The following is a 55275-nucleotide window of genomic DNA, read 5'->3' as shown; positions in this document are numbered from 1 at the left end:
GAATCGCGCGGAGGCTAGTCGTTCATCCTTCTCTCTTGGAAGAAGCCAGAGAGGGCAGCGCTCTGCCGCCCTCTCGAAAAAATGCCAAAGGCGCGCCGCTATTCCTGCATCATTTCGCCGCTTCCGCCGAACTCGGCGGGAAAATCCTTCAGCTTGGGCAGGCCATCGCGCATCGGCAGCACGGTCTCGGCATAGTTGACGTGGACGCCGGGCGTGAACGCGAGGGTGGGGATGGTGGCGGCGAAAACGTCGACCAGACCGAGCGGCGGATGGTTGGTCATGAGATGGCCACCGCACTTCCTGCAATATTTGCGCTGGCTGAGCGGCGTCTTGACGAAGGTCTCGACATTCTGAGCGCCTTCGGTGATGCGCACGGCTTCCGGTTTCCACAGGCTGAAGGCGTTGACCGGGCCGCCCGACCACGAGCGGCAGGAGCGGCAATGGCAGTAACCCATCGCCTCCGGCGCGCCCGTGACCTCGACCGTGACCGCGCCGCAGAAGCAGTTTCCGACATGTTTCATTTGGACGTCTCCCTTTTTCCGATGGATCGCTATCGCGCGTCGGCGCCCCGCGCGCTGTTTCGATTGGATGCGCGGGGCTTGGCCTAGACTATACTGACCGGCGCCAGGGAATAAGCATGGAGACGCGTTGCTTGTACTGCCGGTACTCGTCGCCGAAGAGATCGACGAGATCGCTCTCCTCAAGCGCGATGCCAACGAAGATGTAGAGCGTGGTCACGGCCGCGAACAGCAGATGACCCGCGGTCATGACCGGCGCCGCCCAGAACGCGATGATGAAACCGAGATAGATCGGATGGCGGACGAACTTGTAGAGCAGCGGCGTCTTGAAACGCGGCGGCTGCATCTCCTTGCCGACGAGATGATTCGTCACCTGATGCAGTCCGAACAGTTCGAAATGGTTGATGATGAAAGTCGAGGTGAACACCAGCACCCAGCCAGCGAAGGACAACGTGACCAGTGTCACGGCAAGATCGGGGTTCTCGACTTCCCATATGACCGCGGGTAGCGGACGCCACTGCCAGAACAGGAGCAGCAATGACAGGCTCGCGAACAACACGTAGGTCGAGCGCTCGACCGGCTTGGGGACGAACTGCGTCCACCATGCCTTGAATTGTTGGCGCGCCATCACGCTGTGTTGAACCGCGAACAGCGACATCAGCAGCAGATTGATGACGACCGCGCGAACGACGGGCGCTTCGGCACCGGTATCGATGGTCTTGGGCACCATCACCCCCATGACGAAGCCGATCGCGTAGAGAATTGTGACGAAAAACACGAGATACGCCGCAATTCCGTACAGAAAGGCGATGAACCTGAAAATACGAGAGCCCGTAACGTCCGGGCCGAGAGAATGAACCTGATGATCAATTTGGGTCATGAAACACTCCGTTGTGCCGAGGCATCGACACGGTTTGGTCTTCGCACCATGCCGGATCGGACGTCCGGCGGCTTTCGCGGACGATTGATTTTCGCCTGAGACGACTTTGATTTTTGCTTGAGACGACGAGAACGTGCGATTTCGCTTTGAAAACAACGTGCTGGACGGCGACCTCCGGGAGCTCAATTGCGACGGAAAACCCGTCCCGTTGCAGCCGCAGGTGTTCGATCTGCTGCTTTATCTGGTCACGCAACGGGCGCGTGTGGTCAGCAAGGATGACCTGATCAGCCAGGTCTGGAACGACCGCATCGTCTCGGATTCCGCCCTCAACAGCCGGATCAACGCCGCGCGCAAGGCGCTCGGCGACGACGGCGCGAGCCAGCGCCTGATCAAGACCATTCCGCGCAAGGGCTTTCGGTTCGTCGGCGAGGTCCGGGAAGAGGTGGCGGTATCGCCCGCGCGGACCGAAGCCAGGCTCGCTCCCCCGCGCATGGCGGACCGCCCGGCGGTCGCGGTGCTCGCCTTCGAGAACAAGAGCGGGGATCCCGAGCAGGACTATTTCGGCGACGGGATCAGCGAGGACATCCTCACCGCGCTGTCGAAGCAGCGCTGGTTCATGGTGATCGCCCGTAACTCCTCCTTCACCTACAAGGGACGCGCGGTCCATATCAGGCAGATCGCCGAGGAGCTCGGCGTCCGCTACATCGTCGAAGGCAGCGTGCGCAAGACGGACAACCGGGTGCGCATCACCGCGCAGCTCAACGACGCCGTGTCGGGCGGTCATCTCTGGGCCGAGCGCTATGACCGCGAGCTCGTCGACGTCTTCGCCGTGCAGGACGAGATCACCAACGCGATCGCCGCCGCGATCGAGCCGCAGATCCACGCCGCCGAGAATTTCCGCAGCCGTCGGAAGCCGCCGGCGAGCCTCGACGCCTGGGACCTGTTGATGCGCGCGCTGTCGCATTATTGGCGCGTGACCCGGCAGGACCATGCGGCCGCGAAGGCGCTGCTCGCGCGCGCGATCGCGATCGATCCGGATTACGGCCAGGCGTTGTCGGTGCTGGCCGTGAACGACATGTTCGGCGTGCATCTCGGCTGGACCGAGCTGGCCGCGGTTGCGCCGTCCGCGGAAGCCGCCGCGCTCAAAGCGGTGCGCTGCGACCATGAGGACGCCTGGGCACATGCCGCGCTCGGCAGCGTCTGCTTCTCGACCCGCAGGCTCCCAGACGCGCTGTCCGAGTTCGAGCAGGCGCTCGCGCTCAATCCGAACTTCTCGCTGGCGCAGGGCTATTACGCGCTGGCACTGTCCTATGCCGGACGCTCGAACGACTCGTTCGAGGCCGCGCAAAAGGCGATCCGGTTGTCGCCGCGCGATCCGTCATTGGCGATCTATCACGGTATCGCCGCCTATGCGCGCTTCACCGAACGGCACTATGGCGAGGCCATCGCGCTGGCGCGCGAGGCGATCCGCCACCGCGGCGATCTTACCGGCGCATACCGCGTGCTCGCCGTCTCCGCCGGCATGACTGGCGATGGCACGCTTGCGGAAATGGCACTCGGAGAGCTCCGCCGCACCCAGCCGGGCATCTCGCTGCACTGGATCGCGACGCAGCTGCCGTGGGCCAGTGAGCGAGATCGCGAACACTATCTGGAGGGATTCCGCCGCGCAGGCTTGCAGTGAGGCGTCTTACCCTCCCTGCAGGGCAAGCGCTAGGTTCGCTTCCGGCGTAAATGGACGACGACATCGAGCCGCGCGATCTCGTGGCCGGGAAGCGCCTCGGGCATCTTGGTGAAGGCGAGGCCCTCGGCCACGTCGACCAGCACGTCCTCGCCTTCGAGATAGAAGTGCGGATGCAGGGACGTGTCGGTGTCGAAGAACGACTTGATGCCGTCGGCCGCGATCCGGCGCAAGAGGCCCGCTTCGGTGAACTGGTTCAGCGTGTTGTAGACGGTGGCGAGCGACAGGTATGCGTTCGCAGCCATCGCTTCTGCGTAGAGACTTTCTGCGGTGACGTGACGATGGCCGCCCAGGAACAGCAGTCGGCCCAGCGCCACGCGCTGGCGTGTCGGGCGCAAGCCGGCATTGCCGAGCAATTGCAGGCAGTGCTGCACGCCCGCATCCGGCGACGGCTCAAGACCGGCGATATCGGGTCCGCCGTCGTCATCCGCAGGGATAGTCGTGGCCTGAATATCCATCCATCGTCTCACGGCTCAAGCAAACGGGATGCGCAGCCGCGTCCCGCTACTTGCCATTCGATCGCAAAAGCGGCGGGCCGGCTTTGATCCGGATCAAATTTGGCGTCGACCGCCTCTGACCTGGCGCAAGGCGGGCCGGCTCATTCCCGGCCAGAATGCGCGGGCATAGATGAGGTTCGCATGTCCAAGCCGGTTCCCGACAAGGCAGAGGTCGCACTCGAATATCCCGACAAATTCTATGTCGGCACCTTCGAGCATTCGTCCCGCTTCGAGGCGAAGCTCGACGGCAGCGGCATTGCGCTGGTGCTGCAACATCCTGGTGCGGCCGATGAACGCAAATCGGTGCATCTGCACGTCAACTTCGGCCTGCTGGCCGGCATCCTGCGGGAGCTCGCCGGCAGCGTCGCCGCGCTTCCCAAGGACGACATCGCGCACCGCGAGCAGCTTGCAGAGGCGCTCGACGAATTGCGGCGGAAGCTCGGCGCAAAATGACGGGCTGATGCTTTTGGTCGCAGGCGCGGACTTGTGCACTGCCCCGGCATGCTCTCATCACTTCTGAAGGCCGCCTGATCCCTCGGAGCTGGCCGATCTACCGTGCCGTCGCACAGGCGGAGAAACAGGACGAGCTGTACATTTTTTGTGCGAGCACTGTCGCGACTTTCATCTTGCCGCGCTGAACGGGACTGTGTGAGCCTCGATGGCGGATGGGGACTGGGATGGACCGACCGTCGCTTTGCGCGCGAGGGCGCGTGCGAAGCGTTTCCGGCTGGTTTCGCTTGAGAAAGATTACGACATGCCAAAACGAGTGTTGCTTGGTCTCCTCCTGGCTTGCGGCCTTGCGGCCCCTGCGCTGGCGCAAGAGCCGAAGACGGGGGGTGTGATCAATGCCGTGATTCAGCCCGAGCCGCCCGGCCTGATGCTTGCACAGGTCCAGAACGGCCCGACCCAGATGGTCTCGGGCAACATCTTCGAAGGCCTCTTGCGCTACAGCCCCAAGCTCGATCCCCTGCCGGAGCTCGCCGAGAGCTGGAGCGTCAGCGAGGACGCGAAGACCTACATCTTCAAGCTGAAGAAGGGCGTGACCTGGCACGACGGCAAGCCCTTCACCGCCGCCGACGTGCTGTTCTCGATCGAGATGCTGAAGCAGACCCATGCGCGCGCCCGCACCAATTTGGCGCAGGTCGACAAGGTCGAGACGCCGGACGATCATACGGTGGTCTTCACGCTGAAGCAGCCGTTCGGCCCGCTCCTCGGCATCTTCGAGGTCGGCTCGATGCCGATGGTGCCGAAGCATCTCTATGCAGGCACCGACTGGAAGACCAACCCCTACAACAACGCACCCATCGGCACCGGCCCATTCATGTTCAAGGAATGGCAGAAGGGCTCGTTCATCCGCCTGGTCAAGAATCCGAACTACCACGAAAAGGGCAAGCCCCATCTCGACGAGATCTACTGGCAGATCATCCCGGACGCCGCCGCGCGCTCGGTGGCTTACGAGACCGGCAAGGTCGACGTGCTGCCCGGCGGCTCGGTCGAGAATTTCGACGTGCCGCGGCTGTCCAAGCTGAAGGACACCTGCGTCACCGGCGCCGGCTGGGAATTCTTCTCGCCGCTGGCCTGGCTGTGGCTGAACAACCGCCAGGGTCCGCTCGCCGACAAGCGGGTGCGGCAGGCGATCATGTATGCGGTCGACCGCGACTTCGCCAAGGACGTGATCTGGAACGGGCTCGGCAAGGTCGCCACCGGCCCGTCGGCCTCGACCATCAAGTTCTATACCGATGACGTGAAGAAATACCCCTACGATCCGGCCAAGGCCAAGGCACTGCTGAAGGAAGCCGGCTACAAGGGCGAAAAGATCCGCCTGCTGCCGCTCGCCTATGGCGAGACCTGGCAGCGCTGGGGCGAAGCCGTCAAGCAGAACCTCCAGGATGTCGGCATGACCATCGAGACGATCGCCACCGACGTCGCCGGCGGCAACCAGAAGATCGCCGAGTGGGATTACGACATCGCCTTTACCTATCTCTACCAGTACGGCGACCCCGCGCTCGGAGTGGGACGCAACTACATCTCCAGCAACATCGCCAAGGGCCAGATGTTCAACAACGTCGAGGGTTACTCCAACCCGGATATCGACAAGCTGTTCGCCGAGGGCGCGGTTGCAACGCCGGATTCCAAGCGCAAGGAGATCTACGAGAAGGCGCAGAAGATCCTGGTCGAGGACGTGCCGGTTGCCTGGATGCTCGAGCTGCAATTTCCGACCATCATGCGCTGCAAGGTCAAGAACCTGATCACCACGGGGATCGGGGTCAATGACGGCTTCAAGGACGCATGGCTCGACAAGTGAAGCCTCTTACCTCTCTCCCCTGCGGGGAGAGGTCGAATGTGCGCATAGCGCACATTCGGGTGAGGGGGAGTCTCCACGAGTCCAACTGCTGATACGCTCGCGGGAAGTCCCCCTCACCCCAACCCTCTCCCCGCAAGCGGGGCGAGGGAGTCACTCCGTCTCCGTGGCGCCAGGTCACATCACCAATATGACTCACTAGATGCTCTCCTTCGTTGCTCAGCGCGTCCTGAAGGGCGTGATCGTCCTGCTCGCGATCGTGGTCCTCAACTTCTTCCTTATCCGCCTGGCGCCCGGCGATCCCGCGATCGTGATGGCGGGCGAGGCCGGGGCCAGCGATCAGGTCTTCGTCAAGCAGCTCCGGGAGAAGTTCGGGCTCGACAAGCCGCTGCCCGAGCAGCTCTTCATCTACGTCAAGGGCGTCGCCAGCCTCGACCTCGGCTTTTCCTTCCGCCAGCAGGCTCCGGTCGCAAAACTGATCGGCGAGCGGCTGCCGGCGACGCTGTTGTTGACGCTGACCGCCTTCGCGATCTCGCTCACGCTCGGCATCCTGTTCGGCACCTTCGCCGCGCGCTTTGCCGGAACCTTTTTCGACACCGCCATCACCGTGTTCGCTCTGATCTTCTACGCCATGCCGATCTTCTGGGTGGCGCTGATGGGCATCCTCCTGTTCTCGGTCACGATGGATTGGCTGCCGAGCTTCGGTTACGAGACGGTCGGCGCCAATCTCACCGGCCTTGCCCACGCGTTCGACGTCGCAAAGCACCTGATCATGCCGGCGATGACGCTGGGACTGTTCTTCATGGCGACCTACACCCGCATGACGCGCGCCTCGATGCTGGAGGTGAAACGCCTCGACTTCGTCAAGACGGCGCGCGCCAAGGGGCTCTCCGACGCCGTGATCCAGCGCCGCCACGTGCTGCGCAACGCGCTGCTGCCGGTGGTGACGCTCGCCGGCGTGCATTCCGGCACGCTGATCGGCGGCGCCGTCATCACCGAGACCGTATTCGCCTGGCCCGGCATCGGGCGGCTGATGTACGACGCACTGCTGCAGCGGGATTACAATCTGCTGCTCGGCGTGTTCGTGATCTGCTCCGCCATGGTCCTCACCTTCAACCTCATCACCGACCTCGTCTATCGCCTGGTCGATCCGCGGATCGAATACGCCGCATGAAACAGTTCTGGAAATCGATGCTGAAGAGCCCGAGCGGCGTCATCGGGCTCGTCATCCTCCTGGTTGCAATCTCTGTCGCGGTGTTCGGACCGATGCTGTTCCCGAACTCGCCCTGGCGCATGGTGCAGCGGCCGTTCCTGCCGCCGTTCACGCTCGGGGCCGTGCCGCTCGGCACCGACGCGCTCGGCCGCGACATCTTCGCCGGCATGATTTTCGGCGCCCGCGTCTCGCTGCTGGTCGGTCTCGTCTCCACGCTGGCGGCGCTGATCGTGGGCGTGCCGATCGGTGCCATGGCCGGTTATTTCGGCGGCAAGGTCGACGACGCCCTGATGCGCTTCACCGAGTTCTTCCAGACCATTCCGAGCTTCGCGCTCGCGATCGTGCTGGTCGCCATCCTGCAGCCCTCGATCTATTCGATCGTCGCCTCGATCGCGGTGGTGAGCTGGCCGCCGGTCGCTCGCCTCGTTCGCGGCGAGGTGCTGTCGCTGCGCACGCGCGAATATGTCCAGGCCGCCGTCGTCACCGGCCAGAGCAACAGCTGGATCATCCTGCGCGAGATCCTGCCCAACGCGTTGTCGCCCGTGATCGTGCTGGCCTCGTTGATGGTGGCCACCGCGATCCTGCTTGAATCCTCGCTGTCCTTCCTCGGCCTCGGCGATCCCAATCTGATCTCCTGGGGCTACATGGTCGGCGCCGGCCGCACCGTGATCCGGCAGGCCTGGTGGATCACCGTGTTTCCCGGCATCGCCATCCTGATCTCGGTGCTCGGGCTGAACCTGATCGGCGAAGGCCTCAACGATGCGCTCAATCCGCGCCTGTCGCGGGAGGGCCGCTGACGATGACCGCCTCGCCCGCCGTCTCCATCAGGAACTTGCGGATCGCGCTGCCCAAGGGCGCCGAGCGCCCCTTCGCGGTCGACGGTGTCTCGCTCGATCTGCAGCCCGGCAAGATCGTCTGCGTCGTCGGCGAGTCCGGCTCCGGCAAGTCGATGTGCGCGCATGCGCTGATGGGCCTTTTGCCGGATACGGTCTCGGTCACCTCCGGTGAAATCCAGTTCGAGGGCCGGGACGTGCTCAAGCTCGCTGACGACGGCTGGCGCGATCTGCGCGGCCGTCGGCTGGCGATGATCTTCCAGGAGCCGATGACCGCGCTCAATCCGTTGATGCGGATCGGCGACCAGATGGCGGAGATGTTCGAGGCGCACGGCCTGCTCACGCCGAAGGAGCGGCGGGCCAAGGCGCTGGCGCTGGCAAGCGAAGTCGGCCTGCCTGACCCTGAGCGTATCGTGCGCGCCTATCCGCACCAGCTCTCCGGCGGCCAACGCCAGCGCGCCATGATCGCGATGGCGCTCGCGCTCGAGCCCGCGGTGCTGGTCGCGGACGAGCCGACCACCGCGCTCGACGTCACCACGCAGGCCCAGATCCTGAAGCTGATCCGCAACCTCCAGCGGAGCCGCAACATGGCGGTGATGTTCATCACCCATGATTTCGGCGTGGTCGCCGACATCGCCGACCAGGTCGTGGTGCTCCGCCACGGCAAGGTCGTGGAGGAAGGTCCGGCCGCGGCCATCTTCAACGAGCCGCAGCACGACTACACCAAGGCATTGCTTGCCGCCGTGCCCTCGATGGATCCGCCGCCGCGAGAGCCATTGGACGATCGGGCCAAGGCCGTCGAGGTGATCGGGCTGGACAAGACCTACGTCACGTCGGGCGGCTGGTTCCGCCAGGCCCGCCGCGTCGATGCGGCGCGCGCGGTCAACTTCAACATCCTCAAGGGCGAGACGCTCGGCCTCGTCGGTGAATCCGGCTCGGGCAAGTCGTCGGTAGCGCGCCTGGTGATGCGACTGATCGAAGCCGACCGCGGCACGGTGCGGATCGGCGAGACCGACCTGACCTCGCTTTCCGGCAAGGCGCTGCGCGGCGAGCGCCATCGCATCCAGATGATCTTCCAGGATCCGTTCGCCTCGCTCAATCCGCGCCGCAAGATCGGCCACATCATCGCCGACGGGCCGACCGCAGCCGGGACCGATCCGAAGGTGGCGTTCGACCGCGCCCGCGATCTCCTCAGGATGGTCGGGCTGGATGCCGGCGCGCTCGAGCGCTATCCGCATGAATTCTCCGGCGGCCAGCGCCAGCGCATCGGCATTGCCCGCGCGCTCGCGCTCGAGCCGGAGATCATCGTCGCGGACGAGGCCGTCTCCGCGCTCGATGTCTCGGTGCAGGCGCAGGTGTTGAAGTTGCTGGAAGATCTCAAGGCGCGCCTCGGCCTGTCGATGCTGTTCATCACCCACGATCTGCGCGTCGCGGCCCAGATCTGCGACCGCATCGCGGTGATGCAGCGCGGCGCTATCGTCGAGCTGAAGCCGACGGCGCAACTGTTCGCCGCGCCCGAGCACGCCTATACGCGCGAATTGCTCGCAGCCGTGCCCGGACGGAAGGAGCACGCGCCAGCGGCCTGAGGCGGCTCGTCCTCGTTCATTGATTTCCGTGATGGTTCCAAAAACTTGTACGCCGAGCGAGGCGAAACATATTCGATTCAGCGGCATTTGCTTTCGTGAGATCATCCTTGCTCATGTCGGCAAGGGGTGAGTTGACGCCATAGTCGCTCGTCGCGGCTGGCGCCGTACAACGAACGTGATGTGATGGCAGCTCAACAACCCAGCAAGCAAGACGCACCGGGATGCTGGGAACTGCGCAGCCCGGTCACGCGCTTTTTATCCGGTCGTGACCGGACCGGCCGCTTCAAAGCTTAAGGGCATGACCATAGATGACGGTTGAATGATCGACGTCATCTCATGACGGACTCACACTGATATTCGGAGCCAACATGGGCGAAGTTATTCGATTTGTCTCGAAGTCCGAGCGCGAGCGAACGCGTCTCATCCAGGAAGCGCGGGCGATCTACGACAGCATCTTCCCGCCGGTCGATCCGACGGACGAGGGCCAGGGAAAGCCGGCGATCCGTCGCCCGTTCATCGGCCGCGACGGAGGTAACGTATCGTGATCAAGATCATCGCCGTGCTTTGCAGCCTCGCCTCTCCCTCCAATTGTCACGAGCAGATCGTCACCACGTCGGACTTTGCGCAAATTTCGGTGCAGGCCTGCCTGATGGGCGCGCCGCAGCTTGCCGAATGGATGAACCAGCATCCGGCCGAGCGCCTGGCGGCCTGGCGCTGCGTGATCGGAGACCAGGGGCGCCGGGGAATCTAGCGAGGCGGATTCTCCTCCGACAAATCAAGGCGACCCACAAATCACGGAGTGACGCCAGTCCATTGCCGGTCTACCCTCCCTGTTCGAAAATGAGGGGGAAGCCGGATGGAGGTCGCCAGCCTCGTTCTTCCCGTATTCGCGATCATCGTCACCGGCTGGCTCGCCGGCGAGCTCGGCTATCTCTCGCGGGCGCTGGCCGATGCCCTGGTGCATTTCGCCTACAACGTGGCGATGCCGGCGCTGTTGATTGTCACGATCGCCCAGGAGCCGGCGCGCAATCTCCTGGAATGGCGTTTTCTGCTCGCCTTCGGCGGCGGTTCGCTGATCTGCTTCGCGCTCGTGTTCGTGCCGGTCCGCGCAGGCGGCAAACACGACCTCGCCAGCAGCACCATTCACGGGATGGCGGCGGCGATGACCAACACCGGGTTCGTTGCGCTGCCGATCCTGCATGCGATCTACGGCCAACCCGCCGTCCTGCCCGCGGCCGTCGCGACGGTGTTCGTGGCCGCGGTGATGTTTCCGATCACGGTGATCCTGCTGGAAAAGCGCGATGCACGCGGGGCCTCCGTGGGCTCTATGGGACTGGCAAAGCAGATCCTGCTCAATCCCATGGTGCTGTCGACGTTCATCGGCCTCACCTGGGCGGTGACGGGACTGCCGATTCCGGCACCGGTCGCGGCCTATCTCAACATGATCGCTGCCGCGCTCACGCCGTGCGCGCTGTTCGCCATTGGACTTGGCCTGTCCATCGAGGGGTTGCGGTCCAACCTGAAAGCGTCGTTTGCGCTCGCCGCGGTGAAACTGGTGGTCATGCCGCTCATCGTCTACGGGCTTTGCGTCGTGATCGGCCTCACCCCTCTCTACACGGTTGCGGCGGTCATCTGCGCGGCCGTGCCGACGGCGAAAACCGTCTACGTCCTCGCACATGAACACAAGGTCGAGGAGAAGCTGGTTGCGGCCACGGTCTCGATCACGACGATGCTGTCGGTCGCGACATTGCTCATCGCGCTTTATCTGCTCTCGGGATCGGCGAGCGGCATGCGTTGATCCGCCAGTGGCCTCCACCTTGCCGGAGCCCTCTATCTCGTGGTGTTGCTCCAGGTGGGAGCCGAGTTGGTCACGCCGACCGAGGGCCAATTGTATGATCCGATCGACGGCGCGGTGACAGTGCCAACCGTCTGTCCCGACGATCCGTAGGCCGCCCTCGGTTGCGCGGCCGGCGCTCCGGCTCCGCCATAGGTCGGAGCCACCACACCAGTGCTGTATTGCCGGCTGGACCGGACCTTTTTCGCCTCAGCTGCGAATGGTGCGGCAAGCAGTCCCGTCGTGATCAGCGCGGAAATGGCGAGTCTGATGGTTTTCATGGCTGATCCCTTCACCCGTTGCGCGCCCCGATATGCCAAGTGTTCATGCATCGGCAAATTTCCATGGGTTCTCCCTTCATAACTCCGTGTGCGGACGAAGGTGCCGGAGCGCGGCGGACTCACACCGTCTTCGGATGGACCCGAATCAGCGCTAGTGCATTGCTTTCAGTGACTTCCCTGGACGCAAGCATGACCGGCGCCGAACTGAAGCAGCTTCGCAACGACCTCTCCGATGCCCTCGAGCGCAAGCTCAGCGCGGCCGACATGGCCAAGCTTTGCGGACTGCCGGAAAGAGGCGGCGCCGACACCATCCGGCGCTGGGAGGTCAGCGGCCCGACGCCGGAGGGGACCAGGATACTGCGCGTGCTCGCGATGGCGAGCGAGCGCTATCCGATCCTGGAGAAGTTCGACATCTTCGATCGACACGACGTGCGTGAGGAAGACAGGCCGGCAAAGCGCGCCGCCTTTCGCGCGCAGATGCGCGATGAGGCACGGCGGCGTCTTGGTTAACGCAAGGCGCGCGCAAGTTACCGACAGAGTGCGCCGTTAAGCCTTCCTTCACCACTTCTTAAGTTGCCATTAAGCACGAAAATCATTTACGGCCCAACAAGTTACGTTGGCCGTCGCTGTGCCACGGATGTGACAGCATTTTCGTCAAAAGCGAGCTATCTGCAAAACCAATGCGGCGCAGCAAACGCGCCTGCCGGGGACCTTACGTGTTGGAGTTCAAGACGATGAAGAAGATTCTGTTTGCGACCGTGGCGTTGCTCGTGTTGGGCGCGGCTGCGCCGGCCGTCGGTGCCGATCTCGGCAACCGCAATTATTACAAGACGCCCGCGCCGGCCTACGCCGCGCCGATCTACAATTGGACGGGCTTCTATCTCGGCGCCCATGTCGGCGGCGCGTTCTCCAGCGACAACAATTTCAATGGCCTCTCCACCGGCAACAACGGCAACGGCCGCTTCCTCGGCGGCGTGCAGGTCGGTGCGGACTGGCAGTTCCACCCGAACTTCGTGGTCGGCGTCGAAGGCCAGTATTCCTGGCTCTCCGGCAGCGTCGGCGCCGTGTTCCCGGGCGGCATCGCCTACACCAACGACCAGCGCGGCCTCGGCTCGATCACGGGCCGCGTCGGCTACACCTGGGGTCCCGGCCTGGTCTATGTGAAGGGCGGCTACGCCTATTCGGACAACAACGAGAGGGTCACCGTCGGCGGCGTGCCGGCCGCCTTCGTCATCACCGGCGATCACCGCAACGGCTACACCGTCGGCGCCGGCCTCGAATACATGTTCGCCCCGAACTGGTCGGCCAAGGCCGAGTACCAGTATTACAATTTCGGCGACGCCAGCTTCACCGCCGGTCCGCTCGCCGGCACCGGCGCCTTCACCACCGACGACCATACCTTCAAGGCGGGCGTCAACTACCGCTTCAACTGGGCGAGCCCGGCCATGGCGCGCTACTGATCGGTTACCAGGTCCTTATCAAGATGAAGGGGCCGGCCTCGTTGCCGGCCCTCTTTTTTTTCGCTCTGCGGAACAACGTCAACCGATTGGGCTCATTGCGATTCCTTAACCGGTGCTGCCGATACTGCAGCCACAAATAGAAGAACATTGGGGGAATTTTCGATGCCGATCCGTTTGGGCCTTGGCCGCTTCCTTGGCCGTTTCCGTCCGCGTTTCAGAATGCCGAAATGGGGCGTGCGCGGCAGCCTGTTCGCGGCGTTTGCGGTCATCGCGGGCATGGGCCTCGTGATCGCGGCCGGCGCCGGCCTTGCGCTGCAGAATCTCGGCGGACGCATGACTGAACTGAGCGGACGGGACATTCCGCGCCTTTCCGCCAGCCTGCAATTGTCGGCGCTGAGTGCGAGCCTCGCGGCGCAGGGACCGGCCCTGCTTGCGGCGCAGAGCGAGGACGCCTTGACCGAACGTACCAAGAAGCTCAGGGAATTACAGGAGCAGACGCAGCAGAAGCTCAACGAGATCATCGAGCTCGGCGGCGACAAGAGCGTCGTCTCCGGGCTCAGCGAGACGATGAAGAGCATCAACGAGGCGGCTCAGAGCCTGACGAAAGCCGCCCGCGAACGGCTCGACATCGCGGCGCTGCACGACAAGCAATATGACGCGCTTCGCGCCGCGCAGGGCGCGTTCGTCGGCGCAGCGAGTCCGACGATGCTGGACGCGCAGACCCGCGTCAATGCCATTCTCGGTTCAGCCGACCTGTCAGCCGCAGACGCGACCGACGCCGCGCAGACCGTCGGTCAGCTCGGCAACGTCGTCGCCAGCGGTAATCTCGCCGCCGCCAACATGAGCGCGGCGCTGTCGGCGAACACCAGCGACAAGCTCGATGACATCCAGAAGGAATTCAAGACGGCGCAGGGGCGCCTGCGGTCGAACCTCGATCTGTTGCCGGACAACCAGGGCAACAAGATGCTGCGCGACACCGCGGAAAAGCTGCTCGCGCTCGGCACCGGCAAGACCGGCGTGTTCAATCTGCGCGAGAAAGAGCTCGACTCCATCGACTACGGCCAGACCATCCTGGACGAGACCCGCAAGCTCAATGTCGGGCTCGGCATCAGCGTGCAGCAGCTCGTCGACGGCGTGCAGAAAGAGACCAACACCTCGACCTTCCAGGCGCGGCAGGAGATTTCGCTCGCGACGTCGGTCATGCTGGGCTTGGGCGCGCTGATGCTGGTCGGCTCGGCGCTGTTCGTCTGGCTCTATGTCGGCCGTAACATCCTGCGCCGGATCGGCGCCTTGCAGCAGTCGATGCAGCTGCTCGCGAACGGGGATCTCGAAACCGAGATCTACCGCTCGAAGAATCACAACGACGAAATCTCGGTGATGGCGAACACGCTGCAGGTGTTCCGGGAGAGCATGATCGAGACCCGCGCGCTGACGAGCGAGCAGGACAAGGACCGTATCGCCAAGGCCGAGCGGGCCGCGCGCATGGAGGCGAAGATCGCCCAGTTCGAAAGCACGGTGCGCTCCGCGCTCGATAATCTGGCCCAATCGGCCAATTCGATGCAATCGACCGCGCAGAGCATGTCGAACACCGCCGACCAGTCCAACGCGCTGGTCAACGCGGTCGCCTCCGCGGCGGAAGAGACGTCGGTCAACGTGCAGACCGTCTCGGCCGGCACCGAGCAGCTGTCCTCCTCGATCCAGGAGATCAGCCGTCAGGTCGTGACCTCCGCCGAGATCGCCAAAAAGGCGGTCGACGAAGCGGGAGCGACCGACGCCACGGTGCAGAGCCTTGCCGACAGCGCGAGCCGCATCAGCGTCGTCGTCGACCTGATCCAGACCATTGCCTCGCAGACCAATCTGCTCGCGCTCAACGCCACCATCGAGGCGGCGCGCGCCGGCGAGGCCGGCCGCGGCTTCGCGGTGGTTGCCTCCGAGGTGAAGAGCCTGGCGAGCCAGACCGCCAAGGCGACCGACGAGATCCGCACCCAGATCGCCAGCATGCAGTCAGTCACGACCTCGGCGGTCGGCGCCATCCAGGGCATCGGCCGGATCATCGGCGAGATCAACGACGTCACCACCACGATCGCAGCAGCGGTCGAGGAGCAGGGCGCCGCGACGCGCGAAATCGCCCGCAACATCCAGCATGCCGCCGGCGGCACCAGCGAGGTCTCCAGCAACATCGTCGGCGTCTCCACCGCGTCCGCCGAAGCCGGCGCTGCGGCCACCGAGGTGCTGGGCGCCTCGGACGCGCTGCGCCGCGAGGCCGATATGCTGCGCGGGGAGATCGACGCCTTCCTCAACGACATGCGGGCGGCGTAAGGCCCTGTCCTGTAGCCTGGATGGAGCGTAGCGCAATCCGGGCTACGGAAAACTGCCTCGGTATGACCGCCATGCTGTCGCCGCCCAGCATCCTTTTTCGGCTGGCGCCCCGCGCGCGCTGGGTTTAAGCCGATAGCATGAACTCGAAAACCGACACCCCGCAGTCCTCGGCCGAGGCCCTGCGCTACCCCTGGGAACAGCATCCCGGCCCCGAACAGGTGGTCGAGGTGCGGCCCGGCGTGTTGTGGGCGCGGCTGAAGCTGCCGTTCCGCCTCAACCACGTGAACATCTACCTGCTCGCCGATGGCGACGGCTATGCGATGATCGATGCCGGCTTCGGCAACGAGGAGACGATCGAGGCCTGGACGAAGCTGTTCGACGGACCGCTGAAAGGCGTCAACATCACGCGCCTGATCGTCACCCACTCCCACCCGGATCATGTCGGCCTCGCCGGTTGGATCGTCGAGCGGTTCGGCTGCCCGCTGGTGATGTCGCAGGTCGAATATCTGCAATCGGTCTATCACCAGAACCGCGGCACCGAGGAGCGGCGCGAGGCGCAGCGGCTGTTCTTCCGCCGCCATGGCATGGACGAGTCGCTCACCGAAAAGCTGCTCGGCCGCGGCCAGGACTATCTGAAGCGCGTCTCGGTGCTGCCGCCGTCCTATCGCCGCATCTCGCATGGCGACGACGTCGTGATCGGCACGCGCCGCTTCAAGGTCATCACCGGCGGCGGCCACGCCCTCGACCAGGTGATGCTGTATTGCGCTGACGACAAGCTGTTCCTCTCCGCCGACCAGGTGCTGAGCAAGATCTCGCCGAATGTCAGCGTCTGGGCGGTCGAGCCCGACCAGAACTCGCTCGGCGAATATCTGGCCTCGCTCGCCAGCCTGACCACGACGCTGCCCTATGACGTGCTGGTGCTGCCCGGCCATGGCGTGCCATTCTACGGATTGAAGACCCGCATCAAGCAGCTCGCCGACCACCACGAAGAGCGCTGCCGATTGATCGCGGAAGCCTGCCGTGAGGTGCCGCAAACCTCGCGCGCTCTGGTGCCCGTGGTGTTCAACAAGCACGTGCTGGACGAGCACCAGATGGGCTTTGCCGCCGGCGAGCTCGTCGCCCACGTCAACTACATGATCGTCGAGGGCCGCCTCACGCCCGAGATGCAGGACGGCGTGCTGCAGTTTCGGACGACGTGAGTTCTTCGCCTCTCCCCGCCTGCGGGGAGAGGCCGACACGCGAAGCGTGGCGGGTGAGGGGGAGTCTCCGCGAGTCCAACTCTCACCATCATTGCCGAAACAGCCCCTCACCCCAACCCTCTCCCCGTAAGAACGGGGCGAGGGAGCAGACCTCCGGCGCGGCTGGCGCCTCACTTCATATTCGCGATCGCGTGCAGCGCCGCGATGTAGCCGAACGGCCCGAGCCCGCAGATCACGCCGGTCGCCACGAACGAGATCTTGGAATGCCGGTGATATTCGTCACGGGCGTGGATGTTGGAGATGTGCACCTCCAGCACCGGGCCCTCGAACGTCTTGATCGCGTCCATGATCGAGACCGAGGTGAAGGAGAGACCGGCCGGATTGATCACGATGGCCTCGGCGTCCTGCCGCGCCGACTGGATCAGATCAACCAGCACGCCCTCGTGGTTGGACTGGTGGAAGGCGAGCTTGAGGCCGAGCCTGGCGGCCGCGTCCTCGCAGCTCGCGTTGACCTCCGCGAGCGTCGTCGTGCCGTAGATGTGCGGCTCGCGGATGCCGAGCATGTTGAGGTTGGGACCGTTGAGGATCATCACGCGCTTCATGGAAGGGTCCTTTCGAGAGCCTGGTTGAGCAAGGAAAGCGCGCGCCGGGCCGCGACGGAAGACCATAGGCTGGGTCGCCCCGGCAGATGGTGCGGAGCAGCATTATATGTCGCGCCGGATTGATCGGGATCAAACTGAGACGCGCCGGATAGGGCATTTTGCCCAAATGCCCCACAGATCCAAATGTGGGATAGCGCATAGACATTGGAGCTGGAAAAGCTCTAAGTAGACCCGTCCCCTTGGTCAGGTTCCGTTGCAGGTTTGCCGATGGATTACGCCCAATTCTTCGATTCCGCCCTCGATCGTCTCCACACCGAGCGGCGTTATCGCGTGTTCGCCGACCTCGAACGCACGGCCGGCCGGTTCCCGCATGCGGTCTGGCACTCGCCCAAGGGCAAGCGCGATGTCGTGATCTGGTGCTCCAACGACTATCTCGGCATGGGCCAGCATCCGAAGGTGGTCGGCGCCATGGTCGAGACTGCCACGCGCGTCGGCACCGGCGCCGGCGGCACCCGCAACATCGCCGGCACGCATCATCCGCTGGTGCAGCTCGAGGCCGAGCTCGCCGATCTCCACGGCAAGGAAGCCGCGCTGCTGTTCACCTCGGGCTATGTCTCGAACCAGACCGGCATCCCGACCATCGCAAAGCTCATTCCGAACTGCCTGATCCTGTCGGACGAGCTCAACCACAATTCGATGATCGAGGGCATCCGCCAGTCCGGCTGCGAGCGGATCGTGTTCCGCCACAACGACGTTGCGCATCTCGAAGAGCTGTTGAAAGCGGCCGGTCCCGATCGGCCGAAGCTGATCGTCTGCGAGAGTCTCTATTCCATGGACGGCGATGTCGCGCCGCTCGCCAGGATCTGCGATCTCGCCGAGAAATATGGCGCGATGACCTATGTCGACGAAGTCCACGCCGTCGGCATGTACGGCCCGCGCGGCGGCGGCATCGCCGAGCGCGACGGCGTGATGCATCGCATCGACATTCTCGAGGGCACGCTGGCCAAGGCGTTCGGCTGTCTCGGCGGCTACATCGCCGCCAACGGCCAGATCATCGACGCCGTGCGCTCCTATGCGCCGGGCTTCATCTTCACCACCGCGCTGCCGCCGGCGGTCTGCTCGGCCGCGACCGCCGCGATCAGGCACCTGAAGACGTCGAGCTGGGAGCGCGAGCGCCACCAGGACCGTGCCGCCCGCGTCAAGGCGATCCTCAATGCCGCCGGCCTGCCGGTGATGTCGAGCGACACACACATCGTACCGCTGTTCGTCGGCGATCCCGAGAAGTGCAAGCAGGCTTCCGACCTGCTGCTCGAACAGCACGGGATCTACATCCAGCCGATCAACTATCCGACCGTCGCCAAGGGCACCGAGCGCCTGCGCATCACGCCCTCGCCCTATCACGACGACGGCCTGATCGATCAGCTCGCCGAAGCGCTGCTGCAAGTGTGGGACCGCCTCGGCCTGCCGCTGCGCGCGAAGTCGCTGGCCGCGGAATAGGCCTCTTTTACCCTCCCCTGGAGGGTAAGAGCGGGCGGACAGCTTGCCCCACCGCTTAACGACGCCGGCAGTTCCTACCGCCGCACGGCATTTCGCTGTCGCCTGCACTCGCTCAACGCGCTAGGTTTGCAAGGAAAATGAGCTCGGGCGCCGCCGGCGCCCAGGGAGAGAGCCCCCGACCCATGCTGCACGATTGGGGCGTGATCGCCGCCGCCTTCGGCTATATCGGCTTCCTGTTCCTGGTGGCGAGCCACGGCGACCGCCGCTCGCCGGCCGGTCGCGGCCGCGCCTCCGGACTGATCTATCCGTTGTCGCTGGCGATCTACTGCACGTCCTGGACCTTCTTCGGGTCGGTCGGCTTCGCGACCCGCACCTCGACCGATTTCCTCGCGATCTATGTCGGCCCGATCCTGATGATCGGGTTGGGGGCCGGGGTGCTCCGACGCGTGATCCAGCTGGCGAAAGCCCACAACATCACCTCGATCGCCGACTTCATCGGGGCCCGCTACGGCAAGAGCCAGGCGGTGGCGGCGACCGTCGCCGCAATCGCGATCATCGGCTCGGTGCCCTATATCGCGCTCCAGCTCAAGGCGGTGGCTTCTTCGCTGGGCACAATCCTGAGCGAAGACCAGGCCTTCTCGCACATCCCGATCCTCGGCGACATGGCGCTGATGGTGACGCTGACGATGGCGGCCTTCGCTGTGCTGTTCGGCACGCGACAGACCGACGCGACCGAGCACCAGCACGGCCTGATGCTGGCGATCGCGACCGAGTCCATCATCAAGCTGGTCGCCTTCCTCGCCGCCGGCATCTTCGTCACCTTCTGGATGTTCTCACCGCATGAATTGATCGAGCGCGCGATGAGGACGCCGGAAGCGGTGCGCGCCATCAATTATTCGCCGTCGATCGGCAACTTCCTGACCATGACATTGCTGTCGCTGTGCGCGATCATGCTGCTGCCGCGCCAGTTTCACGTCAGCGTGGTGGAGAATTCCTCGGATGCCGAGGTCGGCCGCGCGCGCTGGCTGTTTCCGCTCTACCTCGTCGCCATCAACCTGTTCGTGATCCCGATCGCGCTCGCCGGCCTCGTGACCTTCCCGTTCGGCACGGCCGACCCTGATATGTACGTGTTGGCCCTGCCGATCGAGAGCGGCGCGAACCTGCTCAGCGTCGCCGTCTTCGTCGGCGGGCTGTCGGCGGCGACCGCCATGGTGATCGTCGAATGCGTCGCGCTCTCCATCATGGTCTCGAACGACCTCGTGGTGCCGCTGGTGCTGAAACGTCGGCCGGAGGGGCGCGCCGGCGGGGCCGATTTCAGCAACTTCCTGCTGCGCTCGCGCCGGCTCGCGATCTTCGCCATCATGGTGATGGCCTATTTCTACTATCGCGCGCTCGGCAGCACCCAGCTCGCGGCGATCGGCCTGCTCTCCTTTGCCGCCATCGCCCAGCTCGCCCCGAGCTTCTTCGGCGGCCTGCTCTGGCGGCGCGCGACCGCGCGCGGGGCGATCGGCGGCATGCTGGTCGGGTTTGCGGTGTGGCTCTACACGCTGTTCATGCCGAGCTTCATGGATTCCTCGACGTCAGGCATCCTGCTGCTGCAGCACGGCCCGTTCGGCATCGAGGCGCTGCGGCCGCAGGCACTGTTCGGCGCCGACCTGCCGCCCCTGATGCACGGCGTGATCTGGTCGCTGTCCCTCAACATCCTGACCTATGTGCTGCTGTCGCTGGCACGCCGGCCATCCTCCATCGAGCTGCTGCAAGCCGATCTGTTCGTGCCCAATACGCTCGCACCGATCTCCCCGAGCTTCCGCCGCTGGCGCAGCACCGTCACCGTGCAGGACATCCAGACCACAGTGGCGCAATATCTCGGGCCCGACCGCGCGCGACATTCCTTTGAGGCCTTCTCGGCGCGGCGCAACGTGCGGCTGGAGCCCGGTGCGCCCGCCGATTTCGAGCTGCTGCAACACGCCGAGCATCTGATTGCCTCCTCGATCGGCGCGGCCTCCTCCCGTCTCGTGATGTCGCTGCTGCTGCGCAAGCGGACGGTCTCCGCCAAGGCCGCGCTGAAGCTGCTCGACGATTCGCACGCCGCGCTGCATTTCAACCGCGAGATCCTGCAGACCGCGCTCAACCATGTGCGTCAGGGCATCGCCGTGTTCGACGCCGATCTGCAACTGATCTGCTCCAACCGGCAGTTCGGCGACCTCCTCAATGTGCCGCTGCATCTGATCCAGTTCGGCACGCCCTTGCGCGAGATCCTGGAGTTCATCGGCCTCGGCGATCCGAACGATCCGCTCGAGCGCGAGGCCCTGCTGGAACGGCGCCTTGCGGCCTACACCACCGACAGCGAGCCTTATCTCGAGCGGCTGCCGGAACGCCACATGGTGATCGAAGTGCTCACCAACCGCATGCCCGGCGGGGGCTTCGTCATCACCTTCACCGACGTCACGCCGACCTTCGAAGCCGCCGAAGCGCTGGAACGCGCCAATGCGACGCTGGAAAAGCGCGTGCGCGACCGCACCGAGGAGCTGACGCGGCTGAACTCCGAGCTGGCCATCGCCAAGAGCGCGGCGGAGGACGCCAGCATCTCCAAGACGCGTTTTCTCGCCGCCGCCAGCCACGACATCCTGCAGCCGCTGAATGCGGCGCGGCTCTACGTCACAAGCCTCGTCGAGCGCCAGCACAATGGCGAGGAGACGCGGCTGGTCGAGAACATCGACGAATCCTTGCAGGCGATCGAGGAAATCCTCGGCGCTCTGCTCGACATCTCCAGGCTCGACGCCGGCGCGATGGCGACCTCGATCTCGAGCTTCAAGATGGCCGATCTGATGCGCTCGCTGGAAATCGAGTTCGCGCCGATCGCGCGCGCCAAGGGCCTGGAGCTCGCCTTCGTGCCCTGCTCGCTGCCGGTCGAGTCGGACCGGCTCCTGCTGCGGCGCCTGCTCCAGAACCTGATCTCGAACGCGATCAAATATACCCCGCGCGGCCGCGTGCTGGTCGGCTGCCGCCGCCGCGGCGCCTCGCTCAAGATCTGCGTCTACGACACCGGCGTCGGTATCCCCGCGGTCAAGCGCGGCGAGATCTTCAAGGAATTCCATCGCCTGGAGCAGGGCGCGCGGATCGCGCGCGGTCTGGGCCTCGGCCTCTCGATCGTGGAACGCCTGGCTCGCGTGCTCAAGCACGGCATCGCCATCGACGGCAATCGAAGCGGCGGCTCGGTCTTCTCGGTGACCGTGCCGACAGCGAAGGCGGTCACCCATACCGCGGCCGTGACCAGCGCGACGCCGCTGGCGCGCACACCGATCTCGGGCGCGCTGATCGTCTGCATCGAGAACGATGCGGCGATCCTCGACGGCATGCGCACGCTGCTCAAGGCCTGGGACGCCGAGGTGATCGCGGTCGCCGATCCCGAAGGCGCGATCGCTGCGATCGAAACCGCCGGCCGCCGCGTCACCGGCCTTCTGGTCGATTATCACCTCGATCGCGGCAACGGCATCGCCGCCATCCGCGAGATCCGCCGCCGTTTCGGCGATACCATCCCTGCGATCCTGATCACGGCCGACCGCAGCCCCGCCGTGCAGGTCGCCGCGCGTGACGAGAAGATCGCAGTGCTCAACAAGCCGGTGAAGCCGGCTTCGCTGCGTGCCCTGCTGGGCCAGTGGCGCACGCAACAAATGGTGGCGGCGGAGTGAGGCCCCCGGGGTCAATAGTCAGTCGATACGCTGAGCGCTCGCCACCTCTCCAGCTTTTCGAGGCGGAGCTTATCGATCGCAGCGATGGCGTCGACGGCATCGCTTCCGAGCGCAATGCGCAGAGGCGGGCGCTCCATATCGGCAAGCTTCAGAACCACGGCCGCGGCTTTGGCTGGATCGCCGGGCTGCCGGCCGTCGTAATCGCGCTGCATCCTGACGGCAGCGCCGACGAGCGCATCGTATTCCGGGCGTCCTTCGCCGGTCCCATGTGCGGCTCGCGCAAAGCCGGTGCGAAAGCCGCCGGGCTCGACGATCGTGACGTTCACGCCGATCAGCGCCATCTCGCGCGCCAGCGATTCCGAAAAGCCCTCGATACCCCATTTCGCGGCCGAATAGGCGGCGCGGGCTGGGGCGCCGATCCGGCCGCCTACGGACGAGACTTGCACGATGTGGCCACGGCGCTGCCGGCGCAGCACCGGAATCGCCGCCTTGGTGACGATAATGGTGCCTATCAAATTGGCCTCGATCTGCCGCCGGAACGAGTCCAGGCCAGTATCCTCGACCGATCCGAGGTCGCCGTAGCCGGCATTGTTGACGACCACGTCGAGTCCGCCGAACGTCTCCGCAGCAAGCGCGATGGCTGCCGGCGCGGCAGCTTCATCCGTGACGTCGAGCGTTGCAAGGCACAGTCTTTCAGCGAAACGTTCCCGCAACGGTTCAAGCGGTTGGAGCGTCCGCGCAGTGGCAACCACCTGGTCGCCCGCGGCGAGTGCCGCTTCCGTGATGGCACGGCCAAGCCCGCGAGAGCTGCCGCTGATGAACCAAGTCTTCAAGCCAGTTACCGTATGTCTCAAGGCGCAGGCCGCGTGAAGACATAGTCGCGGCTCTTGGCCCGGGCTTCGTGACAGCCCCAGCAGGTGCGGTGCTGCGCCTCGTCCACCGGTTTGCCGTTGACGAAGCGGCCAAAGCCCCAGCCGCCGGTAGCCGCGTATTTCCTGGAATCCTTCACCATCACCTGGACCGTGGTGGCGGCGCCGGGAATCGTCGCGGACGCGAACTCCGGTGACTGCTTCCGCTTCCAGGCGCGCTTGACCAGAATGGTGCCGTCCGGGAACGGCAGTTTTCCAGCCTGATAGGCATCGATGGCGGTCTGGTTGCCGACAACAGCGCGCAGCTCGTCGAGCGGCGCGGCCTCTTCGGCCGGCGCGATCAGCTCCCACCGCTTATAGCCGGCTGGAATTGTGACGCCGAAGATCGGCGAGGCGTCCGCCGCGCTCTGTTCCGCTGGCCCTTCCGCGAAGGCGATCGTGACGAGGTAGGGCATGCAGGTCAGGAGCACGACGAGGAGGACCACGGTCAGCACGATCATCGTGGTGTAGAAAGATTTCTTCTTTTCGGGTTCGGCTATCGTCATGATGTTTCATCGGGCTCGATCAATGAGGCTGGACGGAGGTGCCGACGAATGCCTAGGCGCCGTCGGCGTCGATGACGGCCTTGGCGAAGGCTTGTGGCGCTTCCTGCGGCAGATTGTGGCCGACGCCGCCGGTGATCAGGCGAAACTCGTATCGGCCTGAGAACTTCTTGGCATAGGCGCTCGGCTCGGGATGGGGCGCGCCGTTGGCATCGCCCTCCATCGTGATCGTCGGCACCTCGATCTGCGGAGCTGCGGCCAGCTTCTTTTCGAGATGCTCATATTTTGCCTCGCCCTGGGCGAGCCCGAGCCGCCAGCGGTAATTGTGGATCGTGATCGCGACATGATCCTTGTTGTCGAGCGACGCCGCGCTTCTGTTGAAGGTAGCGTCGTCGAACTTCCACTGCGGCGAAGCCAGCTTCCAGATCAGCTTGGCGAAATCATGCGTGTACTTCTCGTAGCCGGCCCGGCCGCGCTCGGTCGCGAAGTAGAACTGGTACCACCATTGCAGCTCGGCCGACGGCGGCAGCGGCATATTGCCCGCAGCCTGGCTGGAGATCAGATAGCCGCTGACCGACACCAGCGCGCGACACCGCTCCGGCCACAGCGCGGCGATGATGTCGGCGGTACGCGCGCCCCAATCGAAACCGGCGACGACGGCCTTCTTGATCTCGAGCTTGTCCATCAGCGCGATGATGTCGGAGGCCATCGCGGCAGGCTCGCCATTGCGCGGCGTCTCGCTGGAGAGGAAGTGCGTCGAGCCGTAACCGCGCAGATGAGGGATGATGACGCGATAGCCGGCCTGCGCCAGGATCGGTGCGACCTCGACGAAGGCGTGAATGTCGTAGGGCCAGCCGTGCAGCAGGATCGCCACCGGACCATTCGAGGGACCCGCCTCGGCATAGCCGACGTTGAGAACGCCGGCATCGATCTGCTTGATCGCGCCGAAGGACGCATTCGATGCTTGGGATCGCTGCGGTTCGGTCTCGGCACGAGCGAACGCGATCACGCCGATGCCGGCGGCGGCGGCTCCGGTGGCGATGCCGAGAAACTGGCGGCGGTGCTGATCGATGAGCTGCTTCATGATGGTGTTACCTCGTCGTGGTTGATGATGGTGCGTCAGATCAGCGCGACCGTGACGTCGATGTTGCCGCGGACGGCCTTGGAGTAGGGGCAGGTTTGATGCGCTTCATCGATGATGCCGCGTGCGATCTCGGGGTCGAGTCCCGGCAGGCTGACATTGAGGCGCGCCCTCAGCGCGTAGGCGCCCTCGTCGAGCACGAGATCGATCTCCGCGTCGATCGCGCTTTTCCTGGGAAGGGTCACCTTCTGCTTGCGCGCGGCGAGTTCCATGGCGCCTTCGAAGCAGGCCGACCAGCCGGCCGCAAACAATTGCTCGGGATTTGTGCCGATGCCGGCCCCGCCCGGCGGCGACAGCTTGACGTCGAGGCGACCGTCGGAACTGCGCGATATGCCGTCGTGCCGGCCGCCGCTGGTGTGGGTCCGGGCCGTGTAGAGCAGTTTTGCCGTTTGCGTCATGAAGAGCTCCTTGCCGTCGCGCAAACTGCCTAGCAGCGACGCGCCCCGGAGACCCGTTTGGACTTGTGAGAAGTTGTGAGGCCGGCGCAGAAGCTTATGGGAGGCTTGCAAACACGGTCTGAGGCCGATGCAACGCAGGCCTTGCGGGATGGCTGCCCTCTGGCTATCCGGTTCGCAAATGAGCAAGATTTCGCGATGACCACGCCGACCGGGCCAAGACTCTCGTTCGGACCATTCACCGTGGCGCCACATGAAAGGCTCGTGACGCGCGACGGCGTCACAGTGCCGCTGGGTGCGAAGGCGTTCGACGCGCTGACCGCACTGATGTCGCGGCCGAACGAGGTCGTCAGCAAATGGGATCTAATGGCGCTGGTGTGGCCCGGCATCACCGTCGAAGACGCCAATCTGCGCTTTCACATCGCCGCTCTCCGCAAGGCGCTCGGCGACGGCAAGGACGGCGCGCGATACATCACGACGCTCTCCGGACGCGGCTATTGCTTCGTGGCGCCGATCTCGCACACGCAGCTTCCGGCGGCGCGGCGCTCGTCCCCGCCGATGGAATTGCCGCCGGTCAAGCTGCCAAATCGGCTGCAACGGATGGTCGGGCGCGACCAGGCCGTCGCCACCATCTCCGACAAGCTTCTCACCTCGCGCTTCGTCACGATCGTCGGTCCGGGCGGCGTCGGCAAGACTGCCGTCGCGGTGGCGATCGCCCACGACCTGCTCGCGACGTTCTCCGACGCCGCGCATTTCGTCGACCTTGCCGCGCTCAGCGATCCCGATCTCGTGATCACCTCGATCCTGTTGATGCTCGGCTTGCCGGCCGAGACCGACGATCCCCTGCCCGCGCTGCTCGCGCATGTCAGGGACAAGCGGTTGCTGCTCATCCTCGACAATTGCGAGCATGTCATCGCCGCGGCGGCACCGCTGGCTTCGGCGATCTTCCACGCTGCGCCTGATGTCCACATCCTCGCCACCAGCCGCGAAGCCCTGCGCGTCGAGGGCGAGCAGGTCTATCGATTGGCACCGCTCGCCGTACCGCCTGATAGTGCCGGGCTGAGTGCGGCGGCTGCACAGACCTATCCCGCGCTTCAGCTCTTCATCGAACGGGCGACCGCTGGCGGCGCGCAGATCGCGCTCGACGATACCAACGCCGCGACTATCGCGAGGATCTGCCGCAACCTTGACGGCATGGCCCTGGCGATCGAGCTCGCCGCGGGCCGGGTCGAAGCTTACGGCCTGGAGCAGACGGCCGCGCTGCTCGACGAGCGTCTCAATCTGCTCTGGCAGGGCCAGCGCACCGCGCCGCCGCGGCAGAAGACGTTGCGGGCGACGCTGGACTGGAGCTACGGGCTGCTGTCCGACATCGAGCGCCTCGTCCTCCGCAGGCTGGCGGTCTTTGCAGGTCACTTCACCATCGACGCCGCCCTCGAGGTCGTCCCGGATGAACGGGCCGACCGCTCCCGCTTGTTCGATGCCATCGACAGTCTCGTCGCCAAATCGATGGTCGCGCCGCGGCCGGTCGGCGCCATGATGCGCTACCGTCTGCTCGATACCACGCGCGCCTATCTGCTCGAGATCGAGCCGAACGACGCCGCGCTCGCCGCCCGCCACGCGACCTACTACCGGCGATGGCTGGAGCAGGCCGGCAGCACATGGGCGGCAACGCCGAATGCCGACGAACGGGCGATCCACTTCTCCGCGCTCCACAATGTGCGTGCCGCGCTGGACTGGTGCTTTGGCGCGGGCGGCGACGCCACCGCCGGCATTGCGCTCGCCGCCGCGGCAGCGCCGATCTTCCTCGCGATGTCCCTCTTGATCGAATGCCGGCGCTGGTCGGAACGGGCACTGCTTGCGATGACCCCGTCCGCGCGCGGCAGCGCCGATGAAATGCACATCCAGGCTGCCCTCGGGCTGACCCTGATGTTCACGCGCGGCGGCAGCGAGGCGGCGCGCGTGGCCTTGAGCAGGAGCCTTGCGATCGCGGAGGCGCGCGGCGACGCGCCGAACCAGCTGCAGCTGCTCGGCCGCATGCATATCTTTCACGAACGGATGGGGCAGTTCCATGCCGCGCTTGGCTATGCGCAGCAGAGCCTTGCGGTCGCGCAGGCGCTCGGCGATCCCGGCTCGATCGTCCTCGCCCATTCGCTGCTCGGGGTTTCGCTGCATCTGGCCGGCGAGCACCGCGACGCGCTGAAGATGCTGGAGGTCGCATGGCAAGGGCCGGGCGCGGAACGAATCAGCACCATCCATGGCTTCGATCATCGCAACCGGGCCGGCATCACGCTGGCGCGCGAACTCTGGTTGCAGGGCCGGCCCGCGGACGCGCGGCAGCTGGCGCAACAGACGGTGACTGAAGCCGCGCAGATGGAGCATCCGATCACGCTGTGCATCGCGTTGATCTGGGCGGTCTCGATCTCGCTCTGGGACGGCGATCTCGACGGCGCCGAGCAGAGCATCGACCAATTCATCGCGCATGCCGAATCTCGATCGATGGGTCCCTATCTCGTGGTGGGCCGCGGCGTGAAGGGCGAACTGGCGATCCGTCGGGGAGACGCCGCGCAAGGCGTCGATACGATCATGGCTTGCCTACGCGAGCTCCACGAGGCCGGCTACGAACTGCTCACAACGACCTTCAACATCGCACTGGTTCAAGGCTTGTTGGCGCTTGGACAGGTCGAGCAGAGTGCGCGCCTGATCGACGATGCGATCCGCCTCGTCGATCAGAGCGGCGATCATCTCTACATGCCCGAGTTGCTGCGGATGAAAGGCAGAGTTCTGTTGTCGCTGCCGGAGCCCGACGCCGAGCAGGCAGAAGCCCACTTCATGCAATCCCTGGATCTGAGTCGCCGGCAAGGCGCCACGGCCTGGGAGCTGCGCGCTGCGATCGATCTCGCCGGGCTGTTTGCCGGACGCGGGCAGCGCGACGAGGCGAAGCGATGGCTCCAATCGGCGCTCGAGGGCTTTGCCGAGGGCGCCGATACGGCGGATATCAAAGCGGCCAGCGTGCTTCTGACCACGCTGTAGCAGCCCTATTCCGTCGGCGTACCCTGCTTCCACTGGCCGCCGGCGATCTTGGCGGCGGCAATCACCGCTTGCGTCCGGCTCTCGACGCCGAGCTTCTGCAGGATCGCCGAGACATGCGCCTTGATGGTGGCCTCTGAGACACCGAGCTCGTAGGCGATCTGCTTGTTGAGAAGGCCCTCCGACAGCATCATCAGGACGCGAACCTGCTGAGGCGTCAGCGTCACCAGGCGGTCGCGCAGGCGGGTCATGTCGGGATCGGCGGCGGCGGAGAGGTCGGTATCGGCGGGGACCCAGACGTCGCCCTCCATCACCTTGAGGATGGCGTCGCGCAAGGTCTCGACCCCGAACCGCTTCGGGATGAAGCCGGACGCGCCGAAATCGAGCGAACGGCGGATCGTGGCGCTGTCGTCGGAGGCCGAGACGATCACGACCGGGATCGCCGGGTATTGCGCACGCAGATAGATCAGGCCGGAAAAGCCGGAGATCCCAGGCATGGAGAGGTCGAGCAGGACCAGGTCGACCTCGGAGGCCTGCTCAAGAAGCTTGGTCAGATCCTCGAAGGATCCGGCCTCGTCGATCCGAGCCGCGGGGAGAACGCCCGCCACCGCCTGCCGCAGCGCATCGCGGAACAGGGGATGATCATCGGCGATGACGAGATGGGTGTTTGCATTGGCTGTTGCAGTCATCTGTTCCGCAGGCCGACGAAAGATCGGGAAAGAAGTTCAACTCGTTGCTGATCAAGCAGCAATTGCGATTGTTTACTGACTGGAGCCGTCTTGCAAGGCAACCTTCCGCCCGTAGTCGCAAGGCGGTTAATCACAGGCGTCAACCAACTGATGTTGCAGCGCAAAAAGCCGCTGACGAGTCTCATCAATCCCTGAACAGCAGGTCCCGGGTCAACTCATCGATCACGGCGACCGCTTGAAGCGCTGCCCTCAATCGCTCGCGATCACGGGCCGACAACGGCTTGACCAACACCGCATTGGAGGGCGCCGTCCCCTGCGCCACATCCGCAATCTGTTGCGACACGATCAGCTCCAGAAAGATACCATGGGCCTCGTCGAGCGCATCGAGATCGGTCTGGCCACGGCCAACCAGGGCCTTCACGCCCGCGAGGCGTTGCGATGTCGATCGGCCCATCACATGGTAACGGATCGCCATCGCACGCGCTGCAGCAACCAGGCCGAACAGCCCTGCCGCCTTGAGGTCGATGCGACCGCCGTCAGTGCGAATGCCGCCGAAGAATTTCAGGCTCGCAGGGACGCTGATCCCCTCGACCAGAAGCTTGGCGAACGCGACCTGCCCCTCGGCTGCCGCGAAAGCCGCCTGCCTGACCGCCACGGCAAGGCTGCCGTCGCCATGAACGGCCCGGAGATCGAAAAAGATATCGACCGACAGCAGATCCTTTGGACTGGAGCGGCAGACCCAGTGCTCGATGCGGTCCCGCCACGTTGCAACAGAGCCGCGCCAGGGTGGGTTTTTCGCCATGACGCCCCCCTTGCAATAGGGCACACCGGCCTCGTGCAGAATATCTGCAACGTGCGCTGCGAACGTCTCAAACCAGCGATCCTCGTTGCCTCCCGGCTCGCCTTGCGCGAAGATCACGGCATTGTCCTGATCCATCGCCAGCAGGCTTTCGCCGCGCCCGGCAGACCCGAGCACGATCAGCGTGTAGGGCGTGGGGGCCGCGCCCCGACCGCGATCCCGCATGATCCGCTCGGCGATCACAGCGGCCTGACGGGTGAGGGCGCAGAGCTCGCTGGAGATCACCTCCGCAATCTGACGCCCGGACAATCCTTCCGCCAGGAGCACCTCCGCAACCCGCGGCAGCTTCGCCCAGGCCAGCGCCAATGCCTGCGTATCCGCAGCATCCTCGATCTCGTCGCCGAGCGATATGGCCTCCCCTGCCCGCAGACGCAGCAGGTCCCGCGCGGACAACGCACCGACCACCCGGCCGGCCTCATCGACGACGCCGAGATGGCGGGTCTTGAGGCGATTCATCCGGCCAATCGCGCGATAGACAAGCGCGTCCTCGGGAATCGCCGCCAGCGGCCTGCTCATGATGCGGTGCACCGGCAGCTCCAGCGCGGGGGCACCGAGCCGGGCGATCGCCCGCAGCACGTCACGCTCGGTAACGATCCCGGCCTCGACGGCCTTGATATCGTCGGCGGCCGCATCCGCCGCACCGACGTACACAGCCGATATTCTCTCGCTGGTCATTCGTGCCAGGGCTTCGCTCACCGAAACGTCCGGACCGACGAAAATGACGGGATACCGCATGATGTCGCGGTTGCGGTGGCGATAGGCATAGGCGTCGAATCGCTTCAGCGTTTGCTCTGCATCGATACGAGCCGTCGCTTCGACCGGCTCGACCCAACCCATCCGCACCTGATCGTCGAGCACCGTGGTGAGCGCGCGACAGACCCGCTCGGCTTGAGCGACGGTCCGGATGCCGTGCTCGCGCAGCCTCGGCAGCAGCGCAAGGAAGATCCGTGCCGTCGTGATCGCATCGCCGAGAGCGGAGTGCCGGCCGGCTACGTCAATGCCAAGCCAGGCCGCAAGATTCTCCAGCTGGTATCCGCCGAGGTCCGGTGCAACGATCTCCGCAAGCAGTCTGGTATCGAGCGTTCGAGGCCGGGACCATGGCAATCCCGCCAGATCGCATTCGCGCTTCAGGACGGCCAGATCGAAACCGATCATGTGCCCGATGACGACCGTCCGGCCGAGGAATGCCTCGAAACGCGGCCACACATCCACGAATAGCGGCGATTCAGCGACCATGGCATCATCGATGCCGTGAATGCGCGTCGTTTCGGCGGGGATCGGTTGATCGGCCGGCCGCAGCAATTGAACGAACGAACCGCCGTCGACCAGCTTTCCGGCCGACAGACGCACGCCGGCAAGCTCGATCACCCGCGCCTTGCGCGGATCGAGCCCAGTCGTTTCGGCATCGATGACAACGGCGTCGAGCGACAAAAGCGGGGCAGCACCACTCGTCGTATCCATTGTCCTCCCTCGGAAGGCCCGGACCGTGCGATGCTGGCCGGCAAACCGGGCATTGGCAGAGGCGGGGCGATCCTACGCCAGCAGCCTGTTGGTCACGGCAGCCGCATCGATGCGATCGACCAATTCGTCATGGATGTTGCACAGGCTGACGCGCAGGTAATTGCGGATCGTCTCGAAATCCCGTCCGCGCAGCTTTTCGTGGATCGGCATCATCGCAAAATAGGTTTCCGCCAGCGGCTCGGGAATGTCCATCACGCGCTTGGGCGCATGCCCGCCAACAAGGTCGAGCCTCTGCTCCAGCTCGCGCCGGGCCTCAAGCCAGGCGTCCTCGCCGAGCGACGGCGGCACGGGGTAACGGTCGAAAACCGAGAGGACGACGAGGATCATCTGGTCGAGAACCGCCCGGCGGTGCATGCCGGCATGTGGGCGCAATACCCCCTCGACCATCTCGCCGACCATCGCAAGCCCGAGCGGATAAGCCTGCCAGCGCGACCGTTCGACGGCTTGTGCAAAGCCTTCCTCGGCAAACAGCACCTTGGCGTAATGGCCCGCGCGGGCACGCGAATACTCGTAAATACCCTTTTGCACGATGAATGCCGACTGCGCGTCTATGAAGTCGGCAAGCGCCTTGCGATCGCCAATCGGCGGCCGGGGACGAAAGAATTTCTGCAGCAGCTTCATCGCAATCCGATCCTGCCAAACGGAATCGCCGTGCTATCCCGCGCTCGCCGCGCCCGAATTGTCAACGGCCGCAGCGCCGTTCGCATCCGCAACATCGGTTCCCTCCGAAAGTATTAGAAAGACCTCGGCACTCCTGATGTTAGCCTCCGACATTCCAAATTGGCGAAAGACCGGTTGGAAGGCGGCACGGGGGGGCCGCAGCGACGGGTATGCAACCCCTCGATTCCTCCGGCTCGCATGCCGGAGTGCTGACAGAGGAAATGCAGCCCATGCCTGACTCCCAAAATCTCAAAGAACGAGAAGAAGCCCACTGGCGCAAGACCTCGCGCCTGATGCTGATCAACCTCGGCATCTGGTTCTTCTTCGGATACGTCATCCACATGTTCGTGGTTCCGCTCAACGCCATCAAGCTGCCGATCCTTGGCTTCCCGCTCGGCTTCTATATGGCCGCGCAGGGTTCGCTGATCGCCTTCGTGGTCATCCTGTTCGTCTTCGCCAGACAGCAGGACAAGATCGACCGAGAATTCGGCTTCGCAGAAGACGATTAGGGGGATTGAACATGGCTACGCAGGCCTCAACCGGCGGCTCCGACTTTCTCAGCAACCTCGGGCGGATCTACGGCTTCTACACCGGTGGATTCGTCGCATTCGTCCTTCTGCTCGCCGCCCTCGAAGTGATCGGGGTGCCGAACAAGGTTCTCGGCTACCTGTTCGTGTTCTTCACGCTCGCGGTCTACGCCATCATCGGCATTCTGTCGCGAACGGCGCAAGTCTCGGAATACTATGTGGCCGGTCGCAGCGTACCGGCGTTCTACAACGGCATGGCCACCGGTGCCGACTGGATGTCGGCAGCGTCCTTCGTCGGCATGGCGGGCACGCTGTTCCTGCTCGGCTATGACGGACTTGCCTGGGTGCTCGGATGGACCGGCGGCTTCGTGCTGGTCTCCATCCTGATCGGGCCTTATCTGCGCAAATTCGGCGCCTATACGGTGCCCGACTTCTTGTCCTTCCGTTATGGCGGCAATTTCGCCCGGGCGCTGGGCGTCGTCGTGCTCGTCGCCTGCTCGTTCACCTATGTCACGGCGCAGATCTACGGCACGGGCATCATTGCCTCGCGCTTCCTCGGAATGCAGTTCGAGCTCGCGGTTTTCGCGGGACTGGTCGGCATCCTGGTCTGCTCGATGCTGGGCGGCATGCGCGCGGTGACCTGGACGCAGGTGGCCCAGTACATCGTGCTGATCATAGCCTACCTGACACCGATCGTGATCCTGTCAACCAAGATCTACGGGATACCGCTTCCGCAGCTGACCTATGGGCACGCGATCGCGGACATCACGGCGCGCGAACAGGACATGCTCGCGAACGGACTGGCGGCGGCGGCAAGCCTCAAGCCGCACATTCAGCCGTTCTTCAGCTATAGCCCGCTGAACTTCTTTGCGATCATTCTGTGCATGATGGTCGGGACGGCCTCGCTGCCGCACATCTTGATGCGCTACTTCACGACACCGTCGGTGCGTGAGGCGCGGCAATCCGTGGCATGGTCGCTGCTGTTCATCTTCCTCCTGTACTTCTCGGCGCCTGCCTATGCGGCGTTCTCGAAGCTGGAGGTGTACACGAACATCATCGGGCGCGATCTGTCCGCGATCAGGCCCTGGCTGTTCAGCTGGGGCGAGCTCGGGCTGATCCAGATCTGCGGCAAGAACGCCGTCAACATCGACGCCGTCATTGCCGCCTGCAAGGCCGTTGCCGGTCACCCCGGTGTGGTCCGGCTGCAGGACTTCGTGATCAACACGGACGTGATCGTGCTCTCGACACCGGAGATCGCGGGCCTTCCCTACGTGATCTCGGGCCTCGTCGCGGCCGGCGGCCTGGCCGCGGCTCTGTCCACCGCCGACGGGCTGCTGCTCGCGATCGCCAATGCATTGTCGCATGATGTCTACTACAAGATGATCGATCCGAACGCGCCGACGGCACGCCGGCTGATCATCGCGCGCGTGCTGCTGCTGGCGGTCGCAGTCATTGCCGCGGCGACGGCTGCCACCAAGCCCGGGGATATCCTGGCCATGGTCGGCTGGGCGTTCTCCCTGGCGATGGCGGGCAACTTCCCGGCGCTTGTGATGGGTGTGTGGTGGAAGCGCACGACGTCCACGGGCGCGATCTGCGGCATCATCGCCGGATTTGGGCTGTGCATGTTCTACCTGCTCGTCACGCGCTATTTCCCTGGCGCGGGCGTCAAGTATTTCGGCATGACGTCGCTGCTCAATCCGGTCACCGGCGCACCGCTGGTGGACATCGCCAAGGCCATGGCATTGCCCAACGCCATGGAGAGTTGGCCGACGCTGGCCCACCCGCTCGCCAACAAGGTGGGTTGGTTCAACCTCAACAACATCGCATGCGGTTTGCTGGGGACGCCATTCGGCTTCGCGGTGATCATCATCGTGAGCCTGCTGGGAAGGGCGCCGTCGCGGGAAATGCAGGCCTATGTTGACGAGATTCGCAAGCCGCGAGGCCGCACGGTGCTCGAAGAGAAAACGACCTGAGCGGATCGGATCGATTGCGACGAACGGGGCCTTGCGAGGCCCCGTTCTTGTTTGCGACCGGCGGCGCTCGCTTGCCCAGAACCGTCTGCCTTGACATTGTTGGGTGCGGCGGCCGGTGCAGAATGCCCGACGGGCCGGGCCGAGCAGGCAGCCCTCGCAAGACCATACTGCGCCAGAGCGAGGTCCGGAGGAGGACAGATTTTGGACATTGCCGACTCGTTCGCCAGATACTGGTATTTCCACCTGCCGAACTTCGTTCTGGCGGCTCTGATGTACACCATGCTCGGCCGCTTCCTGCTCGGCCTCTTCGTCGACGCCGACTCGCCGAACTATATCTGGCGCTTCTTCTGCCGCCTCACCGATCCGGTGCTCACCGCCATTGCAACCGTCACGCCGAAGGCAGTTCCTCCAGCCATCGTGTGGCTGTTCGGTTTTGTCTGGATGTTCTGGTTGCGGATCGTGCTCCACTACACATTGCTCGTGCTCAACCTCGCGCCGCGGCTTGCGGGAGGAGGATCATGAACCGCAACTTCTTCCTGATCGGTATTGCCTTCTTCGGAATGATCAACGGCCTCTTCAACCAGCTTTGGCTGATCTTCGCCCTGCTCTACGTCCAACCGCTCGCAGGCCCTCTTCTGTTCGGAAACATGTCGCTGACGCTGATGTTCGCCTCGCTGATGGTCTCGACCGCCACCGTGATCCTGGGCGGCATTCCCGCCGCCATCTACGAACGCGTCACCGGCGCACAGGAGTCGAACGGCGTCTCGCTTTGGATCTGGCTGGCCGGCACGGCTATCCTCGCGCTCCCCGCCGCCGGCAATTTCATCAGCGTCGGCCTCTGAACGGCGGGCGGGAACCATTGAAGGCAGGCCCCGCAGGGACTACCCTAGACGCATCTCGATCCCAATGAGCCAGGCGACGGAGTTCCTCCTCATGGAAGAAATGCGCCGCATCGCCTTTGAAACGGTCCTGCGCGCGTGCGGATTTGCCTCCCTCGCCATATTCTGCGTCATGATCGGCCTTTCGTTTCTGCCGCGCTCCGCGTTTCAGGCGGGAGGCTTTCTGAGCCTGATCATGACACTGGTGCTTCTCCTGAAAGCGCAGGAGGCGCGGACCAAAGACCACCGCCGCACCGAGATGTGGCTGTATCTTCCAAAAGATAGACGCCCGCCTCAGCCGCATGCACAAAAAACAGTCTCGGCGGTGATGCGAGAAACCTATCTGGTGTTCGCATACTGGTCTGCCCTGGTGTCAGTCGTGATGTGGATTGTCGCGATGGGCTTTTCCGTCCTTGGACTTTAGTTTGAGGCTGCAGACCCACGGTATTTCGTTCCCGCGGCTCCGTGATTTCCCGTCCGACATCTCCGCGATCCTTCCGATTCGCGTCGAAAGTACTATTGGGCCGGACGCGATAGGCATGTAATTGCTCGCCCCCGATTGGTGGCGCGCCCGCGTGGCGCGAATCGGTTCTTGAAAAGAAAACAAGCGGGAGCGAATCTGAATGACGACAGTAACTGCAACATCGGCACCATCTGCCGGCGCCGGGATGACGAAGGACGAACGGTTCGTCATTCTCGCCTCCTCGCTCGGTACCGTCTTCGAGTGGTACGACTTCTATCTCTACGGTTCGCTGGCCGGCATCATCGGCGCGCAGTTCTTCTCGGCCTATCCGCCGGCAACCCGCGATATCTTCGCGCTGCTGGCGTTTGCCGCGGGCTTCCTGGTGCGTCCGTTCGGCGCGATTGTGTTCGGCCGTGTCGGCGACATCGTCGGCCGCAAATACACCTTCCTCGTCACCATCCTGATCATGGGTCTGTCGACCTTCATCGTCGGCCTGTTGCCCAACGCGGCGACCATCGGCATCGCGGCCCCGATCATCCTGATCGTGCTGCGCCTCGCCCAAGGTCTGGCGCTCGGCGGCGAATATGGCGGTGCGGCGACCTACGTCGCGGAGCATGCGCCGAACGGCAAGCGCGGCTTCTACACCTCCTTCATCCAGACCACGGCAACCCTCGGCCTGTTCCTGTCGCTGCTGGTGATTCTGTTCACCCGCACCGCGCTCGGTGAGGCCGATTTCGCAGCGTGGGGCTGGCGCATTCCGTTCCTGGTCTCGGTGCTGCTGCTCGGCATCTCGGTCTGGATCCGGCTCCGCCTCAACGAATCGCCGATCTTCCAGAAGATGAAGGAAGAGGGGAAGAGTTCGAAGGCGCCGCTGACGGAAGCCTTCGGCAATTGGCAGAACGGCAAGCTGGTGCTGCTCGCCCTGCTCGGCGGCGTCATGGGCCAGGGCGTGGTCTGGTACACCGGCCAGTTCTACGCGCTGTTCTTCCTGCAATCGATCCTGAAGGTCGACGGCTATACCGCCAACCTGCTGATTGCATGGTCGCTGCTGCTCGGCACCGGCTTCTTCATCGTGTTCGGCATGCTCTCCGACAAGATCGGCCGCAAGCCGATCATCCTCGGCGGCTGCCTGATCGCGGCGCTGACCTTCTTCCCGATCTTCAAGATGATCACCTCCAACGCCAACCCGGCGCTGGAAAAGGCCATCGAGACGGTCAAGGTCGAGGTGGTGGCCGATCCCGCCAAGTGCGGCGATCTGTTCAACCCGGTCGGCACCCGCGTCTTCACCGCGCCTTGCGACACCGCGCGCGCCTACCTGTCGCAATCGTCGGTCAGGTACACGACGACGCCAGGTCCGGCCGGCTCGGACGTGAAGGTCGTGGTCAACGGCAAGGACGTGCCCTACGCCAACGCCAAGGACAGCAACCCGGCGGTTCTCGCCGCGGTGCAGGCGGCCGGCTATCCCAAGGCGGGTGACACCGGCATCGTGAAGATGTCGCATCCGTTCGACGTCTTCCGTCCGCAGCCGGCGGCGATCATCGGCCTGCTGTTCGTCCTGGTCCTGTTCGTGACCATGGTGTACGGCCCGATCGCGGCGATGCTGGTCGAATTGTTCCCGACCCGCATCCGCTACACTTCGATGTCGCTGCCCTACCACATCGGCAACGGCTGGTTCGGCGGCCTCCTGCCCGCCACCGCCTTCGCCATCGTGGCCTCGACCGGCGACATCTATGCCGGTCTCTGGTACCCGATCATCTTCGCCTCGATTACCGTGGTGATCGGCTTCCTGTTCCTGCCGGAAACCAAGGACGTCGACATCAAGGCGACCTGATCGCAGCAGCAATCGACGACACCAACCGGCCGCGGTCTCCGCGGCCGGTTTTGCTTTGTGTGGTTATCGATCGCTGCCGATGAATTGCAGCACGATCTCACGGCGGTGCGGGCGGCTGCGATGCTCGATCAGGTAGATCGCCTGCCAGGTGCCGAGCGCGAGCTTGCCGCTCAGGACCGGGACCTGAAGCGAAGTCTGCGTCAGCATGGTCTTGATATGGGCCGGCATGTCGTCCGGCCCCTCGGTATCATGGGTCCACCCCGCGTTCTCCGGCGCGAGCCGTGACAGCGCCGTCGTAAGATCGACCAGCACGGAGGGATCGGCGTTCTCCTGGATCGTCAGCGAGGCCGAGGTGTGGCGGATGAACAGCGTCAACGCGCCCTCACCCGCGTGCGCCTCGGCGATGAATCTCGCGGCCTCGCTGGTCAGATCGGTGAAGCCGCGGCCAGGCGTCTGCACGGTGAGCAGTGCCGATGTGACGGTCGTGGCCTGTACGGACGATGGTGCGGAGCGGGTGACGGATCTGGCAGATGTCATGGAGGGGCCCGCATCAGATCTTCCCCGACACGTCTTTCTGCACGCGGTTGGCCATGTCGATCAGCCGCCGCCAGGCCTTTTCCAGGAACGACATCACACGGTCGACGTCCTGCTCGCTCGGCAGCGGGATCTCGATCTTGCGCTCGCCCTCGGCGACCTTGGGCTCGGGCTTCCTGAGTGGATCGGATTTCGGCAGCGCCTCGTCGATCTTGCCCGATACCGTTGGCCCCGCCGCGAGCTGTGCCTTCAGCCGCTCGACCTCGGCCTGGAGCCTGCCGATCTCGGCGTCGAGTGCGGTCCGCTCGTCGGGCACCGCGTAGCAGGCCCAACCGGCGCCGTTCCTGGTGCAGGTCGACACCGTGCCGGTGCGCGTGTCGAGCCGCAGCACGCCCTCGGGGATGGGCGTCATGCTGTAGCGGCCATTTTCGCCGTCGGGCGTAGATTGCGCGGCCGCGAGGCCGCCGCTGACTACCATCACCGCGGCCGCCGCCGCGAGCCATGATGTCGTGGATGACGTCGCAGGTCTCATCATTGTCTCCGCCCGGCACTGCTGCGGCTGCGGTTGCAATTCTACACCCCCAGCCGGCAATCCGCCGCCAAAAAGCCGCCCCCGAAATCAACGAACGCGGCGGCTTCTTTGATCCCGCGAGCGCGGCGAAAGGACGGCTGCGTCCGCCGTTCGCAAGCAGACCTGCTGCGGAGCGGCGTCACGCTGTGTGCAGCGCTGCCGTGCGCGTCAATATCATCAAGTGAATCAAATAGATAATCGGAAGGGACGCAATCGTGACTTGGCTTGACTTGATTATAGGCCATCAGTATGGTCCGCGCGGCTTTTGAGGGTGACGGGCGCAATTTCCATTCAGCCGCAGCGTTTCGGGTCTTCGTTGCATGACACAGGGCACGGGACACGGCGAGGATGGAGATCGCGATAGATCGCCCGAGGAAGCCGCGCTTTCCGATCGGCTCGGAAATCTTGATCAGCGGTTGTCCGAATTTCGCGACCGCCGGGCCAAGACCGAGCAACCCGCAGGTGACGATGGAGACAAAGCGGCCAGAGCCTCGGCGATGGCGCTTGGTTTCCGACTATCCTCGGAGTTGATCGCCGGCGTCGCTGTCGGAGCGGGGATTGGCTGGGGGTTCGACCACTTGCTGTCGACGTCGCCTTTCGGATTCATCGCGTTCCTGCTGCTGGGCTTCATCGCCGGCGTGGTGAATGTGGTGAGAACGGCAGGCGCGGGTCCGAACAGGCGCGGTGGTTCGTAATTGGCCTAGCCGGGTTAACTGTCGTGCCGCTCGCCGGCACAGCCGGCCGACCAATCTTCACTGGTCGGCTTGTCCAGCAGACGAGAGATGCCGCGCGGATGAAAATCGACCCGATCCATCAGTTCAACGTCGAACCGCTCTTCACAATCGGCCGTATCGGCGATCACACGATCGCCTTCACCAATGCCTCTCTCTACATGTTCGTCGCGGTGGGGATCATTGCGCTGCTTCTGCTCACCAGCGGCAAGCAGCTGGTTCCGGGGCGTCTGCAGTCGGTGGCCGAGCTCTCCTATGAGTTCGTGGCCAGCATGATCCGCAGCACTGCCGGAGCGGATGGCATGCGGTTCTTCCCGCTGATCTTCTCGCTGTTCATGTTCATCTGCGTCTCGAACCTCGTAGGCATCGTTCCGTACACGTTCACCGTGACGAGCCATCTCATCGTCACTGCGGCGCTGGCGCTGCTGGTGTTCTTCACGGTCCTGATCTACGGCCTCTACAAGAACGGCCTGAAGTTCCTGAAAGTGTTCGTGCCCTCGGGCGTTCCCGGCTACATCCTGCCGCTGGTCATGGCGATCGAGGTGCTGTCGTTCTTCCTGCGGCCGGTCTCGCACAGCGTTCGACTGTTCGCGAACATGCTCGCGGGCCACATCGCGCTGAAGGTGTTCGCCGGCTTCGTTGCCATGCTCGGCGCGTCTCTTGGCGTGGTCGGCTGGATCGGCGGTGTCATGCCGCTGGCGCTCGCCGTCGCGCTCACCGCGCTCGAACTGCTGGTCGCGTTCCTGCAAGCCTATGTGTTTGCGATCTTGACCTGTATCTACCTCAACGACGCCATTCACCCTGGACACTGAGTGATCCGGGTGCTTTTCCACCCACACCTGTCTTTCTTCCAAGGAGTCAAAAATGGATCCGCAAGCAGCTAAGTTTCTCGGCGCGGGCATCGCGTGCATCGGCATGGGCGGCGCCGGCATCGGCGTGGCCTTCATATTCGGCAATTATCTGTCCGCAGCCATGCGCAACCCGGCAGCTGCTCAGGGCCAGTTCGGCAACCTGATCTTCGGCTTCGCCGTGACCGAAGCGCTCGGCATCTTCTCGCTGCTGATCGCTCTGCTGCTGCTGTTCGTCCCGCTCTGAACGCGTTTCGCGCCGCTTCCAGGTGGGAGGCGGCGCGTCTGACAGCAACAGGAGAACTCCATGGCTGAAAGTCATGGCGGCGCCAAAGGTACCGGCGCTCACACGGAGGCCGATGGCGGTCACCACGGCGGTGGCTTTCCGCCTTTCGAGAGCAGCACCTTTGCTTCGCAACTGGTGTCGCTCGCGATCGCCTTCGTCGCGCTGTATCTGATCGTCTCCCGGTTCGCGCTGCCGCGTGTCGGGGGTGCGATCGAGGCGCGTCAGAACAAGATCGAGGGCGATCTCGCCGAAGCGCAGAAGCTGAAGGACCAGTCCGAGGCGGCGCTCAAGGCCTATGAAGGCGAGCTCGCGTCGGCGCGCGCGCGTGCACAGGCGATCGGCAACGAATCCCGCGAGAAGGCGAATGCGCAGGCGGAAGCCGAACGCAAGGCGCTAGAAGAGCAACTGTCCGCCAAGCTCGCCGAGGCGGAGAAGACCATTGCCTCGACCCGCGCGACCGCCATGAGCAACGTCCGCGGCATCGCGGCCGATGCAGCCGGCACCATCGTTCAGCAGCTCACGGGCGTCGTTCCGGATGCAGCGTCGGTCAATGCCGCCGTTGATGCGACCTTGAAGGGTTAGTCTCGATGTTCTTCACACCTGAGTTTTGGGTCGCCGTTGCCTTCGTGATTCTGATGGTGATCTTCGCCTATGTGGGGGTGTTCAAGACGGCGATGTCGGCGCTCGATCATCGCGCCGCTCGTATCAAGGCCGAGCTGGACGAGGCGGCGCGCCTCAAGCAGGAGGCCACCAAGGTGCTCGCCGACTACAAGGCGCGCACTGCCGGTGCCGAGCGCGAGGCCGCCGACATCATCGCCAACGCGAACGCCGAAGCGGAGCGCATCGCAGCAGAGGCCAAGGCGAAATTGGAAGATTTCGTCACCCGCCGCACCAAGACCGCCGAGGGCAAGATCGCACTCGCCGAGGCTCAGGCTCTCGCGGACGTCCGGGCAGCCGCCGCGGAAGCCGCCGTGCAGGCTGCCTCCACGATCCTGTCGCAGTCGGTCAAGGGCCAGATCGCCGACGACCTGCTCGCCAAGGGCATCAACGAAGTCAGGCAGAAGCTGAACTGAGGGATTTGCCTTACCCAATCAAAAAGCCGGCGCGACGAGCGCCGGCTTTTTTGTCTGTCGGGTAACAGCATCCACAAGTGCGGTATCATCACCCACCTTGTGCGCACTTGCGCACTGGGGCGGGTGATCCATTGCGCCGAGGCTTCTCAGTTCAAGCACCGCGGCCTCTGGAATACTGGATTGCCCGCCTTCGCGGGCAATGACAGCTGACATTGCCGCAAGATCTCCCCTACTTCTTCTTCTTCCCTCTCCGCTCCGGCGAGAGCGCCTGCGGGTCGAAGCCGACATAGAAGATGTAGGTATCGGCGACCGCGGGCGCCGGCACCGGATAGGCCAGATCCTCGGCGACGAAGGTGAAGGGCACGCTGCCGCCTTCCGACATCGCCACCGTGGTCCGGTAGGCCTTCGAGGCGATCACCTTCTCGCCGACGCCGCCCTGCACGACGGCGATGCGCAGCGGCACCTCGACGGAGGCAGGCGCCCCGGCGGGGCCGGCGATGACGCGGCCCTGGATGCCGATCCGGGCGGTGATGCCGGCACTGCTGCGCAAGCATTCGCGCGCCATCTTGGTGATCGAGGCCTGGAAGCGGATGTCATTGCCGACCGCCGGCTTGCCGCTGGCGCCGACCGCGTAGGTCGAGGCGCCCGCGCGCACCGTGACCTGGGGGCAATCGAGGTCGTCTTCGGCCGGCTGCCCGGGCGCAGGCGCCGGCTTCGGCTCCGCCGGCTCGTCGGACTTGCCGCCGAACAGGCTCTTGAAGCGGTCGGTCAACGACTGTGCCGCCACCGGCGAGACGGAGGCGAGCCCGACCGATAATGCCAGCACGACCGCTGCGCCCCGCCGCAACCTCGTCCGCGATGACCGAAGCTCCTGCACCATCAACACCCGTACTCCATGACAATGTTCCGGCCGGGTTATATCGCCAATATCGGCGAACCCAAGGCGGCAAAAAGGGATTTGGCTGCATCCATCAGGCTGCTCAGCCGCGGAAGTCCTCGTGCAGCAGGCCGAACAGCAGGTGATCCTGCCAGACCCCGTTGATGCAGAGATAGCGGCGCGCCAAGCCCTCGCGCGAGAAGCCGCACTTCTCCAGCACCCGGATCGACGGCGCATTGGTCGGGATGCAGGCGGCCTCGACCCGGTGCAGATTGAGCTCGCCGAACAGCGTCGGCAGCAGCACTCGCAGTGCGGCCGTCATGTAGCCGCGATGGGCATAAGGCTGGCCGACCCAATAGCCGATGGTGCCGGCCTGCACGATGCCGCGCCGGACATTGGCGAGCGTGATGCCGCCGACCAGGGCACCGTCGAGCTCGCGGAAGATCAGAAAGGGATAGGAGCGGTCCGCGGCAATGTCCTCGGCATAGCGGCGCAGGCGCCGGCGGAAGCCGGAGCGGGTGAGATCGTCGGACGGCCAGATCGGCTCCCAAGGCGTCAGATAGTCGCGGCTGGTCTCGCGCAAATGAGCCCATTGCAGGAAGTCGGACATTTGCGGCGCGCGCAGGAGCAGCCCGTTGCCGCGCGGCGCCAGGGCGGCGGGTCCACTGGATGGCAGGCGAAAGAGGGCCATGGTGATGCTTCCCGGGGCGAGGCCCGCACGCGGCTCTTAGTGCAGCCGCGCCTTGGCGCGCGCCCGTGTCAATCCTTCCGCAAAAGACACCGCCGTGTCCAGACCCCTGCCGCTGCCCAATGCGACGACCGCAGGCCGGCTGCGCGACAGCAGCGCACGGGCCGCGTCCCGGGTCGATTCGATGCTGACGGCGTCGATCCGGGCAACCAGTTCCTGCACTGTCTGCGGCCGCCCGTAGGCCAGCACATGCCGGGCGAGCTGCTCGGCGCGGGAGGAGCAGCTCTCCAGCGCCATCAGCAACCCCGCCTTCATCTGTGCCTTGGCTCGGGCGATCTCGGCGTCGGTCAGCGTCTCCACCGATTCGTTCATGATGTCGACCACGACCTCCATCATCTCCGGCGCGTCGGCGGGATCGGTGCCGGTATAGAGGCCGAAAAAGCCGGTATCGGTGTAGGGGGCGTGGAAGGTGTAGATAGAGTAGCAGAGGCCGCGCTTCTCGCGCACCTCCTGGAACAGGCGCGACGACATTCCGCCGCCGAGGACATTGGTGAAGACCTGCAGCGAGAACAGCGAAGGATCGGTCTGAGGCACCCCCTCGAGCGCCAGCGTCAGATGCGCCTGCTCGAGCTCGCGATGCACCACCTTGGCGCCGCCCTGGCCGAACCGAGCGGCCTGCGGCTTCGGCCCGGGCGTCCCCTCGAAGCTCGCAAACCGCTTTTCGACCTCGGCGACGACCTGGCCGTGATCGACCGCCCCGGCCGCGGCCACCACCATGTCGGGCCCGCGATAATGCGTCGACAGATAGCCGCGCAGCATGTCGCGGTTGAAGGCGCGCAGCGTCTTGGCGGTGCCGAGCAGCGAACGGCCCATCGGCTGGTCGGGATAGCAGAGCTCGTTCAGATGCTCGAACACGACGTCGTCGGGCGTGTCCTGCGCGGCACCGATCTCCTGCACAATGACGTTCTTCTCGCGCTCCAGCTCGTCGGGCTCGAAGGCGGGATTGGCAAGGATGTCGGCGAGCACGTCGAGCGCGAGCGGCACGTCGGCCTTTAGCACCCGCGCGTAATAGGACGTGGTCTCGGTCGAGGTGCCGGCATTGAGGTCGCCGCCGACCGCCTCGATCTCCTCGACGATCTCGCGCGAGGAGCGCCTGGTCGTGCCCTTGAACGCCATGTGTTCCAACAGATGCGAGATGCCGTGCTCGTTCGGCTTCTCGTCGCGTCCGCCGACGCCGGCCCAGACGCCGAGCGCCGCCGTCTCGAGGTGGGGCATCTCGTCGGTGACGACGGTGAGGCCGGAGGCAAGCTTGGACATCTCGACGCTCATCCGGCAACTCCCTGCTTTGCGGCGCGGCTGGCGGACAGCACGAACCGCTCGAGCTCGACCTGATCGTTCTTCATCACCCTCATGTGTTCGGATTTGGTCATCAGGCCGTCGAGCCAGGCCGGCAGTTGCGGCCGCTGGCCGCAAGCCGCCTCGACGGCGTCGGGGAACTTGGCCGGATGGGCGGTGGAGAGCACGATGCTCGGCACCTTCGTATCGGTGGTGTCGCGGTCCGCGACGGCGAGCGCCACGGCGGTATGAGGATCGACCAGCTCGCCTGCTTCGCGCCAGGCGGCGCGGATCGCAGCCGCAGTCTCGGTCTCGTCAGCGCGCCCGGCATCGAACTCCTCGCGGATCGCGGCGAGTGTCGCATCGGGTAGCACGAAGCGGCCGGACTGCTTCAGCTGTTCCATCAGGCGACGCACGCCGGCGCCATCGCGCCGGCCGGCCTCGAACAGCAGCCGTTCGAAGTTCGAGGAGATCTGGATGTCCATCGACGGCGATGCCGTCGCGTGCACCTCACGCACCTCGTAGATGCCGGTCTTCAGCGTGCGCGCCAGGATGTCGTTGACGTTGGCGGCGATGCGCAGGGTGCGCACCGGCAGCCCCATGCGCTTGGCGACGTAGCCGGCGAAGATGTCGCCGAAATTGCCCGTCGGAACGACGAAATCGACCGCGCGCGCCGGAGCACCGACCGCGACGGCGGAGGTGAAATAGTAGACCACCTGCGCGACGATGCGCGCCCAGTTGATGGAATTGACGCCGGAGAGCGAGGTCGCATCGCGGAAGCGATGGTTGTTGAACATTCCCTTCACGAGCGCCTGGCAGTCGTCGAAGGTGCCCTCAATGGCGAGCGCATGGACGTTGGCCGCGCCCGTCGTGGTCATCATCCGCCGCTGCACCTCGGAGATGCGGCCGTGCGGAAACAGCACGATTAGATCGACGTTCTCGAGGCCCGCAAAGGCTTCGACCGCGGCGCCGCCGGTATCGCCTGACGTCGCGACCACGATGGTGGTGCGCTGGCCGCGCTTTTCGAGCACATGGTCCATCAGCCGCGAGATCAGCTGCATCGCCACGTCCTTGAAGGCGAGCGTCGGACCGTGGAACAGCTCCAGCACGAACTGGTGCGGGGACATCTGGCGCAGCGGCACCACCGCAGGATGGCGGAAGGTGGCATAGGCCTCGTTCGCCATGCGCCCGAGCTCGGCGTCGGAAATCTCGCCACCGGCGAAGGGACGAATCACGTCGACCGCGACCTCCCAATAGGGGCGGCCGAAGAAGCCGGCGATCGTCTCGCTCGGAAGCTGTGGCCACACCGCCGGCACATACAGGCCGCCGTCGCGGGCAAGCCCGGTCAGCATCACGTCACAAAAGCCGAGTTCGGGGGCTTCGCCCCGGGTCGAGATATAGCGAGTCAAACTGCCCTCCAAAGGCGGCCGGGCCGGAGCTCGACCCTTAAGCCTTTGATTTTACCTAATTACTTGTCAACAGCCGGTGGCTTTGAACCACCATAGAGTGTTTTGCGGCATCGGGAAACCGCTTCCGGCGTACCCCCTTCGCCCAACGAAAAAGGGCTGCGGCATTGCCGCAGCCCTTCTCTTGGAAGGCCTGTCGTTGTGTGCAGACCAGTTGCCTCGTCGGGGTCGCCGAACCCTCAAAACTGTTCCGGCAAGCTTTCGTCGCCCGTCACGAAATCGTCAAGTCCAAAACCCCGCGCGTGTCGAAAATGTTCCAATTCTTCCCGATCCGGCTCTGGTTCGCTTTTGGCAGTTGCAGCCAAGTCCCGGCCGTGATCCTGACCCTGAACTCCGCTTTTTCCCGAATCAGTCGCGGGAACGAATACAGCCTCGGCCCATTGTGTCGGCGGATGGGTGTCAGCCCGTTGTCCAATGCATTGCCCGGCCAACGGCGGCGTCGATCTGTCGGCCGAACCGCTGCATCCGGAGCAGTCGGTTCGGTCGATGGCGAAAGTCAGTTCATTCCGATTTCCACTGCGATCCGGATCAGGTCGGAATGGTTCTTGGCGCCAAGCTTCTGCTTGAGCAGGGACGTGGTGTTGGCGACCGTCTTGTAGGAGATGCCGAGCGCCTCGGCGACCTCGACGATCTTATCGCCGCGTCCGAGCAAGCGAAGAATTTCGAGCTCCCGCGGCGTCATCTGTGACGCGGGGTTGGCCTTGATCGCCGCGCCGGAAAACGTCACGGCTTCCGCAAGCTGCGGCGAGATGAAATTGTCACCCGCGACCACCTTGCGCACCGCTTTGAGCAGGATCCTGGGATCGTCGCCTTTGGAGACATAGCCCTGCGCCCCGAGCTCGACGGCCCGCACGACGAACGCCGGATCGTCGTTCATGCTGAACATGATGATCTTGGCGTCGGGGTCGTCCTTGCGGATGCGCCGCATCAGCTCGAACCCGGAGACGTCGGGCAGGCTGATGTCGATCACGGTGACGTCGGGCCGCTTGCTGACATAGGCGCGATGCCCGGATTTGGCATCACTCGCCTCGTCAATGCGGATTGAATGGTCGGATGCGAACAGGGTGCGGCAGCCGGACAGCACCACGGGATGGTCGTCGACGATCAGGACCCTCGTCGCCAGCTTGGCGGTATCTTGCATCGCGCACTCTCTTGTTTTTCGACTCATAGCCCGCCGGGAATAAATGGAAAGAGCAAATCCGGCCGATACGCGTTAGAATTGACCTAATGTGGCGACGACTTTCGTTCCGAACGCAATTGTTTCTCCCGCTCGGCGCGAGCCTTCTCGCAGCCCTGATCCTGGGCGGCATATTACTGCAGATATTTGCACCAGGTCAGGTAGCTGATGAACACGAGCCGGCTCGACGCTCGATCCAGACCATCGCCGCCGCGCTCAACAGCACCCTGCGCGCATCGGACAATCCGCAAAAGACCCTCGATGCATTTGTTCAGTCCTTGGACGCCTCCACGGATATTCAATTCCGCCGCATGGACGGAGGTCCCCCGCCTTCTCCGAAAGACTTGCGCAACCTGAAGAAGGTTCCGCAATGGTTCGTCAACCTCATCACCATACCAGAGATGGAAGCGGCGTTTCCGATCGTCATAGACGGCAGACATGTCGGCGATATCGTGTTCTTCCCGGACATATCGGCCGACTTGTTCGAGAAGTGGATCGGCTTCCTTGCGCTGACCAGCCTGGTCGCTGTCCTGATGGTGCTCACCGGCACCGTTGCCTATGTCTTCGCCGGTTCGGCCCTGCGCCCCCTGCAACATCTCGGCGACGGTCTTACGCGGATTCGGCGCGGCGACTACGCAAGGCCGATCCCGGTCGGAGGACCGCCGGAGATCCGGCAGAGCTGCGAGGAAGCCAATGCGCTGGCAGCGACACTGGCGCAACTCAGCCAGGACAATCGCGATCTGATGCACCGCCTGGTGTCGCTGCAGGATGACGAGCGGCGCGATCTCGCCCGCGAACTGCACGACGAGCTCGGGCCCCTCCTCTTCAGCATCCGCGCCGGCACGATCGCGCTGACCGATGCCTCCGAGCCAACGGGACATCTCGGCAATTCGGCACAGGACCTGCTGCAATCGGTCGAGGCCCTGCAGCAGACCAACCGCCGCATCCTCGACCGGCTGCGGCCGCTCTATATCGAGGAGCTCGGCCTTTCGAGGAGCGTGCAAACGCTGCTCCGGAATTTTCGCAAGCAGGCACCTCATATCGTGCTGACGGACGCGATCGATCGCGATCTCAGCGCAATCGGCGGACCGCTGGCGCAGACCGTCTATCGAGTGATCCAGGAGGCACTGACCAACGTGCTGCGACATGCCAACGCGGGCAACGCACATGTGCAGGCGACGGTTGCCGACAAGACGCTCGTCGTCGAGATCTCCGACGATGGCGGCGGTTTCCCTGCGGACAACGTCTTCGGCCGGGGCCTGACCGGCATGCATGAGCGCGTGCGCGCGCTCAGCGGATCGCTATCGCTGTTGCGCGTGGATGACCGAACCTACGTGCGCTGCCGCCTTCCGGCGGAGACGATGCGGGACGTTCCGTCACCAGGCTAATTCAGCAGGCGCAACCATCATGCGCATTCTGTGGCGCCGGTTCGCACAGCGTGCTGCGGATCTTGCCATCCGGGCTGAAGCGGAACGAGGCCTGAATGCGCAGCGCGCCGGCGACGGAATATTCGAGGTGGACGCCGTGGGGCGCGGGATTGATCTCTTCCAGCCCGAACCCCGCCGAGGAGAAGGCGCTGAGCCGCGGCTGCCAATAGGCCTCGATCTCGCTCCGGCCACGAAAGCGCCGCGCGCCGTCGCAGGTGCATTCGAGCTGCGCGTCGTCGGCATAGAGGTCGAGCAGGGCTGTGAGGTCGCCCTTACGGCAGGCATCCACCCAGTCGACGATAATTCCCATCTGGTCGAAATCACTCACGCCGCACCCAATCTGCCGCGGACAATATTGGCGGCTTAGAACCACCCTCGTGAATATGCGCTGAATAATAAACCCCGGGCGATACCGGGTTCCCTCGATGGACCTGCCAATGAGCTCAGCTCTGCCGCCGGCCTCTTGCCCACACGCCGAAGGCGATGAGCACGGCGCCTGCAAGCGTGAACCAGGTGATTGCATATTGCAGATGGTCGTCCTTGAGATTCACCTGGAGCGGTCCCGGACGCGGGATGCCGTTCGCCGGCGCGGGCCGTTCGAGATCGATATAGAACGGCGCAACCGTGCCCCAGCCCAGCACGCTTGCGATTGCCAGATGATCGCGCACGAACCAGAGCCGCTTGCCGCGATTCTCCGCCGGAGTCAGCCAGCTTGGCGCCTCGGGAAAGCGCAGATAGCCGGTGAGCTCAACCGGTTGGCCCGTGACGAGCTTGTTCACCGCGCGATCCTCGACGCCGCGGTCCTGCATCGTGTTCTCGACGAAACCCGCGTCGATCACGACCATCTCGCCGCCGGGAAGCCGCGCCGGCAGGAACGCCCAGGTGCCGGGGCCGGAGGCGTCCTTGCGCACCGCCGAGCCGGAGGAATAGACCATTGCATCGGGGAGGGCTGCGTAGGTCGCGGTGAAGCTGACGCGGCGGAATTCGTCGCGGGCGGGATTGAGCGCGGCCCATTGCGCGGACGGCGGCAGCGCAACCGGCGCGGCCGCAAGCCGCTCGGTGAGCGCCGCAATCAACTCGTGCTTGGCGGTGCGGCGCTGCAGCTGCCAGACACCGAGCGCCACGAACACAGCCGTGAGGAACAGCGTGAACAGCGCGAAGCCGGCCACGGGGGCCTTGCGCGACGCAGGCTCGTTCATTTCGCGCGATCGACCAACCGGCCCGGCGCCGCCTTGTGGTGGAATTGCAGCGCGATCAGCAACGACTTCATCGAGCGCAGCGGCAACAGCGTGGTGGCGAGGATGAGCGGCAGCCAGAGCACCGCATGCAGCCAATATGGCGGCTGGTATTTGACTTCGACGATGAGGGCGCACGCGACGACGATGCCGCCGGCCAGCATGATGATGAAGATCGCCGGGCCGTCGCCGGTATCGATGAAGGCATAGTCGAGCCCGCAACGGTCGCATGCGGGCGCGAGCGTCAGAAAGCCCGCATAAAGCTTGCCCTGGCCGCAGCGCGGGCATTTGCAGGCAAGCCCACGCAGCGCGCTTTGCAGGACGGTGGTTTCGGACGGGGGTGTGCCGGCACTGTCGTTCATGATGGCGGACTCTATCACAGTTTCCGACGAAACTTCCGGCGGCCGGAAAGCGAAAGGGCGGCCCTGCGGCCGCCCTTTCTGATCGGTTCGATCGGGCTCAGTGCGCGGCGCTGGCCATGGTCTCGGCGCCGCGTCCCCAGACGTAGATGCAGAGGAACAGGAACAGCCAGACCACGTCGACGAAGTGCCAGTACCAGGCCGCGAACTCGAAGCCGAGATGCTGCTTCGGCGTGAAGTGACCGGCATAGGCGCGGAACAGGCACACCAGCAGGAAGATGGTGCCGACCAGCACATGGAAGCCGTGGAATCCGGTCGCCATGAAGAACGTCGCGCCGTAGACGTTGCCGCCGAAGGAGAACGCCGCGTGGGCGTACTCATAGGCCTGCACGCAGGTGAAGAGCGCGCCGAGCACGACGGTGAGGATCAGGCCATACTTCAGGCCCTGGCGGTCGTTCTCGAGCAGCGCATGGTGCGCCCAGGTGACGGTGGTGCCTGACGTGAGCAGGATCAGCGTGTTCAGCAGCGGCAGATGCCAGGGATCGAAGGTCTCGATGCCCTTCGGCGGCCAGGTGCCCGGGACCGCGCAGGCGCCGGGCTGCGTGCCGAGGCCGCAACCGAACACCGCATCGCGGGTGGCGTGGACGGCATCGGCCGGAAACAGCGCCGCGTTGAAATAGGCCCAGAACCAGGCGACGAAGAACATCACCTCGGAGGCGATGAACAGGATCATGCCGTAGCGGTGATGCAGCTGCACGACCCGGGTGTGATCGCCCTTGTACTGGGCCTCCTTGATCACGTCGGCCCACCAGCTCGCCATGGTGTAGAGCACGCCCACGGTGCCGACGCCGAATACGATCGGCGCCGCCGAGAACATGTGGTGCATCCAGGCGACCGCGCCGACCGCCATGATGAAGGCCGAGAGCGAGCCGACCGCCGGCCAGGGAGAGGGATCGACCAGGTGATAGTCGTGATGCTTGGTGTGCGCCGTGGCCATTTCCGTCTCTCTCCTCAATCCCGTGCCTGTCCGGCACTTATCCCCTTGCGTCCAACCGCCTGCGCGTGAGCCCTGCGGTCAAAGATTTCCCTTGCGCTTGTCGGCTTCGCCCGATGCCAGCGGTTTCACCACGGGATCGCGCACCGGATAGAACGTGTAGGACAGCGTGATCGTGCTCAGCCCGTCGTTCTCGTGGTCGGCGGCGATCGACGGGTCGACGTAGAACACGACCGGCATCTCGCGCTTCTCACCGGGTGCCATGGTCTGCTCGGTGAAGCAGAAGCAGTTGATCTTCTGGAAATAGGCGCCGACCGTCAGGGGCGCGACGTTATAGGCGGCCTGGCCCGCGGTGGCGCGCGCCGCCTGGTTGGTCACGGTGTAGAAGACGGTCACGACCTGGCCGATATTGACCTCGATCTCGCTCTGCTCCGGCTCGAACTTCCAGGGCAGGCCGGGCGCGACGTTGGAATCGAAGCGCACCGAGATCTTCCGCGCGATCGGGCCCGTGGCCGGCGCAGAGGTCGCCACCTGCGTCGTGCCGTTGAATCCGGTGGCGCGGCAGAACCAATTGTAGAACGGCACCGCCGCGTAGGAGGCGCCGACCATCAGCGCGACCACGCCGCCGCAGATGGACGCGACCACCACATCGCGCCCCAGCCCGCGGCCCTTGCCCACGTTGCGATGGCCCGGCTTGGCGCTGACGTCCTGCGATATGGTGGGCTCGTGATCCATATTTCCTACATCGGCCGCACGAGCACGGCCGGCCCCTTGACCATGGTGACGGCGAAGAACAGCATCACGAGCACGCCGAGCGCCAAAGCGATCGCGATGGAGCGCTGACGACGGCTCTTCCGCTGCGCCTCGGTGAGGACGATTCCTTCCGGCTCGGGTTTGTCGGCCATCGCGGTGATCATGCGCCCCCAACCATCGGAGCAAGCGCCCGGTACACGACCTCGGCCAGCAGGGTCGCAAACAGCGCGAACAGGTACAGGATCGAGAAGGCAAACAGCTTGCGAGTCGCGCGCAGCGACTGGCTGCGCTCGCGGCGCAGATAGACGTTGATGGCGAGCACCAGCATGCCGGCACCGAGGATCAGCGAAACCACGCCGTAGACGGCATCGAAATAGCCGAGCGCCCAGGGCGCGGCGGCGACCGCGATCAGCACGATGGTGTAGAGCAGGATCTGCAGACGCGTGGCGTCGGGACCGGCGACGTTCGGCAGCATCGGAATGCCGGCGCGCGCGTAGTCGTCGGAGCGGAACAGCGCCAGCGCCCAGAAATGCGGCGGGGTCCAGAAGAAGATGATGGCGAACAGCAGCAGCGGCTCGACATCGACCGTGCCCGTCACCGAGGCCCAGGCCACCACCGGCGGCAGCGCACCGGCGGCGCCGCCGATCACGATGTTCTGCGCGGTCCAGCGCTTCAGCCACATCGTGTAGATCACGACGTAGAAGAAGATGGTGAAGGCGAGCAGCGCACCCGCGATCCAGTTGACGAGGATGCCGAGCGTCATCACCGAGAAGAAGGCGAGCGTCATGCCGAACGCCATCGCCTCGGGGCGGGTGATGCGGCCGCGCGGGATCGGCCGGTTCGCCGTGCGCGACATCTTGGCGTCGATGTCGCCTTCGAGCGCCATGTTGAGCGCCCCGGAGGCACCGGCGCCGACGGCAATGCAGAGCAGCGAGGTGATCGCCAGCACCGGGTGGAAATGCCCCGGGGCCATCGCCATCCCGACCAGCGCAGTGAAGATCACCAACGACATCACCCGCGGCTTGAGCAATGCGAGATAATCGCCAACCTCCGCTTCGGAGATGTGGGGATTGATGTCGATGGCGTTGTGGTCGAGGACGGACACTTAGATCTACTCGCTTCGTTACAGCGCCGCGGCGCCCGTCACGGGCGCCGCGGGGGATTGGTTACTGCACGCGCGGCAGCACTTCGAACTGGTGGAAGGGCGGCGGCGAGGACAGCGTCCACTCCAGCGTGGTCGCGCCGGCACCCCAGGGATTGTCGCCTGCCGGCACCCTCTTCATGAAGGCGTCCAGCACGCAGTAGAGGAAGATCAGCACGCCGAAGCCGGAGATGTAGGAGCCGACCGACGAGACCAGGTTCCAGCCCGCGAACGCATCGGGATAGTCGATGTAGCGGCGCGGCATGCCGGACAGGCCGAGGAAGTGCTGCGGGAAGAACACCAGGTTGACGCCGACGAAGGTGACCCAGAAGTGCAGCTTGGCAAGGCCCTCATTGTACATGTAGCCCGACATCTTCGGGAACCAGTAGTACCAGCCGGCGAAGATCGCGAATACCGCGCCGAGCGACAGCACGTAGTGGAAGTGGGCGACGACGTAGTACGTCTCCTGGAGCACCCGATCGACACCCGCGTTCGCCAGCACGACGCCGGTCACGCCGCCGACCGTGAACAGGAAGATGAAGCCCACCGCCCAGATCATCGGCGCGCGGAATTCGATCGAGCCGCCCCACATCGTGGCGATCCAGGAGAAGATCTTCACGCCGGTCGGAACCGCGATGACCATCGTGGCGGCGACGAAATAGGCCTGCGTCGCCGAGGACATGCCGACCGTGTACATGTGGTGCGCCCACACCACGAAGCCGATGCCGCCGATCGCGACCATGGCATAGGCCATGCCGAGATAGCCGAACACGGGCTTGCGCGAGAAGGTCGAGACGATCTGGCTGATCATGCCGAAGCCGGGCAGGATCAGGATGTAGACCTCGGGGTGACCGAAGAACCAGAACAGATGCTGGAACAGCACGGGGTCGCCGCCGCCGTCGGGGGCGAAGAACGTCGTGCCGAAATTGCGGTCGGTGAGCAGCATGGTGATCGCACCGGCGAGCACCGGCAGTGACAACAGCAGCAGGAACACCGTCACCAGGATCGACCACACGAACAGCGGCATCTTGTGCAGGGTCATGCCCGGCGCGCGCATGTTGAAGATGGTGGTGATGAAGTTGATCGCGCCCAGGATCGAGGAAGCACCGGCGAGGTGCAGCGACAGGATCGCGAAGTCAACCGCCGGGCCGGGATGGCCCGAGGTCGACAGCGGCGCGTAGATGGTCCAACCCGCCCCGACGCCGTTGGAGCCCGGCTCGCCCTCGACGAAGGTCGACATCAAGAGCAGCGCGAACGATGCCGGCAGCAGCCAGAACGAGATGTTGTTCATGCGCGGGAACGCCATGTCTGGCGCGCCGATCATCAGCGGCACGAACCAGTTGCCGAAGCCGCCGATCATCGCGGGCATGACCATGAAGAAGATCATGATTAGGCCGTGCGAGGTCACGAACACGTTGTAGGTATGGGCCTCGTGGAAGACCTGCACGCCCGGATACATCAACTCGGCCCGGATCGCGATCGACATCGCCGCACCGATGATGCCGGCGACGACCGCGAAGATCAGGTACATCGTGCCGATGTCCTTGTGATTGGTCGAATAGACGTAGCGCCGCCATCCGGTCGGATGGGCATGCTCGTCATGATGCGCGTGATCGCCGTGTGCCGCTGCGCTCGTTGCCATTTTCAAATCCTGCCTTGCGTCCCATTCGGACCTTTGGAGGTCCCACCCTTATCGCTTTCAGTCCCTCAGGCCGCCCCCGGCGCTTACTGCGTCGGGCCGGCCGCGGAGGCGTAGGTGCTGGTGCCGCCGCTCGCAAATTTCTTCTTCGCCGTCTCGACCCAGGAGGCGAACTCCTGGTCGCTCACCACGCGGATCGCAATCGGCATGAAGGCGTGATCCTTGCCGCACAGTTCCGAGCACTGACCGTAGTACATGCCGGTCTTGGTAGCCTTGAACCAGGTCTCGTTCAGACGGCCGGGAATGGCGTCGATC

The 55275-nt window shown here is 64.6% G+C and carries 59 protein-coding genes (2 of these 59 cut by a window edge); 29 read left to right on the top strand and 30 right to left on the bottom strand.

Annotated elements, in window-relative coordinates; translation table 11 throughout:
* On the top strand, nt 1–18 hold the end of the coding sequence (locus I6F24_RS26385) for a hypothetical protein (protein ID WP_036020653.1). 207 nt of this gene lie to the left of the window's left edge; 18 of the gene's 225 nt are visible here — the last part of the coding sequence; its start codon lies off the left edge, out of view; the stop codon is at nt 16–18.
* Nucleotides 19–98: 80 nt separating this feature from the next.
* Here I6F24_RS26385 and I6F24_RS26380 read toward each other — a convergent pair whose 3' ends face one another.
* Both I6F24_RS26380 and mddA read right to left on the bottom strand, forming a co-directional pair.
* Nucleotides 99–521 (bottom strand): GFA family protein, encoded by a 423-nt coding sequence (locus I6F24_RS26380; RefSeq protein WP_036040263.1) that lies wholly within the window; start codon nt 519–521, stop codon nt 99–101.
* 88 nt (nt 522–609) lie between these two features.
* A complete protein-coding gene (gene mddA / locus I6F24_RS26375) occupies nt 610–1398 on the bottom strand; it encodes a methanethiol S-methyltransferase (protein WP_225152158.1) in 789 nt (262 codons plus the stop codon).
* A gap of 133 nt (nt 1399–1531) precedes the next feature.
* Here mddA and I6F24_RS26370 point away from each other — a divergent pair, with 133 nt between their 5' ends.
* Nucleotides 1532–3079, top strand: a complete 1548-nt coding sequence (locus tag I6F24_RS26370; RefSeq protein ID WP_225152156.1) for a winged helix-turn-helix domain-containing tetratricopeptide repeat protein — start codon at nt 1532–1534, stop codon at nt 3077–3079.
* Nucleotides 3080–3108: 29 nt separating this feature from the next.
* Here I6F24_RS26370 and irr read toward each other — a convergent pair whose 3' ends face one another.
* Complete coding sequence (irr, locus tag I6F24_RS26365) at nt 3109–3594, bottom strand: Fur family transcriptional regulator Irr (protein ID WP_035996708.1); 486 nt, start codon at nt 3592–3594, stop codon at nt 3109–3111.
* A gap of 180 nt (nt 3595–3774) precedes the next feature.
* Here irr and I6F24_RS26360 point away from each other — a divergent pair, with 180 nt between their 5' ends.
* The 8 genes from I6F24_RS26360 to I6F24_RS26325 all read left to right on the top strand — a co-directional run bounded on the left by I6F24_RS26360 (nt 3775) and on the right by I6F24_RS26325 (nt 11365).
* Entirely contained in the window at nt 3775–4086 is a 312-nt protein-coding gene (locus I6F24_RS26360) for a hypothetical protein (protein WP_225152154.1), read from the top strand.
* Nucleotides 4087–4387: 301 nt separating this feature from the next.
* Nucleotides 4388–5938: an ABC transporter substrate-binding protein gene (locus I6F24_RS26355; RefSeq protein ID WP_225152152.1), complete on the top strand. Its 1551-nt coding sequence runs from the start codon at nt 4388–4390 to the stop codon at nt 5936–5938.
* 199 nt (nt 5939–6137) lie between these two features.
* Nucleotides 6138–7109 (top strand): ABC transporter permease, encoded by a 972-nt coding sequence (locus I6F24_RS26350; RefSeq protein WP_225152150.1) that lies wholly within the window; start codon nt 6138–6140, stop codon nt 7107–7109.
* The gene (locus I6F24_RS26345) at nt 7106–7945 is read left to right on the top strand and encodes an ABC transporter permease (protein WP_035996700.1); all 840 of its coding nucleotides are present in this window, start codon (nt 7106–7108) and stop codon (nt 7943–7945) included. Before I6F24_RS26350 ends, I6F24_RS26345 begins: the two co-directional genes overlap by 4 nt.
* Nucleotides 7946–7947: 2 nt before the next feature.
* On the top strand, nt 7948–9567 hold the full coding sequence (locus I6F24_RS26340) for an ABC transporter ATP-binding protein (protein WP_225152147.1): 1620 nt from the start codon (nt 7948–7950) through the stop codon (nt 9565–9567).
* A gap of 368 nt (nt 9568–9935) precedes the next feature.
* The gene (locus tag I6F24_RS26335) at nt 9936–10112 is read left to right on the top strand and encodes a hypothetical protein (RefSeq protein ID WP_192893053.1); all 177 of its coding nucleotides are present in this window, start codon (nt 9936–9938) and stop codon (nt 10110–10112) included.
* Nucleotides 10109–10318, top strand: a complete 210-nt coding sequence (locus I6F24_RS26330) for a hypothetical protein (protein WP_035996696.1) — start codon at nt 10109–10111, stop codon at nt 10316–10318. Before I6F24_RS26335 ends, I6F24_RS26330 begins: the two co-directional genes overlap by 4 nt.
* Nucleotides 10319–10423: 105 nt before the next feature.
* A complete protein-coding gene (locus tag I6F24_RS26325) occupies nt 10424–11365 on the top strand; it encodes an AEC family transporter (RefSeq protein WP_036020644.1) in 942 nt (313 codons plus the stop codon).
* Nucleotides 11366–11397: 32 nt separating this feature from the next.
* Here I6F24_RS26325 and I6F24_RS26320 read toward each other — a convergent pair whose 3' ends face one another.
* Entirely contained in the window at nt 11398–11682 is a 285-nt protein-coding gene (locus I6F24_RS26320) for a hypothetical protein (RefSeq protein ID WP_035996692.1), read from the bottom strand.
* Nucleotides 11683–11871: 189 nt separating this feature from the next.
* Here I6F24_RS26320 and I6F24_RS26315 point away from each other — a divergent pair, with 189 nt between their 5' ends.
* From I6F24_RS26315 to I6F24_RS26300, 4 genes are all read left to right on the top strand, one after another.
* Entirely contained in the window at nt 11872–12192 is a 321-nt protein-coding gene (locus I6F24_RS26315) for a hypothetical protein (RefSeq protein WP_035996689.1), read from the top strand.
* Between the two features lie 224 nt (nt 12193–12416).
* A complete protein-coding gene (locus I6F24_RS26310; protein WP_035996788.1) occupies nt 12417–13142 on the top strand; it encodes an outer membrane protein in 726 nt (241 codons plus the stop codon).
* 162 nt (nt 13143–13304) lie between these two features.
* Nucleotides 13305–15461, top strand: coding sequence for a methyl-accepting chemotaxis protein (locus I6F24_RS26305; RefSeq protein WP_225152145.1), 2157 nt, complete (start codon nt 13305–13307; stop codon nt 15459–15461).
* 137 nt (nt 15462–15598) lie between these two features.
* A complete protein-coding gene (locus I6F24_RS26300; protein WP_225152143.1) occupies nt 15599–16660 on the top strand; it encodes an MBL fold metallo-hydrolase in 1062 nt (353 codons plus the stop codon).
* 170 nt (nt 16661–16830) lie between these two features.
* On the opposite strand, the gene aroQ is transcribed toward I6F24_RS26300, so the two are convergent.
* Nucleotides 16831–17262 carry a type II 3-dehydroquinate dehydratase gene (aroQ, locus tag I6F24_RS26295; protein WP_035996668.1) on the bottom strand — a complete coding sequence of 144 codons (432 nt, stop codon included), beginning with the start codon at nt 17260–17262 and terminating at the stop codon, nt 16831–16833.
* A 267-nt stretch (nt 17263–17529) separates the two neighbouring features.
* On the opposite strand from aroQ, the gene hemA reads away from it, so the two are divergent.
* Nucleotides 17530–18759 carry a 5-aminolevulinate synthase gene (gene hemA, locus I6F24_RS26290; protein ID WP_035996665.1) on the top strand — a complete coding sequence of 410 codons (1230 nt, stop codon included), beginning with the start codon at nt 17530–17532 and terminating at the stop codon, nt 18757–18759.
* Nucleotides 18760–18941: 182 nt separating this feature from the next.
* Nucleotides 18942–22451, top strand: a complete 3510-nt coding sequence (locus I6F24_RS26285; RefSeq protein WP_225152141.1) for a PAS domain-containing hybrid sensor histidine kinase/response regulator — start codon at nt 18942–18944, stop codon at nt 22449–22451.
* 11 nt (nt 22452–22462) lie between these two features.
* Here the strand turns inward: I6F24_RS26285 and I6F24_RS26280 are convergent, their stop codons facing one another.
* From I6F24_RS26280 to I6F24_RS26265, 4 genes are read right to left on the bottom strand one after another with little or no spacing between them, the layout of a single operon-like run.
* Nucleotides 22463–23284, bottom strand: coding sequence for an SDR family NAD(P)-dependent oxidoreductase (locus I6F24_RS26280; RefSeq protein WP_225152139.1), 822 nt, complete (start codon nt 23282–23284; stop codon nt 22463–22465).
* Nucleotides 23285–23301: 17 nt separating this feature from the next.
* A complete protein-coding gene (locus I6F24_RS26275; RefSeq protein WP_225152137.1) occupies nt 23302–23865 on the bottom strand; it encodes a cytochrome P460 family protein in 564 nt (187 codons plus the stop codon).
* A 52-nt stretch (nt 23866–23917) separates the two neighbouring features.
* Nucleotides 23918–24946: an alpha/beta hydrolase gene (locus I6F24_RS26270; RefSeq protein ID WP_225142887.1), complete on the bottom strand. Its 1029-nt coding sequence runs from the start codon at nt 24944–24946 to the stop codon at nt 23918–23920.
* 35 nt (nt 24947–24981) lie between these two features.
* Nucleotides 24982–25401, bottom strand: coding sequence for an organic hydroperoxide resistance protein (locus tag I6F24_RS26265; RefSeq protein WP_035996651.1), 420 nt, complete (start codon nt 25399–25401; stop codon nt 24982–24984).
* Between the two features lie 195 nt (nt 25402–25596).
* Here I6F24_RS26265 and I6F24_RS26260 point away from each other — a divergent pair, with 195 nt between their 5' ends.
* Complete coding sequence (locus I6F24_RS26260) at nt 25597–28428, top strand: winged helix-turn-helix domain-containing protein (protein ID WP_225152135.1); 2832 nt, start codon at nt 25597–25599, stop codon at nt 28426–28428.
* Nucleotides 28429–28433: 5 nt separating this feature from the next.
* Here I6F24_RS26260 and I6F24_RS26255 read toward each other — a convergent pair whose 3' ends face one another.
* The 3 genes from I6F24_RS26255 to I6F24_RS26245 all read right to left on the bottom strand — a co-directional run bounded on the left by I6F24_RS26255 (nt 28434) and on the right by I6F24_RS26245 (nt 32115).
* Nucleotides 28434–29114, bottom strand: coding sequence for a response regulator transcription factor (locus tag I6F24_RS26255; RefSeq protein ID WP_035996645.1), 681 nt, complete (start codon nt 29112–29114; stop codon nt 28434–28436).
* Nucleotides 29115–29298: 184 nt separating this feature from the next.
* A complete protein-coding gene (locus I6F24_RS26250) occupies nt 29299–31404 on the bottom strand; it encodes a DUF294 nucleotidyltransferase-like domain-containing protein (protein WP_225152132.1) in 2106 nt (701 codons plus the stop codon).
* Between the two features lie 102 nt (nt 31405–31506).
* Nucleotides 31507–32115, bottom strand: a complete 609-nt coding sequence (locus tag I6F24_RS26245; RefSeq protein ID WP_057028414.1) for a hypothetical protein — start codon at nt 32113–32115, stop codon at nt 31507–31509.
* A gap of 269 nt (nt 32116–32384) precedes the next feature.
* Between I6F24_RS26245 and I6F24_RS26240 the strand changes: the two genes are divergently transcribed.
* The 6 genes from I6F24_RS26240 (at nt 32385) to I6F24_RS26215 (ending at nt 37826) form a co-directional block, all read left to right on the top strand.
* Nucleotides 32385–32663 (top strand): DUF4212 domain-containing protein, encoded by a 279-nt coding sequence (locus tag I6F24_RS26240; protein ID WP_035996678.1) that lies wholly within the window; start codon nt 32385–32387, stop codon nt 32661–32663.
* A gap of 11 nt (nt 32664–32674) precedes the next feature.
* The gene (locus tag I6F24_RS26235) at nt 32675–34654 is read left to right on the top strand and encodes a sodium:solute symporter family protein (protein WP_036040224.1); all 1980 of its coding nucleotides are present in this window, start codon (nt 32675–32677) and stop codon (nt 34652–34654) included.
* Nucleotides 34655–34855: 201 nt separating this feature from the next.
* Nucleotides 34856–35176 carry a YggT family protein gene (locus I6F24_RS26230; protein WP_035996633.1) on the top strand — a complete coding sequence of 107 codons (321 nt, stop codon included), beginning with the start codon at nt 34856–34858 and terminating at the stop codon, nt 35174–35176.
* Nucleotides 35173–35496: a hypothetical protein gene (locus tag I6F24_RS26225; protein WP_035996632.1), complete on the top strand. Its 324-nt coding sequence runs from the start codon at nt 35173–35175 to the stop codon at nt 35494–35496. Before I6F24_RS26230 ends, I6F24_RS26225 begins: the two co-directional genes overlap by 4 nt.
* Before the next feature lie 91 nt (nt 35497–35587).
* Nucleotides 35588–35956 (top strand): integrator complex subunit 1, encoded by a 369-nt coding sequence (locus I6F24_RS26220; protein WP_157785154.1) that lies wholly within the window; start codon nt 35588–35590, stop codon nt 35954–35956.
* A 199-nt stretch (nt 35957–36155) separates the two neighbouring features.
* Entirely contained in the window at nt 36156–37826 is a 1671-nt protein-coding gene (locus tag I6F24_RS26215) for an MFS transporter (protein WP_225152130.1), read from the top strand.
* Between the two features lie 63 nt (nt 37827–37889).
* Here I6F24_RS26215 and I6F24_RS26210 read toward each other — a convergent pair whose 3' ends face one another.
* Genes I6F24_RS26210 through I6F24_RS26200 form a run of 3 tightly spaced genes read right to left on the bottom strand, consistent with a single transcriptional unit; the run spans nt 37890 to nt 39176 of the window.
* Entirely contained in the window at nt 37890–38363 is a 474-nt protein-coding gene (locus I6F24_RS26210) for a secondary thiamine-phosphate synthase enzyme YjbQ (RefSeq protein WP_036020587.1), read from the bottom strand.
* Nucleotides 38364–38376: 13 nt separating this feature from the next.
* Nucleotides 38377–38892 (bottom strand): hypothetical protein, encoded by a 516-nt coding sequence (locus I6F24_RS26205; RefSeq protein WP_036020619.1) that lies wholly within the window; start codon nt 38890–38892, stop codon nt 38377–38379.
* Nucleotides 38893–38933: 41 nt separating this feature from the next.
* Nucleotides 38934–39176, bottom strand: coding sequence for a hypothetical protein (locus I6F24_RS26200; protein WP_225152128.1), 243 nt, complete (start codon nt 39174–39176; stop codon nt 38934–38936).
* A 75-nt stretch (nt 39177–39251) separates the two neighbouring features.
* Here I6F24_RS26200 and I6F24_RS26195 point away from each other — a divergent pair, with 75 nt between their 5' ends.
* From I6F24_RS26195 to I6F24_RS26175, 5 genes are all read left to right on the top strand, one after another.
* The gene (locus I6F24_RS26195; RefSeq protein WP_035996624.1) at nt 39252–39626 is read left to right on the top strand and encodes an AtpZ/AtpI family protein; all 375 of its coding nucleotides are present in this window, start codon (nt 39252–39254) and stop codon (nt 39624–39626) included.
* Nucleotides 39627–39724: 98 nt separating this feature from the next.
* The gene (locus tag I6F24_RS26190; protein WP_035996621.1) at nt 39725–40474 is read left to right on the top strand and encodes a F0F1 ATP synthase subunit A; all 750 of its coding nucleotides are present in this window, start codon (nt 39725–39727) and stop codon (nt 40472–40474) included.
* A 52-nt stretch (nt 40475–40526) separates the two neighbouring features.
* A complete protein-coding gene (locus I6F24_RS26185; protein WP_008541273.1) occupies nt 40527–40757 on the top strand; it encodes a F0F1 ATP synthase subunit C in 231 nt (76 codons plus the stop codon).
* A gap of 60 nt (nt 40758–40817) precedes the next feature.
* Complete coding sequence (locus tag I6F24_RS26180) at nt 40818–41378, top strand: F0F1 ATP synthase subunit B (protein ID WP_036040220.1); 561 nt, start codon at nt 40818–40820, stop codon at nt 41376–41378.
* A 5-nt stretch (nt 41379–41383) separates the two neighbouring features.
* Nucleotides 41384–41869: an ATP F0F1 synthase subunit B gene (locus tag I6F24_RS26175; protein ID WP_035996616.1), complete on the top strand. Its 486-nt coding sequence runs from the start codon at nt 41384–41386 to the stop codon at nt 41867–41869.
* Nucleotides 41870–41887: 18 nt separating this feature from the next.
* Here the strand turns inward: I6F24_RS26175 and I6F24_RS26170 are convergent, their stop codons facing one another.
* From I6F24_RS26170 to I6F24_RS26145, 6 genes are all read right to left on the bottom strand, one after another.
* A complete protein-coding gene (locus I6F24_RS26170) occupies nt 41888–42082 on the bottom strand; it encodes a hypothetical protein (protein WP_157783945.1) in 195 nt (64 codons plus the stop codon).
* Between the two features lie 16 nt (nt 42083–42098).
* Nucleotides 42099–42749, bottom strand: a complete 651-nt coding sequence (locus tag I6F24_RS26165; RefSeq protein WP_225152220.1) for a hypothetical protein — start codon at nt 42747–42749, stop codon at nt 42099–42101.
* 100 nt (nt 42750–42849) lie between these two features.
* Nucleotides 42850–43437, bottom strand: a complete 588-nt coding sequence (locus tag I6F24_RS26160) for a GNAT family protein (RefSeq protein ID WP_035996611.1) — start codon at nt 43435–43437, stop codon at nt 42850–42852.
* A 36-nt stretch (nt 43438–43473) separates the two neighbouring features.
* The gene (locus I6F24_RS26155) at nt 43474–44763 is read right to left on the bottom strand and encodes a pitrilysin family protein (RefSeq protein WP_036040217.1); all 1290 of its coding nucleotides are present in this window, start codon (nt 44761–44763) and stop codon (nt 43474–43476) included.
* Entirely contained in the window at nt 44760–46178 is a 1419-nt protein-coding gene (gene thrC, locus I6F24_RS26150; RefSeq protein WP_036040215.1) for a threonine synthase, read from the bottom strand. The genes I6F24_RS26155 and thrC overlap by 4 nt, the downstream gene beginning before the upstream one ends.
* Before the next feature lie 553 nt (nt 46179–46731).
* The gene (locus I6F24_RS26145) at nt 46732–47376 is read right to left on the bottom strand and encodes a response regulator transcription factor (protein ID WP_028178165.1); all 645 of its coding nucleotides are present in this window, start codon (nt 47374–47376) and stop codon (nt 46732–46734) included.
* Between the two features lie 86 nt (nt 47377–47462).
* Here I6F24_RS26145 and I6F24_RS26140 point away from each other — a divergent pair, with 86 nt between their 5' ends.
* On the top strand, nt 47463–48800 hold the full coding sequence (locus I6F24_RS26140) for a histidine kinase (protein WP_036020569.1): 1338 nt from the start codon (nt 47463–47465) through the stop codon (nt 48798–48800).
* Nucleotide 48801: 1 nt separating this feature from the next.
* Here I6F24_RS26140 and I6F24_RS26135 read toward each other — a convergent pair whose 3' ends face one another.
* From I6F24_RS26135 to coxB, 9 genes are all read right to left on the bottom strand, one after another.
* The gene (locus tag I6F24_RS26135) at nt 48802–49167 is read right to left on the bottom strand and encodes a nuclear transport factor 2 family protein (RefSeq protein WP_225152126.1); all 366 of its coding nucleotides are present in this window, start codon (nt 49165–49167) and stop codon (nt 48802–48804) included.
* A 115-nt stretch (nt 49168–49282) separates the two neighbouring features.
* Nucleotides 49283–50038, bottom strand: coding sequence for an SURF1 family cytochrome oxidase biogenesis protein (locus tag I6F24_RS26130; protein WP_225152124.1), 756 nt, complete (start codon nt 50036–50038; stop codon nt 49283–49285).
* On the bottom strand, nt 50035–50436 hold the full coding sequence (locus I6F24_RS26125; protein ID WP_035996593.1) for a DUF983 domain-containing protein: 402 nt from the start codon (nt 50434–50436) through the stop codon (nt 50035–50037). Before I6F24_RS26125 ends, I6F24_RS26130 begins: the two co-directional genes overlap by 4 nt.
* Before the next feature lie 97 nt (nt 50437–50533).
* Nucleotides 50534–51430 (bottom strand): cytochrome c oxidase subunit 3, encoded by an 897-nt coding sequence (locus tag I6F24_RS26120; RefSeq protein WP_035996590.1) that lies wholly within the window; start codon nt 51428–51430, stop codon nt 50534–50536.
* 78 nt (nt 51431–51508) lie between these two features.
* Nucleotides 51509–52162 carry a cytochrome c oxidase assembly protein gene (locus I6F24_RS26115; protein WP_225113005.1) on the bottom strand — a complete coding sequence of 218 codons (654 nt, stop codon included), beginning with the start codon at nt 52160–52162 and terminating at the stop codon, nt 51509–51511.
* A 5-nt stretch (nt 52163–52167) separates the two neighbouring features.
* On the bottom strand, nt 52168–52344 hold the full coding sequence (locus I6F24_RS26110; RefSeq protein WP_225152122.1) for a CoxF protein: 177 nt from the start codon (nt 52342–52344) through the stop codon (nt 52168–52170).
* Nucleotides 52341–53285, bottom strand: a complete 945-nt coding sequence (locus tag I6F24_RS26105) for a heme o synthase (RefSeq protein ID WP_035996584.1) — start codon at nt 53283–53285, stop codon at nt 52341–52343. The genes I6F24_RS26110 and I6F24_RS26105 overlap by 4 nt, the downstream gene beginning before the upstream one ends.
* Before the next feature lie 61 nt (nt 53286–53346).
* Nucleotides 53347–54963: a cytochrome c oxidase subunit I gene (ctaD, locus tag I6F24_RS26100; RefSeq protein ID WP_035996582.1), complete on the bottom strand. Its 1617-nt coding sequence runs from the start codon at nt 54961–54963 to the stop codon at nt 53347–53349.
* A gap of 83 nt (nt 54964–55046) precedes the next feature.
* On the bottom strand, nt 55047–55275 hold the 3' end of the coding sequence (gene coxB, locus I6F24_RS26095) for a cytochrome c oxidase subunit II (protein WP_035996579.1). 626 nt of this gene lie beyond the right edge of the window; the window shows 229 of its 855 coding nt (coding positions 627–855); the start codon falls outside the window, past its right edge; the stop codon is at nt 55047–55049.

This window comes from Bradyrhizobium sp. BRP23 (genome assembly GCF_020194135.1).
In the GTDB taxonomy this organism is placed as follows: Bacteria; Pseudomonadota; Alphaproteobacteria; order Rhizobiales; family Xanthobacteraceae; genus Bradyrhizobium; species Bradyrhizobium yuanmingense.
Note: the sequence above shows the minus strand (reverse complement) of the source record. Positions and strands in the feature narration are given on the sequence as shown.

Bases quoted from the DNA above. Each gene is read 5' to 3' on its own strand.
- I6F24_RS26380 (WP_036040263.1), bottom strand. From the start codon at position 521: ATGAAACATGTCGGAAACTGCTTCTGCGGCGCGGTCACGGTCGAGGTC.
- mddA (WP_225152158.1), bottom strand. From the start codon at position 1,398: ATGACCCAAATTGATCATCAGGTTCATTCTCTCGGCCCGGACGTTACG.
- irr (WP_035996708.1), bottom strand. From the start codon at position 3,594: ATGGATATTCAGGCCACGACTATCCCTGCGGATGACGACGGCGGACCC.
- I6F24_RS26360 (WP_225152154.1), top strand. From the start codon at position 3,775: ATGTCCAAGCCGGTTCCCGACAAGGCAGAGGTCGCACTCGAATATCCC.
- I6F24_RS26355 (WP_225152152.1), top strand. From the start codon at position 4,388: ATGCCAAAACGAGTGTTGCTTGGTCTCCTCCTGGCTTGCGGCCTTGCG.
- I6F24_RS26350 (WP_225152150.1), top strand. From the start codon at position 6,138: ATGCTCTCCTTCGTTGCTCAGCGCGTCCTGAAGGGCGTGATCGTCCTG.
- I6F24_RS26345 (WP_035996700.1), top strand. From the start codon at position 7,106: ATGAAACAGTTCTGGAAATCGATGCTGAAGAGCCCGAGCGGCGTCATC.
- I6F24_RS26340 (WP_225152147.1), top strand. From the start codon at position 7,948: ATGACCGCCTCGCCCGCCGTCTCCATCAGGAACTTGCGGATCGCGCTG.
- I6F24_RS26335 (WP_192893053.1), top strand. From the start codon at position 9,936: ATGGGCGAAGTTATTCGATTTGTCTCGAAGTCCGAGCGCGAGCGAACG.
- I6F24_RS26325 (WP_036020644.1), top strand. From the start codon at position 10,424: ATGGAGGTCGCCAGCCTCGTTCTTCCCGTATTCGCGATCATCGTCACC.
- I6F24_RS26320 (WP_035996692.1), bottom strand. From the start codon at position 11,682: ATGAAAACCATCAGACTCGCCATTTCCGCGCTGATCACGACGGGACTG.
- I6F24_RS26315 (WP_035996689.1), top strand. From the start codon at position 11,872: ATGACCGGCGCCGAACTGAAGCAGCTTCGCAACGACCTCTCCGATGCC.
- I6F24_RS26310 (WP_035996788.1), top strand. From the start codon at position 12,417: ATGAAGAAGATTCTGTTTGCGACCGTGGCGTTGCTCGTGTTGGGCGCG.
- I6F24_RS26305 (WP_225152145.1), top strand. From the start codon at position 13,305: ATGCCGATCCGTTTGGGCCTTGGCCGCTTCCTTGGCCGTTTCCGTCCG.
- I6F24_RS26300 (WP_225152143.1), top strand. From the start codon at position 15,599: ATGAACTCGAAAACCGACACCCCGCAGTCCTCGGCCGAGGCCCTGCGC.
- aroQ (WP_035996668.1), bottom strand. From the start codon at position 17,262: ATGAAGCGCGTGATGATCCTCAACGGTCCCAACCTCAACATGCTCGGC.
- hemA (WP_035996665.1), top strand. From the start codon at position 17,530: ATGGATTACGCCCAATTCTTCGATTCCGCCCTCGATCGTCTCCACACC.
- I6F24_RS26285 (WP_225152141.1), top strand. From the start codon at position 18,942: ATGCTGCACGATTGGGGCGTGATCGCCGCCGCCTTCGGCTATATCGGC.
- I6F24_RS26275 (WP_225152137.1), bottom strand. From the start codon at position 23,865: ATGACGATAGCCGAACCCGAAAAGAAGAAATCTTTCTACACCACGATG.
- I6F24_RS26270 (WP_225142887.1), bottom strand. From the start codon at position 24,946: ATGAAGCAGCTCATCGATCAGCACCGCCGCCAGTTTCTCGGCATCGCC.
- I6F24_RS26265 (WP_035996651.1), bottom strand. From the start codon at position 25,401: ATGACGCAAACGGCAAAACTGCTCTACACGGCCCGGACCCACACCAGC.
- I6F24_RS26260 (WP_225152135.1), top strand. From the start codon at position 25,597: ATGACCACGCCGACCGGGCCAAGACTCTCGTTCGGACCATTCACCGTG.
- I6F24_RS26255 (WP_035996645.1), bottom strand. From the start codon at position 29,114: ATGACTGCAACAGCCAATGCAAACACCCATCTCGTCATCGCCGATGAT.
- I6F24_RS26245 (WP_057028414.1), bottom strand. From the start codon at position 32,115: ATGAAGCTGCTGCAGAAATTCTTTCGTCCCCGGCCGCCGATTGGCGAT.
- I6F24_RS26240 (WP_035996678.1), top strand. From the start codon at position 32,385: ATGCCTGACTCCCAAAATCTCAAAGAACGAGAAGAAGCCCACTGGCGC.
- I6F24_RS26235 (WP_036040224.1), top strand. From the start codon at position 32,675: ATGGCTACGCAGGCCTCAACCGGCGGCTCCGACTTTCTCAGCAACCTC.
- I6F24_RS26225 (WP_035996632.1), top strand. From the start codon at position 35,173: ATGAACCGCAACTTCTTCCTGATCGGTATTGCCTTCTTCGGAATGATC.
- I6F24_RS26220 (WP_157785154.1), top strand. From the start codon at position 35,588: ATGGAAGAAATGCGCCGCATCGCCTTTGAAACGGTCCTGCGCGCGTGC.
- I6F24_RS26215 (WP_225152130.1), top strand. From the start codon at position 36,156: ATGACGACAGTAACTGCAACATCGGCACCATCTGCCGGCGCCGGGATG.
- I6F24_RS26210 (WP_036020587.1), bottom strand. From the start codon at position 38,363: ATGACATCTGCCAGATCCGTCACCCGCTCCGCACCATCGTCCGTACAG.
- I6F24_RS26205 (WP_036020619.1), bottom strand. From the start codon at position 38,892: ATGAGACCTGCGACGTCATCCACGACATCATGGCTCGCGGCGGCGGCC.
- I6F24_RS26200 (WP_225152128.1), bottom strand. From the start codon at position 39,176: ATGGCCTATAATCAAGTCAAGCCAAGTCACGATTGCGTCCCTTCCGAT.
- I6F24_RS26195 (WP_035996624.1), top strand. From the start codon at position 39,252: ATGACACAGGGCACGGGACACGGCGAGGATGGAGATCGCGATAGATCG.
- I6F24_RS26190 (WP_035996621.1), top strand. From the start codon at position 39,725: ATGAAAATCGACCCGATCCATCAGTTCAACGTCGAACCGCTCTTCACA.
- I6F24_RS26185 (WP_008541273.1), top strand. From the start codon at position 40,527: ATGGATCCGCAAGCAGCTAAGTTTCTCGGCGCGGGCATCGCGTGCATC.
- I6F24_RS26180 (WP_036040220.1), top strand. From the start codon at position 40,818: ATGGCTGAAAGTCATGGCGGCGCCAAAGGTACCGGCGCTCACACGGAG.
- I6F24_RS26175 (WP_035996616.1), top strand. From the start codon at position 41,384: ATGTTCTTCACACCTGAGTTTTGGGTCGCCGTTGCCTTCGTGATTCTG.
- I6F24_RS26170 (WP_157783945.1), bottom strand. From the start codon at position 42,082: ATGTCAGCTGTCATTGCCCGCGAAGGCGGGCAATCCAGTATTCCAGAG.
- I6F24_RS26165 (WP_225152220.1), bottom strand. From the start codon at position 42,749: ATGGTGCAGGAGCTTCGGTCATCGCGGACGAGGTTGCGGCGGGGCGCA.
- I6F24_RS26160 (WP_035996611.1), bottom strand. From the start codon at position 43,437: ATGGCCCTCTTTCGCCTGCCATCCAGTGGACCCGCCGCCCTGGCGCCG.
- I6F24_RS26155 (WP_036040217.1), bottom strand. From the start codon at position 44,763: ATGAGCGTCGAGATGTCCAAGCTTGCCTCCGGCCTCACCGTCGTCACC.
- I6F24_RS26145 (WP_028178165.1), bottom strand. From the start codon at position 47,376: ATGCAAGATACCGCCAAGCTGGCGACGAGGGTCCTGATCGTCGACGAC.
- I6F24_RS26140 (WP_036020569.1), top strand. From the start codon at position 47,463: ATGTGGCGACGACTTTCGTTCCGAACGCAATTGTTTCTCCCGCTCGGC.
- I6F24_RS26130 (WP_225152124.1), bottom strand. From the start codon at position 50,038: ATGAACGAGCCTGCGTCGCGCAAGGCCCCCGTGGCCGGCTTCGCGCTG.
- I6F24_RS26125 (WP_035996593.1), bottom strand. From the start codon at position 50,436: ATGAACGACAGTGCCGGCACACCCCCGTCCGAAACCACCGTCCTGCAA.
- I6F24_RS26120 (WP_035996590.1), bottom strand. From the start codon at position 51,430: ATGGCCACGGCGCACACCAAGCATCACGACTATCACCTGGTCGATCCC.
- I6F24_RS26115 (WP_225113005.1), bottom strand. From the start codon at position 52,162: ATGGATCACGAGCCCACCATATCGCAGGACGTCAGCGCCAAGCCGGGC.
- I6F24_RS26110 (WP_225152122.1), bottom strand. From the start codon at position 52,344: ATGATCACCGCGATGGCCGACAAACCCGAGCCGGAAGGAATCGTCCTC.
- ctaD (WP_035996582.1), bottom strand. From the start codon at position 54,963: ATGGCAACGAGCGCAGCGGCACACGGCGATCACGCGCATCATGACGAG.